Consider the following 56,497-nt stretch of genomic DNA (forward strand, 5'->3'; position numbering starts at 1 on the left):
CATGGCTTCGGGGAGGTCCTGGAAACCGGCCGGTTGCACACGGCCCGCCTGCTCCATGCCTACCGGGAAGAGTTACATGAAAAAGGCCGGCTCCGGGCCGAGTCATTTGTTCACGGCGCCCTGGAATTAAACCGGGACCACCTGGCGTACAAGGGTATCCGGGCCCGAAGGATCATCTTCTGCGAGGGATTCGGGATGCGCGGCAACCCGTTTTTTGATTACCTGCCCCTGCAGGGCAGCAAGGGCGAACTCCTCACGGTGCGGATACCCGGTTTGGGGGAAACCCGGATCGTCAAATCGGATATCTTCCTGATCCCCCTGGGGGCAGACCGGTACAAGGTAGGCGCCACCTACGCCCGGAACGATTTTGACCCGGAACCCACGGCCCGTGCCCGGGAGGAACTCACCGCCAAACTCCGCAAAATCGTCAACCGGGACTTTGAAGTGGAGGGGCAATCCGCGGGTATCCGGCCAACAGTCCCGGACCGCCGTCCCCTGGTGGGCCGCCACCCGGAACACGATGCGCTATTTGCACTCAACGGGATGGGGTCGCGGGGCGTCTTGCTGGCCCCTTACGCAGCTGCCTGCCTGGCCGATTTCATGGAGGAGGGACGCCCCCTCCCGCCGGAGATGGACCTGTCCCGGTACGCGAAATTTTACGGCCGGACGGCTCCCTGATTCCCTTATTTTTCGGACTTTTGCAGGCGGACAGGGCATAGCGCCCGAAGGCGGACAGGGCGTAGCGCCCGACTAACAAGGCCATGAACCCATGATCAATGTACACAAGCTTACCGTCAGTTTTGCCGGGGAAGACCTCTTCTCCGAGGTTTCCTTCCGCCTGGGGGCGGGGGACCGGGTGGGTCTGATCGGGAAGAACGGTGCCGGGAAATCCACCCTCCTGCGCCTGCTGAGCGGGGAAACCCAGCCCACCTCGGGTACGATCGCCAGGGAAAAGGGCCTGCGCGTCGGATACCTGAAACAGGATATCGATTTTGAAAAGGGACGGACGGTCCTGGAAGAGGCCTACCAGGCCTTTGGGGAAATCAAGGCGCTGGAGAAGGAGCTGGAGCGCGTTAACCAGGCCCTGGCGGAACGGGACGATTACGAAAGCGAGGCCTATCACGACCTGATGGTCTCCCTGAGCGACACCACCCAGCGCTACGACCTGATCGGCGGGTACCGGTACGAAGGGGAAACGGAAAAAGTCCTGCTGGGTCTCGGCTTTAAACGCTCCGATTTCAACGCTCCCACCGAAACGTTTTCGGGCGGCTGGCGGATGCGGATTGAACTGGCCAAGCTCCTGTTGCAGGAAAACGACCTGTTGCTCCTGGACGAGCCGACGAACCACCTGGACATCGATTCCATTATCTGGCTGGAGGAATTCCTCCAGCAATTCCAGGGGGCCGTACTGCTCGTGTCCCACGACAAGATGTTCCTGGACCGGGTTACCAACCGGACCATCGAGATTTCCCTGGGCCGCATCTACGATTACCCGAAACCCTATTCCGAATTTTTGGAGCTCCGGGAGGAAATCCGCGAGCAGCAGCTCAACGCCCAGAAAAACCAACAGCGGGAGATTGAACAGGCCGAGCGGCTTATTGAGCGGTTCCGGGCCAAGTCCTCCAAGGCCTCCATGGCCCAGTCGCTGATCAAGAAGCTGGACAAGATGGAACGGATCGAGGTAGACCGGGAGGAAACCGGGGTCATGTCGCTTCGTTTCCCGTTGTCGGTCCGTCCCGGCAAGGTCATTGCGGAGCTGGAGGGCCTCTCCAAGGCCTATGGGGACAACCAGGTACTCCGGGATATCGACCTGCTGATTGAGCGGGGGAAGAAGATTGCCTTCGTGGGACAGAACGGGCAGGGCAAGACCACCCTGGCGCGGATACTGGTTGGGGAACTGGACCACAAGGGGACCTGCAAGCTGGGCCATAATGTCCAACTGGGTTACTTTGCCCAGAACCAGGCAGAATTCCTGGACGGGGAAAAAACCGTTGAAGAAACCATGGTGGATGCGGCGGACGAAAAATCCCGTCCCCGGGTCCGGGACATCCTGGGATCCTTCCTCTTCCGGGGCGAGGAGGTGGAGAAGCCCGTAAAAGTCCTTTCCGGGGGGGAGCGGAACCGGCTTGCCCTGGCGCGCATGCTGTTGCAGCCCTTTAACGTCCTGGTCATGGATGAGCCCACCAACCACCTGGACATCGCTTCCAAGCGGGTGCTCAAAGAGGCCCTCCAGCATTTTGAAGGCACCCTGATCCTGGTTTCCCACGACCGGGACTTCCTGCAGGGGCTCACCGGGGAGGTCTATGAGTTTCGCGATGGCGGCATCAAACCCTACCTGGGGGATATCGATTTCTATCTGGAGCAACGGCAGGCCGAGGATTTCCGGGCCATTGAAAAGCGAAGCCCGGAATCCCCGGAGGGAAAGAAGCAGGCGGGCACTCCAAATGACGGCAACGGGGGTGCTGCCGGCGGGGCGGATGCACACGCCAACCGGAAACGGAAAAAATCCCTGGGCAATAAACTGGGCAACCTGGAATCCCGGATTCACTCCCTCGAAAAGGAAATCGGGGAAATCGACCACCAGCTGTTGATGGACTACGATGCTACGATTGCCCACCCCGGCTTTTTTGACGACTACCAGCAGAAAAAGCAGGATCTGGAAAAGCTGATGAAGCAGTGGGAAGCGGTGGCAGCGGAGATCGAGGCACTCGGGTAAGCAGCTAGGTATATTGCTAAACCACAGAAATCCGGGTTTTCACAACAAAATACGCCCGTTTGTCGAATATTTGGGGTTCTTACAGCTCTGAATGTGTAATATTGTAAGTAAATTCTTTAATCAGGTGATGAAAAGACTCCTTACAGTTGTATGCCTTTTAGTCGGCCTGGCAGCCCTCGCAGAGGTGCCCGGGTCCGAGAAGCAGATCCTGGTGGACCTCTATGAGTCTACCAATGGAAAGCACTGGGTTCGCAAATGGAACCTGAAGGAACCCGTGGACACGTGGTACGGCGTTACGGTCCGCGACAACCGGGTTGTCGGGATTGAATTATTCCACAACAACCTGATGGGCCCGCTGCCGGAAAGCCTCGGGCAGCTCCAACAGCTGGAAACCCTGAACGTGGCCTTCAACAACCTGACGGGCCAGCTCCCGGCAACTATCTTTAAGCTTCGGAAACTCCGCGTACTGAAACTGGAGATGAACCGCCTGAAGGGCGAATTGCCCGAAACCGTCGGGAATTTGACCGAGCTCCGGGAATTATCCGTTTTCAATAACTTTTTGTCCGGCCGGATTCCCAATGGGATCGGTTCGCTGAAGCGCCTGGAGGTACTCAACCTGTCGAGCAACCAGTTTTTTGGCCGTATCCCGGAATCCATCGGGGAACTCAACAACCTGCGGGCCCTGGGCTTGTTTGAAAACCAATTATACGGCGATATTCCCGAAAGTATGGGGAACCTGGCCCAACTCAAGGAACTCGTGCTGTCCAATAACCGTCTGGGAGGTGCCATCCCGGAATCGTTTGGCCGGCTGGCGAGCCTTGAGGTCCTTCAACTCCAGAACAACGAATTCAATTCCTATCGGAACCTGGCGAACATGCAGACGGATAAGCTTCTCGTGTTCGACTACGACGAGGAGGAATCCGAGATCGACTTCAAAAACTTCGACTTTTCGCGGACCCGCATGGCCGACACGAAATTTGAGGACGACGTAGACAAGTAGCAGTTTAAGGTTAATGTATTGGAATGCAGTTGTTTGGGTGCCATAGGCACCCTTTTTTTATTACTTCCATTTAAGATATATTTAACGGAGGACGATTAAACTAATGGATAGTTTTGCGGTCTAATCCCTTGTCTAATCAACCCTCATGGATAAAAGAAAAATTATTTTATCGGTCCTCGGCATCCTGCTGATCGCGCTCTCGATCTATGCGGCGCAGGCGATTATCAGCAGCCGGACCACACCGACACCCCGGCCCAGTAAGGTGGTCAAGACCGTTTTTGTCGATACCGTGCGCAATACGTCCGTACCGATCATCGTCCCGGCCAACGGCACCCTTGTGGCCAGGAACCGCGTGGAGCTTTATTCGGAGGTGCAGGGCGTTTTCCAGCGCAGCAGCAAGCTCTTCAAGCCCGGGCAGAAATACAGCCGGGGTGAGCGCATCATTACCATCGATGCGGCCGAATACCGCGCAGGCGTCCAATCTGCCAAAAGCAACCTGTATAACCTGATAACCTCCGTCATGCCGGACCTTCGGCTGGACTACCCGGAGGTGAGCCCGAAATGGCAGGCCTACCTGACGAGTTTCGACCTGAACGAAACCACGCCGCCTTTGCCCGACATGCCGGACGAGAAGGAACGCTATTTTATTTCCGGCCGAGGCATCCTCACCAGCTATTACAATGTGAAAAACATGGAGGAGCGCCTGGCCAAGTACACCATCCGCGCCCCGTTCAACGGGGTGCTCACGGAAGCCCTGGTTACCGAAGGTACGCTGATACGTTCCGGACAGAAGCTCGGGGAATTCATCGATACGGGCGTGTACGAGCTGGAAGTGGCCATCAGCAAAACGTTCAGCGATCTGCTGGAGATCGGCGAGGAAGTGGAGCTCTCCAACCTGGAAGGGACCCGTACCTATTCCGGCACGGTTTCCCGCATCAATGCACGGGTAGACCAGAATTCCCAGACCATTACCGCATTTATCGAAGTCCGGGACCCCTCGCTTAAGGAAGGGATGTACCTGGAAGCCAACCTGAACGCCAAGAAGGAGCAGGATGCCATTGAGATCGACCGGGGTCTGCTGCTCGACAACGACCAGATATTCATCGTCAGGGACTCTATCCTGGACCTGATCGACGTCAACCCGGTTTACTTTACCGACAAATCCGTTGTACTCAAGGATGTCCCCGAAGGGGCAACCATTGTCTCCCGCCCGGTGGTGGGAGCCTACGCGGGGATGCTGGTAAAGGTTTATGAGGGGAACACCCAGACCAATTAACCGTATACCACCACCCGATGCGCAACCTTATCTCTTATTTCATCAAGTACCACGTGGCCGTGGACGTGCTGATCATCGCCTGTGTGATCTTCGGGATCTACGGGGCAAAAAACCTGAACTCCTCTTTTTTTCCACTGGTGGAGTCCCGGAACATTTCCATCAACATTGCCTACCCGGGGGCTTCCCCCCAGGAGGTGGAAGAGGGGATTGTCCTGAAGATCGAGGACAACCTCAAGGGCCTGGAAGGGGTGGAGCGGGTGACCTCGACGTCCCGGGAAAACAGCGGGACCATCAACGTCGAGATCGAAAAGGGGCGGAACATCGACTTTATGCTCCTGGAGGTCAAAAACGCGGTGGACCAGGTGCCTACCTTCCCATCGGGCATGGAGCCTCTGATCGTCTCCAAACTCCGGCCTGTCCGCCAGACCATCAGTTTTGCCATCAGTGGGGAGCAGATTCCGCTCGGCACGCTTAAGCAAATCGGCCGGCAGATTGAGAATGATATCCGCGGGATGGAAGGCATTTCCCAAATCAGCATTTCAGGATTCCCTGAGGAGGAGATCGAGATTGCCGTGGACGAAAAGAGCCTGCTGGCTTACAACCTGACCTTTACCGAGGTTTCCCAGGCCATTGCCAATGCAAACATCCTGGTTACCGGCGGGAATATTAAAACAGATACGGAGGAATACCTTATCCGGGCCAACAACCGGGCGTATTACGGGGATGAACTCTCCCACCTGATCATCCGGGGGGATGCCTCGGGAACGACCGTCCGCCTGCGGGACGTTGCCACCATCCGCGACCGGTTTGCCGAAAGCCCGAATGCCGCCTATTTTGATGGCAACCTCGCGGTTGACGTTTCCATCACCAGTACGAATACAGAAGACCTCATCACCTCTGCGGAGAAGGTCAAGGAATATATTGCGGACTATAACCAAAAGCACAACAACGTAAAGCTCAGCGTCGTCAGCGACCAGTCTACCACGCTGAACCAGCGCACCCAATTGCTGACCGAGAATGCCATTATGGGGATGATCCTCGTGCTGATCTTCCTCTCCCTTTTCCTGAACACGCGCCTGGCATTCTGGGTAGCCTTCGGCCTCCCAATCTCCTTTCTGGGAATGTTTATTTTCGCCCCGTTTTTTGACGTAACCATCAACGTTCTGTCCCTCTTTGGGATGATCATCGTGATCGGGATTTTGGTGGATGACGGTATTGTGATTGCCGAGAATATTTACCAGCATTACGAAAAAGGGAAAAAACCGATACAGGCGGCCATAGACGGCACTATGGAGGTAATCCCTCCAATCGTCTCTGCGATCATTACCACGATACTGGCCTTTTCCATTTTCTTTTTCCTGGACGGGCGGCTCGGCGAATTTTTCGGAGAGGTATCTGTTATCGTAATCCTCACCCTGGCTGTTTCGCTGGTAGAGGCATTGATTATCCTGCCGGCCCACCTGGCGCATTCCAAGGCGTTGCAACCGCATAGCAAGAAGCCCAAAAGCCGCATGGGGCAAGCTTTTGCCAAGTTGCGTGAAATCAACCGCATGGGCGACCGCCTGATGATGTGGATGCGGGATACGGTCTATGTGCCCGTCCTGAGTTTTGCCCTGAGACAGAAGATCCTGACCTTTGCATTTTTTATCGTTGCGTTTGTCCTGACCCTCGGCTCCATCGGGGGCGGGATCGTTCGGACCGCCTTTTTCCCAAACATCGCCAGTGACCGGGTTTCCGTGGAACTCGTTATGCCCAACGGGACCAATGAACGGGTCACGGACTCCATCATCGACATGATCGAAGAGAAGGCGCTCATTGTCAACCGGGAACTCACCGAACAGTATTTGCCGAATTCGGATAAGGAGATGTTCGAGAACATCATCAAGAGCGTCGGCCCGGGATCCTCCCAGGCATCCCTGACCATCAACCTGCTGCCCGGGGAGGAACGTCCCGATGCGGTAGGGTCGGATATCGTATCCAACCGGCTCCGGGAACTCGTGGGCCCGGTTACCGGGGTGGAAAGCCTGATCTTCGGATCCGGCGGCCGTTTCGGGGGTTCGCCCGTATCGGTTTCCCTCCTGGGGAACAACATTGAAGAGCTCAAGGGCGCCAAGGCGGAGCTTAAAAGCGCCATGGAAAACAATTCCCTTCTCAAGGACGTCTCGGACAACGACCCGGCGGGGATCAAGGAAATCCGGCTCGACCTGAAAGAGAACGCCTATCTGCTGGGGCTGGATTTGCGGACGGTGATGAACCAGGTGCGCGCCGGATTTTTTGGCGCCCCGGTACAGCGGTTTCAGCGCGGGCAGGACGAGGTGCGGGTATGGGTCCGATACGACCGGACGAACCGATCCTCCATCAACGATATGGACGAGATGCGGATCGTAACCCCGACCGGCGAGCGGGTTCCCCTCAAGGAAATTGCCGACTACGAAATCGTCCGGGGGGATGTGGCCATCAACCACCTGGACGGGCGGCGCGAGATACAGATTTCGGCGGATATCGCCGACGACGAGACCACCACGGCAACGGACATGTTGGCCTGGGTGCGGGGGGACGTCATGCCGGACATCCTGTCGCGCTATCCCACCGTTTCCGTCTCTTATGAAGGACAGAACCGGGAAGCCGCCAAGACTACCGATTCCATGCAGACCGCCGGCCTGATTGTGCTCCTGCTTATATACATCACCATTGCCTTTACCTTCCGCAGCCTGAGCCAGCCGATCATGCTGATCCTGCTGGTGCCATTCAGCCTCACAGCAGTTGCCTGGGGCCATTGGATCCACGGCTTTCCGCTCAACATGCTTTCCTTCCTGGGCATTATAGCCCTGATCGGCATCATGGTAAACGACGGCCTGGTACTGATCAGTAAATTCAATGGCAACCTGCGAAACGGCATGAAATTCGACGATGCCATTTTCGAGGCGGGCAAATCCCGATTCCGGGCTATTTTCCTCACCTCGATCACCACCATCGCCGGTCTGGCACCCCTCTTGCTGGAAAAGAGCCGGCAGGCCCAATTCCTCAAGCCCATGGCGATTTCAATCGCCTACGGAATCGGGTTTGCAACAGTGCTGACCCTATTGCTGCTACCGCTTTTCCTCTCGTTCAACAACCGGGTAAAAGTAAGCGCCAAATGGCTCAAGACCGGCGAACCTGTCTCCAAGGAGGAGGTGGAACGCGCCATCAAGGAACAACAACAGGAGGAAGACCACCGGGACGGACAGGCTGCCATCCAGGGACAGGCATCCCGGAAAGGTACTTCCCGCACATCGACCGAAAAAGTCGCCGAATATTAATTTGCATAGATGACACTACGTTTTACGATTCTACTCGTTGGCCTCTGCTGGCTGCTTCCCGCTAAGGCCCAGGATTCGCTTTTGACCCGGGAAGACGCCGTGGCCCTCGCCCTGGAAAACAACTTCGGGATCCAGGTGGCCCGCAACCAGGTGGAGATTGCCGGGAACAACGCAAGCATCCTGAACTCCGGGTACCTGCCAACCCTGACCGGCCAGGCCGGTGCAAATTACAGCCGGAACGATTCGCGTACGGAATTCCCGGGGCAGGTGGATGAAGAAGGAAACCCGCTGGCAGACGTGGAACTGAACAATGCGGAAACCCAGCAATACTCCGGCTCGCTCAACCTCAATTACACGCTCTTTGACGGGATGGGCCGGTTCTACAACTACAAGAGCCTCAAGGAACAGTACCGGCTCAGCGAACTCCAGGCCCGGGAGACTATAGAGAATACCGTTTTGCAGCTTTTCAGCGTGTATTTTGAAGTAGCCCGGCTCACTGAAAATGTGAACATATTTTCCGAGGCATTGCGCATATCCCGAGACCGGATCACCCGGGCGGAATACGCCTTTGAATTCGGCCAGAACACGAAGCTGGATATCCTCAACGCGCAGGTGGACGTGACCAACGACAGTATCAACCTGTTGAACGCCCGCCAGCAGCTGGCCAACGCCAGGCGCGACCTGAATGTCGTGATGAGCCGGGATCTCAATGAGGTGTTCCGGGTGGATACGATGATCCGGTTTACGCCCATGCCGCAGGTAGAAGGGTTTATCGAATCGGCCATGGAAAACAACGTGGCCATCCTGCAAACCGAGCGGAACCTGGCCATCAACGAATACGACATCAAAATCAACCGGTCCGGTTACCTCCCGACCATCGGGCTCAGCGGGTCCTACGGCTGGAACCGGAGCCAGAACCCCCCGCGGATCTTCGGAAACTTCCAGGCGCCCGGGACAAACAGTATCAGCTACAACCTGGCCCTGGGGGCAAGCCTTACCTGGAACCTCTTTGACGGGGGCGGCACCACGGTTCGGGTGAAAAATGCCCGGATCGCCTATGAGAACCAGGAACTGTTGCAGCGACAGGTGGAACTCGAGGTAACCCGCGATATCCAGAACGCCCTGGCCATTTACGAGAACCGGCTGGAGATCTTCCATATCCAGGAACAGAACGTATTGACCAACCAGAACAATTTCGAGCGTTCCCGGGAGCAATTCCAACTCGGGCGGATCACCTCCATCGAATTCCGTCAGGCCCAGATCAACCTGCTCAACGCCCAGACCAATAAGAACCTGGCCAAGTACGACGCAAAACTGGCGGAATTGCAGCTGTTGCAACTTACCGGGCAGCTGCTGAACCTGGAGTTTTAAATACTGCGGGTATTTTGCGCAGGGATCGCGTATATTGAACACAGGGGAAAGGCCGGGGGTATTCCCCATACGGTAAGGCCCCCATTACAATCCGTATCTTTGCGGCATGGAAGAGCACTTCTTTCAATGCCCGTACTGCTGGGAAACGATTTCGTTTCTCATCGACACCTCCGTGTCCTCCCAAACCTATATTGAAGACTGTGAGGTTTGTTGCAATCCCATGGAGATTACAGTGGCGTGCGACGGCGCGGGCATCCGGTCCTTTGAGGCCCGTGTGCTGGGGCAATGAACCGGCCAGGGGCTACTGCTCCCAATACAGTTTATCACCCTTTTTTTCTATACAGCTGCTTTGCCGTACTTTAGACACTTGTTAATCCCCGAAAGCTACGTATGATGATGAGACTTTTCCGAAATATTCGCCTGCTTGTCCTGGCAGGAGGTTTAATACTTGCCGCCTGCCGCGATGCGGACGGTCCGTCTTCCCACCGCGGAGATGCCCAGCGGGCGGATCAGGCAGCCGGGGCACAGCTGCCGGAAAAAGCCAGGGCCGGATCCCCGGAGGCGCACCAAAACAGCGTACACCCGGATTCGGTTCCCGAAGGCATGGTGTATATCCCGTCGGGATCGTTCCTGATGGGTGGAAAATCCGACCAGGCCAGCCCGGATGAATTGCCGCGGCGTTCCGTACAGGTGGCCGGGTTTTTTATGGACCGCACGGAAGTGACCAACCGGGAATTTGCTGCATTTGTAGATGCCACCGGCTATGAAACTGTTGCGGAAAAGCCCATTGATTGGGAAGCGATGAAAACCCAGCTGCCCCCCGGCACCCCCAAACCGCCCGATTCCCTGCTCCAGGCGGGTTCCCTGGTATTCCATGCCACCGACCGTCCGGTAGACCTCCGCGACCTGAGCCAGTGGTGGCACTGGACCCCGGGCGCCAACTGGAAGCACCCGGAGGGCCCGGAAAGCGACCTTGAAGGGCGGATGGACCACCCGGTGGTACATATTGCCCTGGACGACGCCCTGGCCTATGCCCGATGGGCAGGAAAACGGCTGCCGACTGAAGCGGAGTGGGAATGGGCCTCGATGGGCGGCCTGGAGGACCCCAAATACCCCTGGGGAAATGCGCCTATTTCGGAATCTGCCGACAAGGCCAATTTCTGGCAGGGGATATTTCCCTATAGCAACGAGCAGGCCGATGGCTATCTGCGAACCGCCCCGGTGGGCACTTACCCGGCCAACGGATACGGCCTGGTGGATATGGCCGGGAATGTGTGGGAATGGTGCCAGGATAAATACCGTTCGGATACCTACCAGCTGGAGACCACCCCCACGGACCGCATGAACCCGCGGGGGCCGGATACTTCTTTCGACCCCAGCGAACCCCTCGCCGAGAAATACGTGATCCGCGGGGGCTCTTACCTTTGTAATGACAGTTATTGCAGCGGTTACCGGGTTTCCAGGCGGATGCGCGCCACCCGGGATTCCGCCTTTGGCCACACCGGCTTTCGCTGTGTAAAGGACGCGGAGTAGGTAGTTCCGCAGATCCATATCCGTTGCAGGGGGAAGCTAACCGGATGCATCAATGGGGCCACCGGTTCAGGTGCGGACCATGTAGTATTTTTTAATCTGTTTTTTCACATAGAGAAACCGGGCGATCCCGATGGCCAGGAGAATGGGGGAGAGGGATAGCAGGAAGTAACCGAGCTCGGCGATTTCCTCCAGAACTGTGAGTTTCAGAATGGCCACCCCGGAACTCAGGAATACAATAAATGTCCTGAAATAGGCCAGGAAGGTGCGTTCGTTGGCCAGGCGGGTCCGTTCTACGGCCAGGTCGTCCGAGCGGCTGAGGTCTAATCGTTTCTTTTTTGCCATGCTAACGGGATTTGGTTGTCAGCTCAAAGTTAACAGGTTAGGACAATTCCCTGGCAACCCTGCCGGTATTCAACCGGTAAATCAACCCAACCAGCAGTACCACACCGCCCCCCAGGGCCCATGGGAAGTACGCTTTAAAGCGTTCATTGCGCTCCGGGTCCCTCCAGGCAGTTATTTCGTAGTCGAAGGCCAGGAAATTCGAAAGGACCAGCAACAGGGAAACGGCCAGGAAGCAGAGGACGACGGTCAGCAACGGTCGGGACCAGTCCCTTCGCCTGAGCATCCCGATGGCGCCGAAAAGCCAGAGCAGGTTCAGGAGGGTGAAAAGGGCGGCAAACAGCCGCAGGTTCGAATAAAAAACAACCTCCAGCATGTTGTGGGCCGGAAAGGTGGCGCTGTCTACAACGCCCTCCGCATACAGCTTGAATAGAAGCACATTGGGCAGGATGCTGATAAACAGGAAGAGGGATGACGCCAGTACAAAAAGCCAACCCCAGAACCGGATAAACCGGGACCCGGAGGATCTTGCCGGAATGTCGCTTTGGGATGTACGCATCATAATCGCCCTGCATAATTACTATTTTCCTGTTGAGCGGCACGAGGAGCAGGCTGGAATTAACGTTCCTTTAAGGTCAAAATAGGATAGAAACCGGGTAAAATCGCTATTTCACGGGAAGGAAGGCCCGCTTAGTTTTGCAGAAAAACTAAATGGCTATGTCGAATATCAAATGGAATTACTGGATCCCCGTACTGGGCGTGGCGGCCATTTTGCAAAACCATGGATCCTACCTCAACAATCGGGAAGAACGCCTCCTGGTTCTTTTTCATGTCCTGACCGCCTTCTTTGGCCTGGCAGCCCTGTTCCTGTCGTTTATCTAGACGAAAAGCCGGACCAGCAGATACAATACAGAGGGGCAGAGCAGGCACCCGATCCCGGTATAGAACGTAGCGGTAAGCGCTCCGTAGGGTACCAGGCGGGCATCCGTAGCCGCCAGCCCGGCCACCACACCGCTGGTGGTTCCGATGAGCCCTCCGAAGACCATGGCCGAATGCGGGTTGTTCAGGCCGATATATCGGGCGATAAAAGGGGTGCCGATAGTGGCCGCCAGGGTTTTGACCACCCCCGCTGCCACGGAAATGGCGATGACATCCGACGTGGCCCCCAGTGCGGTCCCGGTTACCGGGCCCACAATATACGTGCAGGCGCCGGCGGCGATGGTGGTAATATCCACCGGATTGGAATACCCGAGGGCCAGGGCCACCATCGCCCCGGCGACAAATGCGATCAACACGCCGGAGAGCAGCGCAACCACCCCGGCCTTGCCTGCCTGCTTGATGGTTTCCAGGTCGGCCCCCATTGCAGTGGCTACCACGGCAAAATCCCGGAACATGGAACCCCCGAGGACGGCCATTCCGGCAAACAACGGGTGGTCTGCTATCCCGCGCTCCCCTCCCAGGAAGGCCAGTCCCAACCCAATAAGTATAGCCAGGGCGGCCCCGGGCAGCCTGCCCCGGGTCAGGTATCGGGAAATGGCGTAGGCAGCCCCCATAATCAGGCCCACCACCAGGAAGGCCAGGATCAGGCCGTTCCTCTCAATCAGCGTTTCTACCCCGTCCATTATTTCAGCGGATTTTGGCCGCGATCGGACGGCCGGCCGATGCGCGAAAGCAGAGGTACGAGCAGGAACCCGGCTATGGTGGCGCCGAGGCCGGCGAGTACCGCCACCCAACCGCCCCCAAAGGCGGCGTGGACGTTCAGGGTAGCTGCCATGGCAACAATGATGGGGATATACATGGCGCTCCAGAAGGCGATTCCGGATTCGGAGGTATCGGAAAACCAGCCCCTCCTGCGCAGGTACAGGCTAACGAGCATCAGGAGGAACATCGCAAAGCCCACCCCGCCGATATCCCCGGGGATACCGATCAACTCGCCCAGGAGCTGGCCGAGGAATTTCCCGGCCAGGAAGCAACCGCACAACAAAGCAACCCCATATATCTTCATCCGGTGGTATCTGACGGTTTAAAAGAATCCTTCAGGGCATTTTTGGTAACCTTCCCCAGCACATTCCGGGGCAATTCATCCACAAACAGGTACAGGCGGGGGGTTTTGTATCCCGGCAGACGCGTTTTTAACCATTCCGTTAGTTGTTCGGTGTCCGGTTGCCGGGTACCTGGGACGATGGCGGCCCCGATAACCTCCCCCCACTCCAGGTCGGGGACCCCAACCACGCCGCAATCTTTTACCTCAGGATGGGTCCGGAGTACTTCTTCGATTTCCAGGGCGGATATTTTATACCCCCCGGATTTGATGATGTCCACGGAATTCCGGCCGAGGATCCGGTAACTCCCGTCGTCCCACTGGGCGATGTCGCCCGTGCGGAACCAACCGTCCTGGGTGAATGCCTCTGCAGTTGCCTCCGGCCGGCCCCAGTACTCCCGAAAGACATTGGCGCCCTTTACCTGGATTTCCCCGGGACTCCCGTGGGGTACCTCCTGGTTTTCTTCATCCACCAGCCGGACCGATACCCCCGGCAAGGGCTGCCCGATATAACCCGGCCGTCGCAGCCCGTCATAGGGGTTGCTGATGGCCATGCCCATTTCGGTCATCCCATACCGCTCCAGCAAGGTATGCCCGCTGATCTCCCGCCACTGTTCCAGTACGCTGACCGGCAGGGCCGCAGAGCCCGAAACCATCAGCCTGAATTTTTGCAATTGCCCGCTGATGGCTTCCCGCTCTTTTTCCGGCAGGGTTTGGTAGTGCGCAATCAGCTTAAAATAAATGGTGGGCACGGCCATAAACAGGTTTACCTGCCCCCTCAGAAAGGCCTCAAATACCTTCCCGGGTTTGAATTTTGGCAGGAATTCGCAACATGCGCCGCTCCAAAGGGCGCAGCAGAGCATATTGACAATCCCGTGTACGTGGTGCAGCGGGAGTACATTGAGGATGTGGTCGTCGGCCTGCCATTTCCAGGCTTCTGTCAGGGCGGTAATCTGCGCTTCCAACCCGGCGTGAGTGGTAACCACCCCCTTGGGCGACCCGGTGGTCCCGCTCGTGTAGAGGATCATCGCGCGCCGTTCCTGCCCGAGTGTTGGCAGACGGCCCTGTTCCGCCCCGAGTGCGGTGTAGGGAACCAACTTGCTGATGGCTCCCAGGGGTTCGAGGAACTCCCGGTATTCCTCCGTGCAAATGACGGCATCTGCCCCGGTATCCCGGACAACGTATTCCATGGATGGCAACGGGTGTTTCTCGCACAGGGGCACCGCAATGCCGCCCGCCCGCCAGATCCCCCATTGGATACAGACGTAGGCAAACCCCGGCGGGGCCAAAAAGGCAATTCGCGCCTCTTCCAAATCGGCTGCCCCACCCAGCAGGCCCAGGGCCAGCTTGCGGGATTCCGACAGCAGTTGGCCGTATGAATAGCTGCTTCCCGCGCACTGAATGGCTGTTCGGTCCGGGTGCTTCCGGGCGCGCTCAATCAATGGGAGTGATAGATTATTTTCCATGGTCTGGCGGCATTGATGTGGGTCTAAAGTACTAAATTCCCTGTTGCCGAACCGGCGTTGAACCAACGGGGTTATGCAACCCAAAAATATTAGTACCTTTTAGGACCATAGACCATAGACCATAGACCAATGAAAACATCTAAAGGGCCCGCCAAAGGCCCGAACACCAACAAAAGGCGCGATTTCCTGAAGAAAAGCGCCCTGGCATCTTCTGTATTTATCGTACCCCGCCATGTGCTGGGCGGCCCGGGGTTTATCGCCCCGAGCGACCAACTGAACCTGGCAGCCATCGGTGCAGGGGGCAAGGGACGCAGCGATATTATGAACGCATCCGTTGGGGGGCGCGAGCGGGTAGTTGCCCTTTGCGACGTGGATTTCTCCGGCTCGGCGGCCGCCTCGGTGGAATCCTTCCCCAAGGCAAAGCTCTTCAGCGATTACCGGCGGATGCTGGATAAGAAAAAGAATATCGACGCGGTGACCATCTCCACCCCGGACCATATACATGGACCGGCCGCAAAAGCGGCCATGGAGCGGGGTATCCACGTGTATGTGCAGAAACCGATGACCCATAACATCCGGGAGGCCCGGATGCTCACCGAGATGGCGCGGGAGAATAAGATCGTCAGCCAGATGGGGAACCAGGGCGGCTCCAACCCGCTGCTCGGGATGGTCCAGGAGTGGGTGGATTCGGGCCGGCTTGGCAAGATCCACAAGGTGGAAGTCTGGACCAACCGGCCGGTCTGGCCCCAGGGCTTTGCCATGCCTGCCCCGGACCCTTCTCAAAAGCCCGAGGCTTTGGACTGGGACCTCTGGCTGGGGCCGGCCCCCGAGACCCCCTATATCCCGAATATCCACCCGTTTAACTGGCGGGGTTGGTGGGATTACGGCACGGGCGCTTTGGGCGACGTGGGTTGCCACCTGATCGACATCCCCTTCCGCACCCTGGGCCTGAAATACCCCAAGGATGCAGAATGTAGCGTGGGTACGGTATTTACCCAGATGTGGACCCCGGATTACCACCCGGAAGGCTGCCCGCCCTCGTCCTTTATTACGTTGCATTTCGACGCCACCGAAAAGACAGGTTCACCTATCGAGATGACCTGGAGCGACGGGGGGATCCGACCGTCCCACCCGGAAATCATCCCGGCCGACCAGGACATCGGCGGCCACGGCAGTGCCAACGGCGTACTGATCCACGGAGAGAATGGGATCATCTCCACGAATATCAACGACAGTTCGCCCCTGATGCCCAAGCTGTACCTGAATGACGGCACGACGGAATTCGGCCCGGAAGTGGAGGAGAACGAAGAGCCGGAATACGGACACCAGCGCAAGTGGGTGGATGCCTGCAAGGCGGGCTTCGGCAGCGAGGAGCACCTGGCCCTCACCTCGTCCTTTGACTATGCCGGCCCCATGACGGAAACGGTGCTCATGGGGAACCTGGCTATCCGCAGCTACATGCTCCGGCGGGAGGTGACCGGCGAGAACGGCCGGCCCCGGCAGGAGTTCTACGGACGCAGGAAACTGCTTTGGGACGGCGAGAATATGAAGATCACCAACCTGGAGGAGGCCAACCAGTTTGTCACCCGTACCTACCGGGAGGGGTGGGAGATGTAGGCGATTTGCCAATTTGCCAATTTGCCAATTTGGCAATGAATCAATTTGGAAATGAGTCAATTTGGAAATTTGGCTATGGGCAATGCTGCCCCGGGACGGAGGGGATTTTCGCAATTAACTTCGTAAAAAAGCATGTAGTTTTAACTTTACCTGTATGTCCAGTCAGGAGCCTTCCAATGGAATTTTATTAAGTAAAACATGAAGACATCACAAACAAGGGACCTCTCCGAAACCCGGGGTTTGGTGGGAGACCTGTTCCCGGAACTACCCGCGGGGGAGGCCTGGGAGCGCTACCGGCTTACGGATGCGCAGCTTGCCTTTTTTGAGGAAAACGGCTTTCTGAGCGGGGTAAAGATCCTGGACGACGACCAGGTGGATGCCCTCCGGCTGGAGCTTGAGCAACTTATGGACCCGGGCCACCCGGGGCATCATCTGTTTTATGAGTTCCATTCGAATGAATCGTCGGATCCGGATACCGTGCTCTTCCATTCCCTGGGGCATTGGCGCATAACCCCCGGGTTTCACGACGTATTGTGGAACCCCCGGTTTGTGGTCCCTGCCAGCCAGCTGCTGGGCGGCAAAGCTGTCCGATTCTGGCACGACCAGCTGTTTTGCAAACCCGCCCGGCACGGGGGCGTGGTGGCCTGGCACCAGGACTACAGTTACTGGACCCGCACCACCCCCCTGCAACACCTCACTTGTTGGGTAGGCCTGGACGATGCCACAGCGGATAACGGGTGCCTGCAATACATCCCCGGCAGCCATAAATGGGACTTGCTGGAAAAGATCGAACTGGCCGGTTCCATGGACAGCCTCCGGGACCTGCTGAACCCCGGGCAAATCGCACAATACGAAAACCGGGTGGCAGCGGAGATGCCGGCGGGATACGCCACGTTCCACCACCCCAAGATGGTCCACGGCTCCTATGAAAACCGATCGGACAAGCCCCGGCGGGCTTTTGTCCTGAACGTCTTTGCCGACGGTACCCGTTCCAATTCCGATGAGGTTTTACTCAATGGGGTGCCCCCGATTAAAAAAGGGGAACCCATGGGCGGCAGGTTCTTTCCGCTGTTGTTTAAACCACCGGCTGCGCATGGGGAGTAACCCGGCGTAACGGGATTCGCAAACCGGCCGACCGGCGTTGTTTTGAGAACCGGCCTATAAGGCCCGCTTCAAGCCGTCGATAAGCTGAGCGACCTCTTCGGGGCTCGTGTAGTGCACAAAGGAAAGGCGTATCACCCCCGGGTCGGTTGGAAGTTTCATGTCCTTAAGCGGCCGGACGGCATAGAAGTGTCCCATCCCGGTCATCAGCTGGTATTTTGTAAGGGCTTCATAAACCTGGCCCACGGTCTTTTCCAGGGGCAGAATGGAGACGATGGGCGCCCGGTCTTCCGGGGTGTTTGGCCCGACAATCCGGACGTCCTCCCTGCCGGTTAGGAATTCCAACAAGGGTTGCAACAGGCCCTTTTCATGGTCGCGGAACATGCGGTTCAACAGATCCCGGCGTTTTGGGGGCTCCGCCTCCCCCGGAAAATGATGGGCGTATATGGCATCGAAATAGTCTGCCATACCGGCTGCTGCAGCCACCTGGGCGTGGTCGGGCCCCGCGGGGGTAATTTTATGGCGGAGGCTGTCTTTCTTAAAAAAGTGCGCCTGGTTCTCCATTTTTTCCAGCAGGTTGCGTTCCACATACATGACCCCCAGGTGGGGCCCGAAGGTTTTGTAAGCGGAAAACATGTAAATGTCCGCTCCAAGGCCCTTCACATCCGGAATCTCGTGGGGGGCCCAACCAACCCCGTCCACCACGGTGCGCACCCCGCGGCTTCGGGCCATTTCGGAGATTTTCCGAACCGGGTTAACATGGCCGATAACATTGGAACAATGCGGGTAGGCTACCATCCGGGTCTTGTCCGTAAACAAGCGGCTGAGCACCTCCGGGTCGAGGACCCCGGTAACCGGGTCCACATGCCATTCCACAATGTTCAGGCCGCGTTCCCCGAGCCGTCGCCAGGCGCCGGCATTTGCCTCGTGGTCCTGGCAGGAGACGATGATTTCATCCCCGTCATCCCACAGCGGGCGCAGCGCATTGGCCAACACATAAATGTTCTGGGTGGTGGAGGGGCCGAAATGGACTTCCAGCGGGTCGGCACCCATATATTCGGCGATCCGCCTGTAGGCCTCGTCCATCAACTGGCCGGCCCGGGTGGAGGCAGGATAGGGATAGTAGGGCTGTACCTTATTCCCGGTATAGAACCGCGTTAACCGGTCTACCACCTGCCGGCAAGGGTAGGAGCCCCCGGCATTTTCAAAGAAGGCCCAGCCTTTCAGCCCGGGTTGGGAGAACGCCGGAAATTGGGAGCGGGTAAAATCCAGGTCTAGCGTCATGTCTTTCTCTTTGATGATTCTCCGGGAAGGTATAAAAAGTTTTGGGGAGTGGCCCGGCAGATATACGCTTTGATGCGCATCCGGTTAATCCGTATCTTAACAGGATGAACAAGCTAATAGAACAAATTATGAAAAGGATAGTAGCATCTGCCAAACGGAAATTCCCGCTTTCTGGTTTGGCTAAAGGGATTTCGCGCAACGGCGTGCTTGCGCTGGCATTCCTGATCCCGTTTCTGGCGAGTGGACAGGAGATTTCACAGGCTGCCCCGGTGGTCTCCCCGGAATTGGCTGCAAACAACTCGGTGACTTTCCGGATTTCGGCACCCCAGGCAGCTGAGGTCCTACTTACCGGGAACTGGATGCCCACAGCCCCTGCGCCCGAGGGCGGCTTTGCCCAGGAAATGACCCCCCTGGAAAAGGGGCAGGACGGTATTTGGACCGTAACCGTCCCGACCATGGAACCCGAATTGTACGCCTACGCCTTTATGGTGGACGGGGTGCGTACCCTGGACCCGGCCAACAAGAACATCGTACGGGACGGCCGCTTCAGCACGGCCAGCGTGCTTTACGTGCCCGGAGAAGCTTCAGACCTTTACTGGGCAAAAACCGGGCCCAAGGGCAGCGTGAACCAGGTCTGGTATGAGTCGCCCACCCTGGGCCTTACCCGGCGGATGTTTGTTTACACCCCGCCCGGGTATGCGGAAAGCAACGAAAATTTCCCGGTGCTCTACCTGCTCCACGGCGGCGGGGGCGACGAGGAGGCCTGGTCTACCCTGGGTGCGGCCCAGAACATCCTGGACAACCTGATCAATGCCGGCCAGGCCGAGCCGATGCTGGTGGTCATGACCAACGGGAACCCGGACCAGGCGGCCGCCTTTACTGTCAGCCCGAAGTTGGATACCGAACCCCAGGGCGCCGGCGGAATGGCCAATATGCTCTTTGAGAAAAGCCTTGTCAACGACGTGATCCCCTATATCGAAGCGAATTACCAGGTAAAGACCGGTAAAGAAAACCGGGCGCTGACCGGCCTTTCCATGGGTGGGTTGCAAACGATGAATACCACATTTGAAAACCCGGGGATGTTTGATTACATCGGGGTGATGAGTATGGGGTTTGCCGACCTGAGCCGATTCGGGATCGAGATTGACCATTCCAAAAGGGAGCAGCAAATCAAAGCGCTGGCAGCGGCCGAACCGCAATTGTACTGGATTGCCTGCGGCAAGGACGATTTCCTATATGAAAGCGTGGTGACCATGCGGGAGAAGCTGGACGAACTGGACTTTGATTATGTATACCGCGAAAGCCCCGGGGGCCATACCTGGACGAATTGGCGAATTTACCTCTCGGAGTTTGCGCCCATGTTGTTTAAGTAATCTATAGGTTTTGAAGATTTGGGTTCCGGCACGAAATATCCTGCTGCTGGTCCTCCTGGCAATAGGGACAGCCCGGGCTCAAACTGCGACTACCAGCAACCCGGGGCCCCTTCCTGCGGGGGAAGTGGTGGAGGCCATTCCCCTGGGGAATGAGGGGACGGAAAGCTACGCTGCCTACCTGGCCGGTACCGCACAGCCGGGGCGGCCCCTGCCCGTTTTGATCCTGTTTGACCCGGCGGCCCGGGGAGTGCTTGCCGTAAACGCATTCCGGGAGGTGGCCGAGGCCTACGGATTGCTGCTGGTGGGGTCCAATGCCTCCCGCAACGGGCCGTATGAGCGGAATTTTGAAATTGCCAACCGGCTGTTTTCCGAAATTTTCAGCAAGTACCCGATTGATGAAAACCGGGTATTCCTGGCGGGATTCAGCGGGGGTTCGCGCCTGGCAGCTTCCATTGCGGTACTCACCGGACAAATAGCCGGGGTTATTGGATGTGGTGCAGGGTTCGACAGTTCGGCGGGGTACCTGCCCGGGCCGGGGACCGGGTTGCTGTACGCCGGGGTGGTTGGGACCCGGGACATGAATTTTCCGGAAATGCACCACACGCGGGAGTGGTTGCAGAAGCTGGAAATAGAGAACAAACTGATTGTTTTTGAAGGCGGCCACCACTGGCCGGGTCCCGGGGAGCTCCTCCGGGCGATGGACTGGCTGATGCGGGCCGGGCAGTTGCAGGCGAATTTCTCGTTGGAGCCGGGAAGGGCCGATGCCGCCCTTGCACGTGCCCTGGATGCTGCCCGGGCTTATCGGGATTCCGGCAGGTTGGTCAATGCCCTAATGGAGTACCGGGATATCCGCAAATGGTATGGGGAACTTCTTGAGACGGATTCCCTGTCGGGAAGAATCGACGCCCTGCAATCTTCGCCGGCCTACCGGGCCGAAGCGGAGCAGCTGGAGCAAATCCTGGAAGAGGAGGAAGCCTGGACCACCCGGTTCCGGGAGCTTGCTGAGCGGCATTTGGGCGAAGGGGAAGGCCGGGGCTACAACCGTTGGGAATCCGCCTGGGGCAGGTTCCGAAAGAAATTTGAGGGGGAGGAAGGCGTGCAGGTTGCCGCGATGCGCGAGCGCGTGGAAGGCTTTGTTTTTGCCTTTTGTATCGAACGGGCCAACACCTACCGGGCCGCTGGCCAATACGAACAATCCCTGGAGCTGAGCCGCCTGCTGACCTCGGGTTTCCCGGACCGCCCGTATGCCTGGATCCGGGCGGCCGAAGACCACGCGCGGTTGGGGCAGGACGAGGCGGTCTTCGGCGCTTTGGCAAAGGCTGTTACCCTGGGGTTTTCCAACCCGGGGGCACTCCGGTCCAACCCCGCCTTTGGACCTTACGTAAACCGGGATGCCTGGCATTCGCTTTTTGCCGGGGTGGATGAGGTACCCTGATTGCGATTTCAGGGATATCCGGGTCGGAATATTCCCTGATCTTTACTAAATTACAATCGGGGAAACGGGCAGGATACAAAATGCACCGGGCATACCATTCGGGGAGATGGAAAAATACAAGCGATTATATGTATGGATGATCGGCCTGTTTGCGATTGTTCAAATCAGCATATTCTACTATTACTGGCCGCGATTTACCGAGCAGACCTGGGAAATCCATTTTCACTATTGGCTGGTGACCGCTTGGTACCTGATGCTCATTGCACAGCCCTATTTGATTTCTGTGAATAACATTGCAAGGCACCGGACGCTCGGCGTCATCGGGTTTGTCCTGGCGGGAGGCGTTATTTTTACCGGTTTGAGCCTGTTGGATGTCCCCCTGAAGCTGGCAGAAGCGTATGACCCTTCCCGACCCGGCCCCCCAATTTCCTTCTACTATGGAACGCTGATCATCGAAGGGATTTCCATGATCGCCTTCGGTTACGCCATCGTTAAAAGCATCCTGCACCGCAAGGAAATCCACGAGCATTCGTGGTGGTTGATCGCAGGGGCCTTTTACATGATGCCCCCGGCCCTGGGGCGTGGCATGATTATTTTTTGGCGGCGGATCCTGTCCCCTGAAAATTTTAAGCCGGTTATTGTATTGGCAAGTACGGAGGTTATTTACCTGGGCCTGTTCCTGTGGTTTACCGCGAGGTTTGGCAAATTTCGCCATGCGGCTACCGCCATTGGCCTGCTCCTGATTGTATTCCGTATGCTGCGGTTTCCCATGGGCGCCTCAGAAGCTATCCAGGAATTCCTCCACGGTTGGATCAAGTGGCGATGAGAATTTGCCACCATGTTAATTTATCGGATAAAGCAACCACTCTGCAATTGGATTTTTTTCTCCTTGAGGCCGTTTACCAGGTTGGTTATTTTGACTTTTGTTTCAGACCCCATGAGTACGTTCAAGCCCAATTTCGGCGGGCCCGAAGCGGCTATTTTCTGTAACACGCGTTCAAAAAATTCAATTCCCTTTTTTGTCTGGTCGGTTTTTTCCTGACTTTTCATCCCGAGTTCAAGCAGGATTTCAGACATATGAGAGGCGGGTTGCAGGAAGCTGATATCGGGATTATCGGCCCAGGGGACCGGGTAGGTAATGGGTTCCGGTCCAAGTTTAAAGATATCGTAATAGATAAATTTACCCCCCGGTTTTAATACGCGGCTGATTTCCCCATAAAAGGCATCCTTTCTTTCGATGTTCATTTGCACGTGCTGCGTCCACACGGCATCGAAGGATGCATCCGCAAAAGGCAGGGATGTGGCATCGCACTGCAGGAATTCCGTTTTCTCCGATAGCCCCACAAGGTCGGAGAGTTTCCGCGCTGTACGGATAAATTCGCCTGAAAGATCGACACCTACAACCTGGCAATCGAATTCATCTGCCAGCATCCGGCAGGGGCCGCCTAAGCCGCATCCTACATCCAGGAGTTTGGCACCATGCAAGCCTGCCCTTTCGGCAAGTTCTCGGGAAACCTCGGCACCCCGGACATGAAACTCATCCACTGCAGCTATATCGCTTCTGCGGACGTGCTTCAGGTCCACCCCCAATTCACCAAGTCGTTTCAGGATATCTTCGCTGAGCCGCTCCCGATAGTAATGTGCTTCAATTGCTGAATTTTTAAGATCGGACATAATATATCTGGTTTTGGTTATTGCGTATTGGGGGAGCCCGTTTGTGTCTCCCTTTCCATCCAATGGGGAATGGTCCGGGACCTGTTGGCCCGGCCTATGATGTTTTTGTACAAACTGGGTTTACGGGCCCGCTTGTATCGGGTCCCGCCGGCCAGCTCCAGTTTTTTCCTGTCCAGTTGGGCGGTAGCGATCTGGGCATCAAAAGACTCGGTTTCCGCTAGTATTTCCCCATATGGGTCCAGGATCATGGCATTGCCATTTTTCAAATGGTCCCCGTCGTAGCCAATGGGGTTTGAGAAAGCATAAAAGACCCCATTGTCGTAGGCTCGCGCCGGCAACCACCGCATAAGCCAGCCGCGGCCTTTGGGCCCCTGGAATTCTGCCCGGAGGATATCCGGGTGGGTGTCCCGGTTCTCCCAGAGTTCGTGGGCTACATACCCCCGACCCGGCATGGCAGATGGCGTACAGCCTGTCACATGGGGGGCAAATATCAACTCGGCTCCCAACAGGCTCGTTGCCCGAACATTTTCGATGATGTTATTGTCGTAGCATATCAAGATACCGCATTTCCATCCCATTAAATCAAATACGCAGTATTCCGCCCCGGGTTCGATATGCGGGTTGATGAAGGGGTGGATCTTGCGATACCTGGCAACCAGGCCTTCCCCTGTCACGCAAATGTAGGTGTTGTATACCTTCCCATGGTCTACTTCCAGCAGCCCGGCCAGGATGGTCAGGCCGGTTGTTCGGGCCAGCCCGATCAACTGACGCGTACTCGGACCGTCCGGCACGCTTTCCGCCAGGTTCAACAACGCCTCCCTGTCCAGGTTCCGGGTATGGGTGTAGGCCGTAATGCACATCTCGTGGAAACTGATAACCTTCGCCCCGGCGGTTGCAGCCTTGCGCGTCAAATCAGTAATAACGGACAGGTTGTAAGACTTATCTGCATCCCTGGGTTCGAATTGGGCGACGGCAATTTTCATTGGGATGGTTGGATTAATGGAACATACCGGAGCACCGCCCGGGAATATACGCTTAACCTGGTGACACCTTGTGGCATTAGGCAGGGCAGATTGGGATAAAACCGTCCTAAAATAATAAAATCCAGGCAATTGGGTATTTGGGGAGCCAAAAGCGTCAAAATCTGTTGCCTCTCGGTCAAACGGGGCCAGCTTAAAATTACATTTTGTTGAGATGAAATTCTGAGGACAGAAGGCATGTTTTGAAAACCACCTGCCGATTAAGAAACTTGTCAAACCAGTATCGATCATGAAGCTATCCAGATACACCAAACGCGCCATCGGGGGCGGCCTGTTTTCCCTATTCTTTATTTTTCTGAGTTCCTGGCTTTTGGGGACTTTAAGCGGATATGAGGCCAAAGTCCTCATCAAGAATTCCCTTTCCGGGCTGAACGTGCTGTGCAATACCATCGTCCTGGCGTCGGCGACGATACTCGCCCTGCTATTGACTTTGCTCGGCCTGAGTTCTACAAGTAATTCGAAACTCAAGGAAAGCCATTACAGGCACGTCATGCAAATTGCCCGGGTGGATACCGTGGTCTTCATCATGTCCCTGCTGTCCTTCCTGATATTCAACCTGCCCATCACTGAATCCGAAAATGTACCGGCCAATTGGTTTACGATTATCTATTATGTATCGCTTGGGATCAGCGCGGTGCTGAGCGCTTCATTGATAGTGGTAGTCCTGATGCTCTACAACACCGTGATCAATATCATCAAGATCGTCGGCCTGGGCCAGGAAGACCATCCGCTCACCATCGGGGAGGATGAGGATTAACCAGTTACCGCAACCATACTGAATGCGTCAAAATCTGTTGCCTCTCCGTCAAACAGGGTTCTATAGAGTGATTATCTTATATAGTCCGTAAGTTGACTTAAAACAATTCTAAACCTGAAAGTGACGCACCTATGACGCTACTTACCAAAGAAGAAGTAATCGAACTGAGCGGGATGCATGCCCCCACCTGTATATCTATTTATATCCCAACCCACCGGAGCGGGCAGGAGGTACTTGAAAAAAAAGACCCCCTGGCCCTGAAGAACCAGTTGAAAGAAGTTTCCCAAAAGCTCACAGAGCAGGGGTATTCGGATCGTGAAATTGAAGCCATGCTGGAACCGGCTACCGAATTACTGGAGGACACCGAATTCTGGAGGCACCAATCCGACGGGCTGGCGCTCTTCCTGTCTGAGGGGTATTTTAAAAAGTTTACCCTCCCCCTGGAATTCGAACCGGCTCATTATGTCTCCAACGGTTTCTACCTGGTGCCTATGATGCCCATCCTTACCGGGGATGGCCGGTACTTTATCCTGACGCTCGACCTGGAAGGGGTGAAATTATACGAGGGCACCCGGTATTCCATCACGGAGGTTGTGGTTGATGACCTGACGCCAAGCCGGCTCCAGGACCGGGTGGGGTATGACTACGAGGAAAAGTTCCTGCAATTCCGCAGCCAGCAGGAAGGCTCCGGCCATGCCTTGTTTCATGGCCACGGGGAAGGGGAGGCCGACCATAAGAATGAAATCCTGAGGTATTTCCGGGCCGTAAACGACGGGTTGATGCAGCTCCTGCACGATGAACAACAGCCGCTGGTGGTTGTATGCCTGGATTATTTGTTCCCGATTTACCGGGAGGCCAATGACTACCAGCACCTGATGGAATCGCACATCGCCATCAACCCGGAGGATCTGGATGTTTTATCCCTTCACGACAGGACCTGGAACCTAGTCGCCCCCCATTTTGAAACCGAGCGGAAGGCGAAGGCCGGGTCGTATCAGCAGGCCCTGGGCTCCAAAAAGGCCACGCCGGATATCCGCGACATCGTCCCGGCTGCCCTGGATGGACGCGTCGAGGCCCTGTTCCTCCGGGAAGGGGAGGATACCTGGGGGCTGTACAACCGCGAGGCGCGGGAAACCAAGATACATGAAGAGCCCCGGGAGGCAAGTGTTTCCCTGTTTAACCTCGCTGCCGGGGAAACCTACAGGCAAAGCGGTACGGTCTATGTGCTCCCGGATGAGGAAATGCCGGATGAGCACTCTGCGGTTTGTGCCTTGTTCCGATACTGAATTCCCGTTGCCGGGCAGGCAGGGGGTTGAGGAAACCGATTAATTTGTCCTCTCCCCGGGCTTTCTCCATGTTCCACTTATTAATTCACATCCCATGTAACCCAGGTTACTGTGGCTGCAGCCTGGAGTCGATACCTTTACATCTGAGACTGAGTTTTCGGGATTTGCAACGGACAAATGGCGATGTTCCCGCACCCGGCCGATGCCAGGCTGCAGGATGATTCGTTTGAAAGGATTGATTTTTAATTGATAGGTTGGTTGTTTGTTTTGGGAGGCGGTCCGCTCAAACCGGGCCGTTTCCTTCTTTTAAACCAACCCCTGAAGCCTGAATCGAATTACGGGAAATCCGGAGCGCTTTTCAGGTAATGGTATGTTGTTATAACCATTGAAATGAAGACACTGGGGCTTATTGGCGGCACCTCCTGGCATTCCACTATTGAATACTACCGCTGTATCAATGAACAGGTGGGAGAGGAGATTGGCAGGCATGCCAATCCGCCCCTGATCCTGCACAGTATCAACATTGAATTGATGCGGGAACAGGACCCCCGGAAAATCAACGCCAAGTACCTGGATGTAGCCCAAAAATTGGAGCAGGCTGGTGCGGAGGCTATTGTCATCTGTGCCAATACCCCCCACATGGCCTATGACAACGTGCAGCCAAAAATCGGCATCCCTTTTTTGCATATTGCCGATGCCACCGGAAAGGAGGCGGAGCGATTGGGACTGAAGAAATTGGGGCTGCTGGGGAATCGGCCGACAATGACAGGCAGTTTTATTTCAGGATTCCTCAAATCAAATTACCATATGGAAGTCCTGATTCCGGAAGCCGAAAATATCGGAAAGGCCCATAAATTCGTGTCCGAAGAACTTACCCAGGGGGCATTTACGCCCCCCGCCAGAGAGTTTTTCACCGGTCAAATGGAACTTCTCCGGGCCCGGGGTGCGGAAGGGATTATTTTAGGGTGTACCGAATTACCGATTTTGCTCAAAGAGGACGATATTGACATGCCCCTGTTGGCTACCACCCACCTGCATGTGCAAATGGCGGTGGAATTTATACTTTCCGATTAACACGATTAAAGACTTGAACCATGCATATTAAACAATTCGAATACAAACCCCTGGCCCATTATTCCTACGCCCTGATCAGCGATGGGGAAATGGCCGTGGTAGACCCGGAGCGCGACCCGCTGCAGTATTACAAAATTGCAGAGGAACACGGTGCCCGGATCACCGCGGTTATCGAGACGCATCCACACGCTGATTTTGTCAGTTCCCACCTGCAAATACACCGCGAAACCGGGGCAACTATATACAACAGTAAAAAACTGGGGGCGGATTATCCGAATAAGGGCTTTGATGAGGGGGATGTGCTTAAAATCGGGAAGGCGACCTTACGAGCCATCAATACCCCCGGCCACTCCCCGGACAGTATTACCGTGGTTGCTGAGGCGGACGGGAATACGGCACTTTTCACCGGTGACACGCTCTTTATTGGCGACGTGGGCCGTCCGGACCTGCGGGAGAAGGCCGGAAACATGCGGGCCAAAAGACAGGAACTCGCCGAGATGATGTACCATACGATACAGCATAAATTCAAGAACTTACCGGATGACGCACAGGTCTATCCTGCGCATGGCGCCGGATCGCTTTGCGGCAAAAATTTAAGCAGTGACAAAAGCAGTACACTCGGCAATGAACGCATGGGCAACTGGGCCTTTAAGGATCAAAGTAAGGAGGAATTCATCAGTACTTTGCTCGACAGCCAACCGTTTATTCCAGGCTATTTTGGTTTTAACGTCGATGTGAATAAAACCGGAGCCGGGAACCTGAGGGAGGCCCTGGCTGCCGTACCGTTCAGGATGCATGGGTCTGAGAAAGGCCTTATTGTGGATACGCGGGCTGAAGAGGATTTTAAAAGCGGTCACCTGGAGGGGAGTATCAACATACAGGCCACTTCCATGGATGACAAGTTCGAGACCTGGTTGGGGTCTATTGTGGAGCCCCGGGAGGAATTCCATCTGGTGATTGACCGGTCTGCAGATTTGGGAGCGATATTGAACCGGGTGTCGAAAATTGGGTACGAAAAACAGTTGCAATCGGTATTCACCCTGAACGGGAGGAATTTGGTTGAGAGCAGGTCGCTGGACCTGCAGGATTTTGAGGCCCATCCGGAGCGATATACCGTCATCGATGTCCGGAACGCCAGCGAGGTGGAGGAAGGCAAGATCTTTGACCATGCGCTTTCCCACCCCCTGAATGAATTGCGCGGTACGGCCGGTAAAATCCCAACGGAAAAACCGGTGGTGGTGCACTGTGCCGGGGGGTATCGCAGCGCTGCGGGGAGTAGTATTCTTTCCAGGGAACTCGAAAGCGTCCGGGTATTCGACCTGGGAGAAAATATCAAGAAGTTCACGCCATCCTAAAGCGGCCATGGGGGGCTTTAAAAGGAAAGCCAGTCTGGTGGATGACTGGATTGCTTTCTCGCCTTCGCCTCGAAAGCGGCCACCCATGCCCCACAGGACTGGATTGCTTTCTCACTGCGTTCGAAAGCGGCCAGAATGGGGGAGCTTAACAAAGAAAGCCATCCGCCCCGCTGGCGCGCGGCGTTGCCTTTTTCCTCTGTCCGCATGCTCAAGCGAGCTTGGCATGCTCCCAAAGAAAAAAGCCACCGACTCTGTCGATGGCTTTCTTTGTAGCGGGGACTGGACTCGAACCAGCGACCTTCGGGTTATGAGCCCGACGAGCTACCTACTGCTCTACCCCGCGATGTGGACGGCAAATATACGACGATTTATTGGTTTAATCAAAAGTTGGCTGGGGGAAATATTTATCCTGCCGCCGGGTGCTTTTGCGAAATTCCCTAACTTCGGCCATTGAGGAATTTCGGATGGAAGTTATCAATGAATTCATAGCGGGCCTGATCCCCTATACGGAATGGCCCATGTTCCTGCTGCTTATCGGCGGGGGGTTGTTTTTGGTGTTTTATTCCGGCTTCGCCCCGTACCGGTATTTCCGCCACGCCCTGGCGATAACCGCGGGAAAATACGACGATAAAAAGGCCCAGGGGGAGGTCAGTTCCTTCCAGGCATTGTCCGCTGCGGTGGCGGCCACCGTGGGATTGGGGAATATTTCCGGGGTGGCTATTGCCATCCACGACGGGGGGCCGGGCGTGGTCTTCTGGATCTGGATGACAGCGCTGATCGGCATGTGTATCAAATACTATTCGTGCAGCCTGGCCATCATGTACCGGGGTACGGATTCCGATGGAAAATTGCAGGGAGGCCCGATGTTTTACATTACCCAGGGAATGGGGCCAAAGGCGAAGCCCCTGGCGGTCTTCTTCTGCATCTGCGGCCTCTTTGGGTTCCTCGGGGTATTTACCGCCAACCAGTTCACCGAAACGTTTATGAGCGTTGTGGAACCCACGGAAACCCTGTGGGCCACGTCGGAATTCAACTGGAAGCTGCTGATCGGTATTGTACTGGCCATAATTACCTCCTTCGTGATTTTCGGGGGGCTCACCAAGATCGCAAAGGTGGCCTCGGCCATCGTCCCTTTCATGGTATTGCTTTACCTGGTGGCGGTTATCGTGGTGATGGTCCTGAATTCCGATCAGGTTTGGCCGGCCCTCCGCATGATCCTCCGGGAAGCCTGGAATTTTGAGACCGCCGTCACGGGCGGTTTCTGGGGATTGGTCATTATCGGGATCCGCCGGGCGATGTTCTCCAACGAGGCCGGTTTGGGGAGTGCACCCATGTACCACGGCCAAAGCCGGAACGACGAGCCCATCAAGGAAGGGTTGGTCGCCATGCTCGGGCCGTTTATCGACACCATCCTCGTCTGCACCTTTACCGCTGTGGTCATTATCCTGAGCGGGGCCTATCTGGAAGACGGGAGCGGGATTGTTATGACCCTCAGTGCCTTCCGCACCACGCTGTTCGGATACGGGGACGAATTGCTGATGCTGATCGTAACCGCCTTCGCGCTTTCAACCCTCTTCACGTATTCGTATTACGGGGTCAAGAGCCTTTCGTTCCTGACCACCGCGCGGATCGGGAAGTACTACAACTGGTATTTTGTCGTCATGATCGTCTTTGCCGCTGTGGCTTCCCTGGAGCTCGTCAAAAACCTCATCGACCTGTCGTACGCCCTGATGGTTATCCCAAATATGATCGCCGTACTGTGGCTCGCCCCCCGGGTGAACGCCGCGGCAAAAAAATATTTTAAGCAGTTGCGCCATGAAAGAGCATAAGGCCGGATTTGTCAATATTATCGGGAACCCGAATGTGGGGAAATCCACCCTGATGAACGCCCTGGTCGGGGAGCGGCTGTCGATTATCACCTCCAAGGCCCAGACTACCCGCCACCGGATCCTGGGGATCGTCAACGGGGACGACTTCCAGATCGTATTTTCGGATACCCCCGGAATTATCAAACCCGCATACGGGTTGCAGGAATCCATGATGGACTTCGTTCGCCTGGCCCTAGTGGATGCGGATGTTCTCCTCTACATGGTGGAAGTGGGGGAGAAGGGCCTGAAGGACGAGGCATTTGCCGAAAAGATCCGGAGCAGCCAGATCCCGGTTTTGCTCCTGATCAATAAAATAGACACCTCGGACCAGGGGCAGCTGGAGGAGCAGGTAGCTTTTTGGACGGAGCAATTCCCCAACGCGGAAATCATCCCGATTTCGGCCCTGGAGCGTTTTGGGGTGCCGGAGGTGCTGGACCGCATCCTGGCACTGCTCCCGGAGGCACCTCCCTATTTCCCCAAGGACCAGCTCACCGACCGGCCGGAACGCTTTTTCGTCAATGAGATCATCCGGGAAAAGATCCTGCTGCACTACAAAAAAGAAATCCCCTATGCCGTCGAAATCGAAACGGAACGGTTTGAGGAAACCGACGAGATCATCCGTATCGGGGCGGTGATCATGGTGGAGCGGGCCACGCAAAAAGGCATCCTGATCGGGCACAAGGGCAGCGCGCTGAAGCGTGTGGGAACGGAGGCCCGCAAGGACCTGGAAACGTTTTTCGACAAGAAAGTCTTCCTGGAGTTGTTTGTCAAGGTAAACAAGAATTGGCGTAACGACGCGCGGCAATTGCGCCGGTTTGGGTATGATTCCAAGTAGCCCGCAGCAATCCGAAAACTCCCCGGGTTCCGGGAGCCCGTATTTTATCGATATGAGCTATCCCGTTCCTCCTACAGGCATCTGAGTCAAAAATTCCTACGTTTTAAGAAAAAACACCCGGGAGCGCTCAGCTGCTTTTTATATCTTTGAATTATCGACGAAATGTTGCATTTCATCGATGAAATACCTAAAAGCCCCCGATCCCATGAAAAACATCATCATTTTTGGTGCGTCCGGTCATGGCAGCGTCGTTCTGGACATCCTGGAGTCCGAGGGGCTGTACCAGCCGGTTGGCTTCCTGGATTCCTACAAACCCAAGGGAACCAAAAAGAACGGATACGAGGTACTGGGTACCTCCTACGACCTTCCCTACCTCATCGAGACGTTTAATATTCACGGCGGCATTGTGGCTATTGGGGATAACTGGATCCGGCGGACCATCGTCAAGCGTATCCTGAGCATCGTTCCGTCTTTCCGCTTTGTAAGCGCTGTACACCCGTCTGCCAGTATCGGCAAGGATGTGCAGATTGGCCAGGGTTCCGTGATTATGCCGGGGGTCATCGTCAATGCAAATTCCCGCGTGGGACAGCATTGCATCCTCAATACCCTGTCATCCCTCGGACACGACGGGTTGATGGACGATTTTTCGAGCCTTGCCCCGCGGGTCGGTACCGGGGGCAATTTCAAACTGGGCTATTGTTCGGCTGTATCCCTGGGGGCCAACGTCGTTGAAAACATCCAGGTAGCTGAGCATGCGGTGATTGGTGCCGGTTCACTGGTAATGAATGACATCCCCTCCAACGCGGTGGCTTTTGGCAGCCCGGCCCGCGTGGTGCGGTCCCGGGAGATCGGAGAGAGCTACCTCACCGGCAACAGGTACCGGCAGCGGAGTACCGTGACCGGAGACCTGTAAGCCGCTTCGCCACCACCTGCACCCACCCGTTTCATATCTACCCCTTTAACACTACCTTTGTGGCCTGAAGCACGCCTATGTCTGCCATTGTAGCAATTGTGGGACGTCCCAATGTTGGGAAGTCAACTTTTTTTAACCGGATGATCCAGCGCCGGGAGGCCATTGTGGATGCCGTGAGCGGGGTTACCCGAGACCGGCACTACGGCAAGAGCGATTGGAACGGGAAGGAATTTTCCCTGATCGATACGGGGGGATATGTCGTCGGCAGCGACGATGTATTTGAAAAGGAAATCGACAAGCAGGTCCTCCTGGCCGTCGATGAGGCCGATGCCATCTTGTTCATGGTGGATGCGGTCACCGGCGTTACCGGGATGGACGAGGAGGTGGCACGCATGCTCCGGAAGGTGGACAAACCCATATTCCTGGTGGTCAACAAGGTGGATAATGCCGCCCGCCTGGAGGATGCCGTGGAATTTTACTCCCTCGGCCTTGGGGAATACTACCCCGTCTCCAGTATCAATGGGAGCGGTACCGGCGAATTGCTGGATGCCCTGGTCCCCGTGCTGCCGGAGCGCCCCCCCAGGGAGGAAGCCCTGCCGCGGTTTGCGGTGGTTGGCCGCCCGAATGCCGGGAAATCCTCCTTTATCAATGCGCTGATTGGGGAAGAGCGCTATATCGTTACGGATATCGCGGGCACCACCCGGGATAGTATCGATACCCGATACAACCGCTTCGGTTTTGAATTCAACCTGGTGGATACGGCGGGTATCCGGCGAAAATCCAAGGTGAAGGAAGACCTGGAATTTTATTCGGTCATGCGCTCGGTTAGGGCCATCGAGCATTCCGATGTCTGCCTGATCCTGGTAGATGCCACGCGGGGCTTTGATGGCCAGGTACAGAATATCTTCTGGCTGGCCCAGCGCAACCACAAAGGGATCGTCATCCTGGTGAACAAATGGGACCTGGTGGAAAAGGAAACGGGCTCCGTCAAGGAATACACCAGAATGATCAAGGAAGCCACGTCCCCCTTTACGGACATCCCCATCGTATTTATTTCCGCCCTGAACAAGCAGCGCATCTTCAAGGCCATCGAGACGGCCGTGACCGTCTACGAGAACCGGTCCCGGCGGATTCCCACACGGAAGCTCAACGACCTGATGCTGCCCATTATCGAGAAGTACCCGCCCCCGGCAATCAAGGGGAAGTACGTCAAGATCAAGTTTTGCACCCAGCTCCCCACGCCATTCCCGCAATTTGCATTCTTCTGCAACCTGCCGCAATACGTCAAGGACCCCTATAAGCGATTTTTGGAAAACAAATTGCGCGAACAGTTCGACTTCACAGGTGTGCCCATGGACATTTTTATGAGGAAGAAGTAGTTTGCCAACTGCCGGTGAAGTGCGCTCCTGTCTGGCTACCCCGGGCAGGCTTGTTGCGCCTCCGCCCGGCAATCGATGATTAACAGGCTTACCATCCCCCGGAGGCACCGCCGCCCCCGAAGCCACCGCCCCCGAAGCCGCCCCCGAAACCGCCGCCAAAGCCGCCGCCCCCGCCAAAGCCGCCTCCGGAGGAACCGGACCGGCCCATGTTGCTGAGGATGATCACGTCCCAGAGGTCCAGGCCGCGCCTGCGGCCGCCCGAACCACCCCCGCGGTTGCGACGGGACGCCAGGATAATTATTACTACGATAAAGATTAAAAACGGCAAAAATGCCCCAAAGGGAAAGCGCCCTCCGTCGGTACGGCCCGAGCCTTCAAACTGGCCGGTCAGCACCTGGAAGATGGCATCCGTCCCCTTGTCCAGGCCGGCGTAGTAGTCGCCCGCTTTGAATTCCGGGATAATCACCTGGTTGATGATCCGGCGGGACAGGGCGTCCGTGAGAAACTCCTCCACCCCGTATCCGGTATTGATTCCGATCCGCCGGTCGTCCCGGGCGAGCAGCACCAGGATGCCGTTGTCCTCCTTTTCCTGGCCGATGCCCCAGGCCTGGCCCCATTGCGCCCCGAGGTACTGGATGTTTTCCCCTTCCGTAGAGGCGATAATGGCCACCACGATCTGCGTGGAGGTGCTGTCCGAATAGCGGATGAGCTTTTGCTCCAACTGCTGTGCCTGGGTGTCGCTCAGTAACCCGTAATAGTCGTAGAGGCTGGTTTGCCCGGATTCCGGGGGTTTTTCCGGAATCTGGAACTGGGCATTCAGCCAGCTGCCCGCAAGCAGGCAGGCAAGTAGTAAGATGCGGCTAGCCTTTTGAAATCTCATTGCTCAGTTCGTTCGTGTCGTCGGGTTTCCAGGGAAAATGGGTTTTTAGTTCGCGGCCCGCACTCCGGATGCCGGCGATGAGCCCTTCGGCAAACCGGCCATTGCGAAAGTGGTTTTGCATGGCGTCACGGGTAGAATCCCAGAAACCAGCAGGAACGGCCTTGTCGATGCCCTTGTCTCCGATAATGGCAAAACGGTGGTCCCTGGCGGCGACGTAGATCAGTACCCCGTTTCGCTCCCGGGTATTCTCCATTTTCAGGGCGAGGAATACCTCCCGGGCCCGTTCCATGGGGTCGCCCTGGGCCGTGTATTCCAGGTGCACGCGGATTTCCCCCGAGGTTTGTCGTTCTGCCTCCCGGATAGCGCGAACTACCTCGGTTTCTTCCTCCGGGCTTAAAAGGGCATCGGCTTCTGACATGGCCTAGTCGAAGTCGAAATTCACGTCGGGAGCTACTTCCGAGCCGGCATCTGCCGTATACCGCGGCATCTCCTCAAAGCCGAACCAGCCTGCCAGGATGGTGTTCGGGAATTTTTTAATGTGGATGTCGTAGGTGTTCACGGCCTCATTGTAGCGGTCGCGGGCCACGTTGATGCGGTTCTCGGTGCCCTCCAACTGGCTCTGCAATTCCAGGAAATTCTGGTTGGCCCGCAATTCCGGGTAGCGTTCCACGGTCACGAGCAGGCGGGAAAGGGCGGAGGACAGGCCGCTCTGAGCCTGCTGGAATTCGGCCAGCTGGGCGGCGCTGAGGTTGTTGGCATCGATGGTGGTGGAGGTTGCCCGGGACCTGGCCTCAATCACCTCCTGCAGGGTTTCCCGCTCAAAATCCGCTGCTCCCTGCACCGTCTTTACCAGGTTGCCGATCAGGTCGTTCCGCCGCTGGTAGGAACTCTCCACATTGGACCAGGCGGTTTCTGCATTGGCCTCATAGGTGACAGCCGTGTTGTTGAAGCTCACGGCCCAGCGATATACGCCGAAAACAACGAGGACGACTATTATTAAAGGGATAAGCCATTTTTTCATGCTATTGCGGTTTTTGATGGTTGTATTGAATGAGTAGCGAAAATCGCTAAAAAGTTACATCAGAGCTGGTCCTTAATCTTGGTCAGCTCCGCCTTAACCCGTTCGAGTTTCCGAATAATCTCAAAATTGCTGAGGGTTTTCTGGCGGTGCTCCTTCAGGTGGATCTTAGCGCCCTCCAGGGTGAAACCGCGCTCCTTGACCAGGTGGTAGATCAACTCCAGGTTTTTGATATCCGTGGGGGTGAACTTGCGGTTTCCCTTGGCGTTTTTCTTGGGCTGCAATACGTCGAATTCCTTTTCCCAGAAACGGATCAGGGAGGTGTTCACGTCAAAGGCCCGGGCCACTTCGCCAATGCCGTAATACCGTTTCTCTGGAAGTTCTACGTGCATCAGTCGAGCGATTGGTTTTCCTGGTTGGCGCGGATGAGCATGTTATCGAATTCCTCGGCCGTGAGGCTGCCGTAGTAGAAATTGATCGGGTTGATCCGGTCGCCGTCCTTCCATACCTCGTAGTGCAGGTGGGGCGCCTCGCTCCGCCCGGTACTTCCCACAAAACCGATCAGGTCCCCGCGCTTGACCTGCTGGCCGCGGCGGACGTTGTACTTGCTCAGGTGGGCATACAGGGACATATATCCGTAGCCGTGGTCGATCCGGATGTGCTTTCCGTAGCCGGAGGCGTTGTTGTCTGCCCGCGATACGGTCCCGTTGCCGGAAGCGTAGACGGGTGTGCCCCGCGGAGCAGTAAAATCCATGCCCCAATGCATTTTGCGCGCTTTGGTAAAGGGATCCGAGCGCCAACCGTACCCGGAGGCCATTCGGGTAAGGTTATCGTTGTTGATGGGTTGTATAGCCGGAATGGCCGCAAGCAATTCCTCCTTTTCAGCCGCCAGTTTGGTGATCTCGTCCAGAGATTTGGACTGGATGACCATCTCCTTCTGGATGATCTCCATACGCCTCGTGGTGGCGATGATCATATCCGAATTGTTGAACCCTTCCAGGTCCTTGTAGCGGTTTACTCCGCCGAACCCGGCCCGGCGCTGTTCCTCCGGAATCGGGTTCGCCTCAAAATACAGGCGGTAGATATTGTTGTCCCGGTCTTCGATATTGGCCAGTACCTGTTCCATCTGGTCCATTTTGCGGTTCAGGAGCTCAAACCGCAATTCAAAATTGTTCACTTCCCGCTGCAGGGCGAGTTCCCTGGGCGTGTTGAGCAGGTTCGTATTGAGCAACAGCATAAGGCCCATAAAGCCGAATAAGGCGGAAGCAATCACAAAAAGCGCGATATTCCGGTACTTCCGGGACTTTTTCGGCTCAATCTTCCGGTAGGAAAGCGTGTCCGGATCGTAATAGTACTTAACCTTAGTCATGAAGGGATTTTATCCTATTTTTGTGCCGTCTCAGGATGCTGACCAACAAATATAAAAATAGTTTCGCATAATAACCGAAATTTAAAGTAAGAGGACGTTCTTATATGACTTCCAGAGAGATACGAAGCCGATTTTTAACATTTTTCAAAGACCGCGGACACCGGATCGTGCCTTCGGCCCCCCTGGTGGTCAAAGACGATCCCACCCTGCTGTTTGTCAACGCCGGGATGAACCCCTTCAAGGAGTATTTCCTGGGGGTGAGCAACCCGAAATACCCCCGAGTGGCCGACACCCAGAAGTGCCTCCGGGTAAGCGGCAAACACAACGACCTGGAAGAGGTGGGCAGGGACACCTACCACCACACATTGTTTGAGATGCTCGGCAACTGGAGTTTCGGCGATTATTTCAAGGAGGAAACCATCGGGTGGGCCTGGGAATTCCTGACGGAAGTCTGCGGGATCGACAGGGACCGGCTCTATGTGACCATTTTTGAGGGAAGTTCCGATGCGGACGCCCTGGAGCGCGACCAGGAGGCCTATGACTTTTGGAAGGCCATCCTGCCGGAAGACCGGATCCTGATGGGGTCCAAAAAAGACAATTTCTGGGAAATGGGCGACCAGGGGCCCTGCGGCCCCTGTTCGGAGATCCACGTCGATATCCGCCCGGAAGAAGAACGCCGGAAAACCCCCGGGTCCGAACTGGTCAACCAGGACCACCCCGAGGTGGTGGAGATCTGGAACCTGGTTTTTATTCAGTATAACCGAAAGGCGGACGGCAGCCTGGAGCCCCTTCCGGAGAAGCACATCGACACGGGCATGGGCTTTGAACGGCTGTGCATGGTCCTGCAGGGGGTTCGGTCCAATTACGATACGGACCTGTTTACCCCGCTGATCAGGGAGATCGGAAAGATCACCGGCAAGGATTACGGCCAATCGGAGGAGGACGATATTGCCATCCGCGTCATTGCCGACCATATCCGGGCCGTATCTTTTACCATCGCAGACGGCCAGCTTCCAGGCAACTCGGGTGCCGGCTATGTGATCCGTCGGATCCTCCGCCGCGCCATCCGCTACGGGTTTACCTTCCTGGGTGCCCGGGAGCCTTTTATGTTCCGCCTGGTGGGTACCCTGGTGGCGGAGATGGGGGAGGCCTTCCCGGAGTTGGCCGAACAACGCCGGCTGGTCGAAAACGTGGTACGGGAAGAAGAAGTTTCCTTCCTGAAGACCCTGGAACAGGGGTTGGCGCGCCTGGATGCCGTAATCGCCGAAACCCGGGGGAAAACCGTGGATGGCGGCAGGGCCTTTGAACTGTACGACACCTTTGGGTTCCCCATCGACCTGACCTCGCTCATCCTCCGGGAGCGCGGCTACGAACTGGACCGCCAGGGGTTCGACGCGGCCATGAAGGAGCAGAAGGACCGCTCCCGGGCGGCCTCCGAGAGCGCTGCCGAAGATTGGGTGAAAGTACATCCGGGGCCGGCTTCCGAGTTCGTAGGCTACGATGCGCTGGAAGCCCGCTCCCGAATCCGGAAATACCGGAAAGTCGAGAGCAAGAAGACCGGCACGCTATACCAACTGGTTTTGGATACCACCCCGTTTTACCCGGAGGGCGGCGGCCAGGTGGGGGATAGCGGCCACCTCGAGGGTTCTGGCGGCGCGGTTACGGAAATTCTAGACACCCGGAAGGAGAACAACGAAATCCTGCACATTACCGAAGCATTGCCCGAAGACCCCGGTGCCGAATTCCTCGCCGTGGTGGATGCCGAGAGGCGTAAGCAGACCCGGCGCAACCACACGGCCACCCACCTGCTGCACCAGGCGCTGCGGGAGGTCCTGGGTAGTCACGTGGAACAAAAGGGCTCTGCCGTTCAGCCCGGGTATCTCAGGTTCGATTTCTCGCATTTTTCAAAGTTGAAGGACGAGGAACTCAGGCGCGTTGAGGACTTTGTCAATGAGCGGATAGCAGACGGCCTTGACGTGGAAATAAAAAAAGGGGTCCCCATGCAGGAAGCCCTGGAAGCGGGGGCCATGGCCCTGTTCGGCGAAAAGTACGGCGATACGGTCCGCACAGTCCGTTTCGGGGATTCCATCGAGCTCTGCGGGGGCACCCACGCGGATAATACCGCCGAGATCTGGCATTTTAAAATCCTCTCGGAAAGTGCTGTCGCAGCCGGCGTAAGGCGTATCGAGGCGATAACATCCGATGCGGTACGGGAGTACTTTGCCGACAAAGAACGCGTACTGGAGGCCATCCGGACCCGGTTGAAAAACGCCCAGGACCCGTTGCAGGCTGTAGAGAGCCTGCAGGAGGAGAACGCCGGGTTGAAAAAAGAACTCGAAAGACTTAAGCGGGAACAGGCTGGCAACCTCAAGGGCGACCTCAAGTCGGCCCTTGATAAGCGGGATGGGGTCCATTTCCTCGCCCGGCAGGTAGACCTGGATGCCTCCTCCATGAAAGACCTGGCTTTCCAGCTGGGCGGGGAGGTGGAAGACCTTTTTCTGCTGCTTGGGTCAGAGCAGGACGGGAAGGCCCTCCTGACGCTGTATATTTCCAAGGGGCTGGCAGCGGAGAAAGACCTGAATGCCGGGGCCATTATCCGGGAACTCGGCAAACACATCCAGGGAGGGGGCGGCGGACAGCCGTTCTTTGCCACGGCCGGGGGAAAAAACCCCTCGGGCATTGGGAAAGCCCTGGAGGCGGCTGCAAGTTATTTGCAATAACCGAACCGCGCGAACAGCGCATTCAACATGAAAAGATTTATCGCAGGCGTTTTACTGGCACTGGCGGCCGTCCTGATCTACCGGTCCTGCCGGCAGGAGTCCGAACGCGAATCGGTGTTGCAGGAGCAGTCCCTGCTGATTCAGAAACAGCTGGAGCAGGTCTCCAAACTGATTGTGACCGAAGGACACTTTGCAGAGGTATACACCTACGAGGATTCCCGGGAATTATTCGGATCCCTGTTGTCTGCCCGCAAACGGGCCCTGGTGGTAGTCAATGCCCGCGCCACGGTAGCGTATGACCTGGAAGGGCTTTCCTACCGGCTCGACCGGGAAACCCGAACGCTGCACCTGCTGCACATCCCCGAACCGGAGATTGCGATTGTACCGGATATCGAGTACTACGATGTGACGGCAGACTTCCTGAACCCCTTCGGGGCAGAGGATTACAACGCGATCAAGCACCGGGTAACAGAGCGCATCCGCAGTCAGGTGGAAGCTTCCACCCTGCGCAGCAATGCGCAAAACCGCCTTTTGAGCGAACTGGCGGAATTCTGGGTGCTCACCCGGTCCATGGGCTGGCAACTCACCTATCAGGAGCGCCCCCTGGACACGGTGCCGGGGCCGGATGTCTTCCGCGATTAAAATCGGCCTCCGGGAAATGAAACACTTTTGCCGACTTTTCGTCTATTAGGGTAAACACACCATTGATGCGCCGAATCGTTTTCCTGTGCCGGGTAATCGCCCCGGCCCTTTTCGTCATGTTTTCCGGGTGCCAGCCGGAACCCGTCCTGCCGGGTCTCGATTATAAGATATCCCGGAGTTCCTGGGATTCCCTGCCCGCCCTTCAGGTAAGGATTGCCTTCCAGCCCGCAGAAAATGGGAAAACCCGACTGCTGTTTGCCGACAATGCCTGGGGGCAGGACAGCCTCTGGAATACCGTGAAAGACCTCCGTATGCATGCCGGCCAGGGCACGTCGGTCATCAACCGGGACAGCGGCTGGGTGGAGATCAGCCACGCGACTGGCACCGGCCCCCTGGAGGTTGGCTATAAAATCATCCAGGACCAACCGCTTTCCGGGGATCCCTCCCTGACCTACCGACCAATCGTCCAACCAGAGTATTTCCATGTATTTGCGCATAACCTGCTGATGGTGCCCGAGCATTACCAGGCGGGCGGGAAGGCCGGGGAGGGACAAGGGCAGGCTTCCGGAGAAGGTTTCGGAAACCGGGCTGCCGTGAGGCTTTCCTGGGAAGGATGGGAAGCCCCTGGGGTGGTCCACAATAGTTTTGGCAGCCAACAACCGGAGCAGGACCTGGGCGCCATCGACCTGGATCGGTTTATGAGTGCGGTGTTTGTCGGGGGGGATTTCCGGGTGCTGACCGCCGACGTAAAGGGCAATACCGTCCACCTGGCCATCCGGGGCGACTGGATACCCTTTTCGCCCGAAGAGGTCATGGATCTTCTCCGGCAAACCCTTGCCGCCCAGCGGGACTTCTGGCAGGACCACAGCCAGCCTTATTTTACCGTGACGATGCGCCCCTTCTCCCTGGAGCGGGGCAGTAGTTACCAGGGCACGGGCCTTACCAATTCTTTTGCCACTTCCGTCTCCAACAATGCTTCCACGTCCCTGGATCAGTTGGTATACCTGTTCAACCACGAACTTATGCACAACTGGATTGGCCACGCCATTGAGAATGAATCGGAGGAAGCCCAGTATTGGTTCAGCGAGGGTTTCACCGAATACTACACGGCCAAAAACATCGCTGCCTACGGAATTGCCGGGAAGGACTGGGGGTATTACATCGAAGCGGTGAACGAGAAAATTCGGCAACTGGCAGCCTCCCCCGTCCGTACGGCCCCCAATAGCGATATTACATATGAAAATTTCTGGAGCAGCCGGGATTATGAAAAGCTCCCCTATTATCGCGGATTCCTGTTTGCGTTTTACCTGGACCAGCAGATCCGGGCTGTTTCCGAACGTCGCAAAAGCCTGGACAACCTGATGCGGGACTTGTTGAAGGACAGCCGGGAGAAGGGGATTAAGCTTTCCGGAGGCCATTTTGTAAAGCGTGCCAATGCCTACCTGGTGGAGGATTTGCAGCCGTTTTTTCACAAATACATCGAAAACGGGGAGCTCCTGCCCCTGGAAGATTACTTCCGCGACCTGGAATTGGATTTTAAAACGGGTGCCGACCTGTTCCACCTGGGCTTTACTTTCAGCCCGGAGCGCGACTCCGTTATTTCAGTCGACCCGGAATCCGCGGCATTTGCCTCCGGTGTCCGCAAGGGGGATCGGGTTCTATCCCGGAGCATCTACATGGGGGCTACCGACAAAGAAGTAGAACTGGTCGTGCGGCGCAATGGGAGGGAATATCCGGTAAGTTATCTTCCCAGGCGCAAGGAACCCATCCCGCAGCTTCTGGACACCCCGGAGAACCGGGAGGCGCTCAGTAAGTAACCGTTTCTCCCCGGGCCAGGGATACCCCGTCATCAACCAGGTGGCCGATTTCGGGCCGCCGCTGCTTGACAGCTTCCAGGTGGTCCAGGATTTCACCGGCAAAATCGGCGTCTTTCCCGCCTTTGGCCAGTTCGTAGAGTTCCACCGGGAGCAGCCAGTCCTCTGGGAAATGGTTTTTGAGTTCGCGCAGCACCTTGTTGCGCGAGATGGTTGTGTTGGTTCCCTCGCGGAATTCGCGGACCTGGCCGTACAGGCGTTCCAGCCGCAAGCGTTCCGGGCTTTTCCTGGGCTTGATTGTAGTGGTTTCCGGGGTGTGTGTCACCCGGTCGAAACTCGCGTTGTCGGCGGGCCCGTTGAAAGCCGAAACTATTTGTTCCCCTACTGCCATATGGTAGAGCCCCAGGTCCGGGGTGTAGAGCTCCCGGCCTGCATGGGTCACCCGGCAGTCCGAAAAGGTAATCAGGATGATCTCGCCTTGCAGGTTCCGGGTCCCCGTGACGATATCGCCTTCCACGACCACCCCGCCTTCAAATTCCAGGCGTACGCGTTCCCCCTCATATATTTTGTAGGCCTTCAGGTCGCGCGGGCTCATGTCTTCAATGGCCAGGTTGATGCCTTTAAGCTTGCCCACGGGCGCGCCGAAACCGTCCGGGTGGTGGGCCGTCGAATGCCCGATCAGTTGTTTTTCCCGATAGGCAAGGGCCGTGGGCCCCTGGGTTTGGATATAAACGGGCTTTCCGTCGTGGGAAACCACATCGGTGAATACCCCGGAAACCTGGAGGCCCGTACTGAACTCAGCCGTACCGAGGGCCGCTGAGCGGATCAGTTTTTCGATGCCGTCCAGGCCGCCTTTGCGCAGGGCCATGGTTCCGGCAAACTCCTCGAGAACCTGGCTGAGGAAGGCAAAGTCGGGGGTTACAAATAATTGCGGCTGGGGCTTGGTAATGTCAAAGGAAGTCCGCACCGCTTCGATGGAATAGGGGATTTTTTTCACCTTGTCGGTCATACACCAACTGCTTTCCCCGATGGAAGAAAGCAGGCCGGCCCCGTAGATCTTCGGGTTTTCCGGCGTGCCGATCAGGCCGTATTCCACCGTCCACCAGTGCAGGTTCCGGATAAGGGACATTTCACTGGGCGCTACATCCCCGGCTTGCAACTCGTCAATTCGGGCCTCGGCCTTTTCGATTTCTTCCGGGTCCGTACCCGTGGCCTCTTTGATGATGGACAGGTGACGGACAGCCTCGTAAACCTCGTAGTCGTGAGCACTGGATATCGCCTTGCATCCGATTTCGCCAAACCGCCGCAGGTATTCCGCGTATTCGGGGTTCGCAATAATCGGGGCATGGCCGGCCCCTTCGTGGATGATATCCGGGGCCGGGGTGTATTCGATGTGGTCCAGCTGGCGGATATCCGAAGCGATGACCAGCACGTTGTAGGCCTGGAATTCCATAAAGGCCGCGGGCGGTATAAACCCGTCTACCGCCACGGCAGCCCAGCCGATTTCCTTCAGGATGCGGTTCATGCCGTACATGTTCGGGATGTGGTCTTGAGAAATCCCTGTTTTCTTTAATCCGGGCAGGTAGGAGGGGTGGGCCACCCGGCTGAGGTAATCTACATTTTTACGCATTACATAGCGCCAGACGGCCTGGTCGATAGGGGTGTAATCGTCGTAGTTCTGAGGTTTGATGTATTGCCTCAGGTGTCTGGGCAGGCGGTCCAGTATCGGGTTGCTTTCGTAGCTCATAGATTAGTTTTCACGCTATTTAAAGATACGAATTTGACAGGTAACCCGAAAAACGGAAAAACCCTGCCGGGGCAGGGTTCTGGGTTTTGCGGAAGGCCAGAACAAGGGTTAGTTGGCAGCGACGCCACCCGGCGGATAGCGCTCCAGGATTCGGGATACGAAGGCCCGGATGCGCGCTTCTTTCTTTTCGATGTTCGAGGTGTTCCCGAGGATGCCGGTCCCTTTGCCCTGCCAGACGAGCTCTTTGGCCTCCGCATCGATCAGGTCGATATACAGCGTACCTTCCGTACGGGTGGTTACCGTGGGGCCGTAATTCCAGCCGCCCGGCCCCCAGACCCAGGGGTTGTACCAACCCCAGCCCCAACCCCAGCCAAAGTTGTTGTTGTAAACATCCACCCGGTCCTTTTCCGTGGTAAAGATGCTGATAAGCAGGTCCGGGTTCTGCGATTTCACAAATCCCCGGGAGCTCATTTCATTATCAATAGCGCGCAGGATTCGCTTTTTATCCAGGTCGGAGATCTGCGCCTTGTCGATCCCGGTTTTGTAAAAAGCATAGGTAGCATAGCGGGAAAAATCCGCGTCCCGGTCGTAGTCGGAAGCGACGCGGACCGAACTGCAACTGGCCAGCAGGGCAAAACCCGCCAGCAGGAATGTAGTTTTCAATATGGGTCTCATAGTTTCTTCAATTTAATCAGCAATTTTTTAAATAATGGCACAAATATCGTGCCGAATCCCCCGGAAATGCACGTGTCGGCAGTGGCTGCCGGCTGGCGATGGTCCGGGAAGCAATCAGCGGCCCTTGCCGCCGCGTTGCGTATTGGTGCGGGGGTCGTAGCCGTAGGGGCAGTGGCGGCAACCGCTTTCACAACAATAGCCCCGTTTCAGGTGGTACCGGGCGGTAAAGACCTTGTACCCTTCGGGGGTCCAGTAAAAATCTGCGTCTTCCGGCAGTTCGGGTTCCTTCATGGCATCCGGATGGGGTTCCTTCGTAAATTTACTAAAATTCGCCCGTGCCCTGCGTTGTCGGGGCTTTGGAGTTCATGGATCCCTCAAAGGATTTCATGGATCCCACAAAGGACTTCATGGATTCGACAATCGTTTTCCCGGATAGCGAACGGGGCAATGTCGTTCGTCCGATTTTAACAATTATCTTTACAAGCGTACGTTATGCAAACGGTATGATCCTGGTTTTCAAACATTTTTTCTACCGGAGCTATGTGGGCCTTTCCCTCTGGCCGTTTATAATTTTACGGAACCCGGCCCTGAAGGCTGACCGGGTGCTGATCAACCACGAACGCATCCACCTGCGCCAACAGGCAGAACTCCTGGTGGTCTTTTTCTATTTGTGGTACGCGGTTGAATGGACCATCCGCTGCATCTGCTACCTGGATACCTACCAGGCCTACAGGAATATCAGTTTTGAACGCGAGGCTTATTGGCACGAAAGGGATGCTGAGTACCTGGAGAACCGCAGCGCCTTCCGTTTTGTCCGTTACCTCTTTGAGCCATCCTAAGATGTCGGAGGCAGCCACCTGCGAGATTGACCTTCCCATACTTCGGGAGCGGGACGTCCGGCTTTGGATCCGTCGGGAAGATGAATTATTTCCGGGTCTGTCCGGGAACAAATACCGAAAACTCAAGTACAACATTCGGGAGATGCAACGGGGCGGGCACCAAACCCTGCTCACCTTCGGGGGTGCCTTTTCCAACCATATCCACGCCGTGGCTGCCGCGGGACGGCAGTTCGGGTTTCGGGCCATCGGAGTCATCCGCGGGGACGAGCTGGCGGTTTCCCCCCTGAACCCTACGTTGGCGGATGCCCGGGATGCAGGCATGCATTTGCATTTTGTCTCCCGTCGGGACTATGCCCGGCGACAATCCCCGGAATACCTTCAGGAACTACTGGGGCAATTTGGCCCGGCTTACCTGCTCCCGGAAGGGGGGACAAACCCGGCGGCCGTCCGGGGCTGTGCCGAAATCCTCGGCGAGGCCGATGCCGGATTCGACCGGGTTTGCTGCCCCGTAGGCACCGGGGGTACCCTGGCCGGACTGGCGGCTGCAGCAGTGCCGGGGCAGCAGGTCCGCGGATATGCATCGCTAAAGGCATCCGGCCTGGAAGCCAGCTTGCGGGACTGGATTCCGGGGAAACACTGGACACTGTCCGGGGAGTTTCATTTTGGGGGGTATGCCCGAATCGATGCCCGCCTGGTCCGTTTTATCAATGATTTCCGAACCGAAACCGGGGTGCCCCTGGACCCGGTATATACGGGCAAAATGCTCTACGGCATCCTGGAGGAGACCCGACGGGGGCAGTTTCAACCGGGGACGCGGATCCTCGCCATCCACACCGGGGGGTTGCAGGGAATCCGGGGCATGAACCTGAAATTGGGGAAAAAGGGCTTACCTTTGTTGCAACTATGAGAAGGATATTGTTGTTTGCATGCCTGGCCGGTTGGCTCCTTACAGGTTGCGGGAGCAAGAAACGGGCCTCGCGGGCCAACCCTGCGCCGACGGGGCAGAAGAGCGTGTCGGCCCCATCCGGAGACTTGCCGGAAGACACCGGGGATTTCGTATTTTTTGAGATCGGATCGCCGGAGGAGTACATCCGGACCTTTGCCGAAATTGCCCAGCGCGAAATGCGGACTTACCGGATCCCGGCGAGCATCACCCTGGCCCAGGGCCTGCTGGAGAGCGGTTTCGGCATGGGGGAGCTCACCCGGAAGACCAACAACCATTTCGGTATCAAATGCCATACGGGCTGGGAGGGCGACTACGCCACCCACGACGATGACGCACGGGGGGAATGCTTCCGGAAATACAACCACCCGATGTACTCCTTCCGCGACCACAGTATTTTCCTTTCGAGCCGGTCCCGTTACGGGTCACTCTTTACCCTGGACCCCGACGATTACCGGGGTTGGGCCAGGGGCCTGAAGGCGGCGGGCTATGCCACGGACCGCCGTTACCCCCAGAAACTCATCGGGTTGATTGAACGGTACAACCTGCAGCGTTACGACGCCGAAGTGCTGGGTACCATGGTCCGCCGGAAGGCGCCGGTTACGGTGTCCGAAGGGATCTACAATACGCACCGGGTGCAGGCGGGGGATACCCTGTACGCCATATCCCGCCGCTACGGCATGTCCGTGGACGAACTCATGAAAATCAACAGGCTCAGCAGCAGCGCCCTGGCAATCGGGCAGTTGTTGAAAGTCCGGGCCGATTCCAACAATAAGTAATATGCGATACAAGCGCAGCAGCGAACTGTTCCGGCAGGCCAGCCGGGTATTGCCCGGAGGGGTGAATTCCCCCGTTCGGGCGTTCAAATCCGTAGGGGGCACCCCCGTATTTGTCCGGGAAGCAGCGGGATCCCGTTTTACGGACGAAGATGGCAATGAGTACATCGACTTTATAGCCTCCTGGGGCCCCCTGCTCTTTGGGCACGCTTTTCCACCCGTGGTGGAGGCCGTCACCCGAAGGGCACAAAAGGGCACTTCCTTTGGTATGCCCACGGCCCTGGAAACCGAAGTGGCGGAACTCGCCGTTTCCATGGTACCCGGCATCGAGAAAATCCGGTTTGTCAATAGCGGCACGGAAGCCTGTATGAGTGTGATCCGCCTGGCCAGGGGCTATACCGGACGCGAAAAAATCATCAAGTTTGCCGGGTGCTACCACGGCCATGCCGACGCCTTCCTGATAGAAGCCGGAAGCGGGGCGGTGACTTTTGGCAGCCCGAACAGCCCGGGGGTAACCCAGGGGACAGCGCGGGACACCCTGTTGGCCCGATACAATGACCTGGAAAGCGTAAAGGGGTTGTTTGAGGCGAATCCCGGGGAGGTGGCAGCCGTGATCCTGGAACCCGTGGCCGGGAACATGGGGTGTATCCCGCCCGAGCCGGGATTTCTGGAAGGCATCCGCCAGCTGTGCACCGATTCAGGGGCGCTGCTCATATTTGATGAAGTGATGACGGGGTTCCGGTTGGCAGCCGGCGGAGCCCAGGAAGCCCTGGGTATCTCCGCAGACCTTGTAGCCTTTGGGAAAGTCATCGGTGGCGGGTTGCCGGTAGGCGCCTTCGGAGGCCCTGCCGAAATTATGTCGCACCTGGCCCCGGAAGGCCCGGTGTACCAGGCGGGTACCCTGAGCGGCAACCCGCTCGCCATGGGTGCTGGCCTGGCGATGTTGCGCGCCATTGAGGCAGATCCCGAAGTGTTTAGCCGCCTTGAATCGAAAACCGCCTACCTGCACGAAGGCCTGGAGCACGTCCTGCAGGAAGCCGGACACCCCTACCGGATCAACCGTTTCGGTTCGATGATTTCCGTACACTTTTCGGATCGGGAAGTTCGGGATTTTGAATCGGCGGCTACGGGCAATAACGACCGGTTCCGCAACTATTTCCACGGCATGCTCAACCGGGGCGTTTACCTGCCCCCGAGTGCGTTTGAGAGTTATTTCCTCAATGATGCCCTGACTGCTGAAGACCTGGACCTGGCCATCGATGCAGCCGCCGGTGCCCTGAAAGACTAGGGCGTCAGGATTGCGGGAGTACCTTGCGCAGAGCCCGGTAATAGTCCTTGCGGATATTCTCCTGCCGCTTTTGGTAACTGCTGGAGTTTTTTGTGGAGTTTCGAAGTTCTAACTGGACGAGGCCCCTGTAGTATTTGCGGCATGCCTGTTTGATCTTGTTTTTTTCCTCGGGGGCGGTAATGCCGAATTCATCGGCGATCTCCGCAGTGCGCGTATCGGCCTGGGCGTTGGCTTCGGCAAGAAGGTCCGCAACAGTGATTTTGGCTTTGTCCTTTTTGTCCTTTTTGTTCTTTTGGGCATTCAGGGCGGTTGCCTGGAAGGCCAGGGTGGCGATTAGGAGAATTTTCAGGAAACGGCACATAATACGGGTATGTCTTTATTTTCTAACGCGCACATTTCGGGAATCGTATAAAAAAAACAGGGCCGTGCCCTGTTCTCATTGTTAGCTTTTTCCGTGCATCCGCCTGGCATGCCGCTGCGGCTTTTTACGGTGGTGGCGCATTTCCTTCCACTGCTGGTATTGTTCCTCACTGAGTATTTCCTGCAATTCGCGCTGGAATGCGATCTGATCATCCAGGCGCTCGTCCATGGAGTCAAAATTCGGCCGTTGCCCGCGCATTCCCGTGGAATCCGCGCCATCACGCCGTTGGTTGAAAAGTTCGCGTTTAGCAGCAATCCGTTCTTCGAGGAGTTCCCGGACCCGGCTCTCCTGGCTCTTGCTCAGGTCGAGCGCCAGGGTAAGCTTTTTGCTCTGCAGGGTGGCGATTTGTTCGCTGGTCAGTTTTGGCGCATCCGAATGTGCGTGGTGGGGTCGGGGACCGCGCTGGGCACTGAGGGAGAGGCCCAGGAAGAGCAGTCCTGTAAAAATCCAATTTTTCATACTTCTTTCTTTTAGGGTTCTGGTAATTAGAATCCGAAAGGAGCCGGGGGTTTAATCCCGACTGTGTATTTGGCAGATGTTTAACGTTCCGGGAATAACTCAGAAAGTTGCTGAAGACTCATCTTCGACGGGAGTTTTGGCGGCAATTTCATTTTGCCCGGGTTGGTTGTCGCCTGCAGGATGGTCAGAAGTATAATAGATCAGTGCGCTTGCGGCGAAGGCCAGGAAATACAGTAGACTTTTTGTTTTGTAATTCATGGTTTCAGGGGGTTAGGTTACTATCAAAATTAGGGGAACGCCCCATACCACCTGTAGCGATGTTGTCTTTTGGCCGATTTCTGATGTGAAGGGCACCTGGTTTGTGGGCAAAGGGTCGCAGAGGTCCCGAATCGGGTTGCCCGCCTGACAGTTAATCGATGAAATCGAACATTTTGTCGGATTTACCCTACAGTTGCTTTTCCAAAAGATTCTTAACAATTGGCCAAAGATTCGTTAAACCCCTGTCTGTATGTAACAATTCACGGAAACTCCCGTCTATATTTGTAGAAGGCTCCTCTACGCAAGGTGCTTTTGTAGATGATGGAATAATCTCATTTTCTGTCAGTTATTTGAATTAGTCAGCTGTTAAGCCCCTGCCATGGCAGGGGCTTAACTATTTCAGGGGCGACCTGGAACTACCCGACCGGCGGGACAAATACCGGGTGCGTTCAGAAAAAGTAGGGGATCCCGAACTGGAAGAGCAGTACGAGCAACACGACGGAAATACAATTGAGGATGATCCCGGCCCGCGCCATCTGGTGCACGCGGATATACCCGCTGGCAAATACGATCGCATTTGGCGGGGTGGCCATGGGCAGCATAAATGCGCAGCTGCTCGCAATGGTCACCGGGATGAGCAGGTGCAGGATGGGGATGTCCAGTCCGATCGCAATCCCCGCTACCACGGGTGCCAGTACGGCTACCAGTGCCACGTTGCTCATCAGCTCGGTCATAAAGAGCATCAGGGCAATCAACAGGAAGGCGGTAAACAGGACGCTCATTTCACTGCCGGCAATTGCCGCGGATACCAGGTCTACCAGGCCGCTGGCAGACATGGCCCGGGCGAGTGCCAATCCCCCTCCGAACAGGATCAATATGCCCCAGGCCAGGCGGGAGGTATCCTTCCACTTCAGGATAAAAGAGCCCTTCTTAAAATTATAGGGGACGCAGAAAAGCGCCAGGGCCCCGAACATGCTGATAGCCGTATCGGTCAGGTCCAGCCCGGGGAAGATCCCGTTGATTACCGTGCGGAAAATCCACAGGAAAACGGTGATCCCGAAGATGACCAGGACCATTTTCTCCCGCCCGCTTGCCGGGCCGAGCTTCTCGAGTTCAATCCGGATGACGTCTTTTGAGGTGCCGAAAGCGAGTCCTTTGCACGGAAACATCCATTTGACCAGGACCCAGTAGGAGATGGAAATCAGGATGATGGAGACCGGAAGGCCCAGGGTCATCCACTTCAGAAAGGAGATTTCCGTATTGTATTCGTTTTCCAGGAGCCCGATCAGTACGGAATTCGGGGGGGTGCCGATCACCGTGGCGATCCCGCCTGCATTTGCCGAAAAGGCAATGCCGAGCATGACACTCAGGGCAAAGTTCCGGTCTTTCGGCGTAAACCCGTCCTGGTCCCGGATCAGCAGGCCAATCACCGACATGGCGATCGGGAGCATGACCACGGTGCTCGCCGTATTGCTGATCCACATACTCAGGGCGGCAGTGGCGATCATAAACCCGAGGATAACCCGGTCCGGGCTGGTTCCCGTTCGGTGGATGATGCTCAGCGCAATCCGTTTGTGCAAATTGACTTTCTCCAGGGCAAGCGCCAGGACGAAGCCCCCGAAAAACAGGAAGATGATCGGGCTCCCGTAATTGGCCCCCACGTCCGCCAGGTCCATTACCCCGAGCAAGGGGAAAACGAGCAGTGGGAGCAGGGCGGTCACCGAGATGGAAACGGCTTCGGTGATCCACCAGATAATCATCCAGGCAGCGACGGCCAGCACCTTGTCGCCCATGTCGGAAATCAGGTGGCCCGAAAAACTTGTTAGCAGCAGGAAAACGATGGGTCCGGCCAGGAGGCCGATCTGAGAAGCTCGGTTCATAATCGCCAGTTCGCGCCCCCTAAACTAGGATTTTTTTGGCAATGGCGAAATTCTTTTGACGCCCGGGCACAACACGCCAGCAGAGTCGCGTGCCGGCAGGCGGGGCCTGAAGATCAAGCTTTAAACCGGGCCAGGAGGCCGTCTTCCGTTTTGGACACCTCAAACAACCCCTTTTTAGCCAGGGACTTGGTAGCCTTATCCCATTTTTTGTTGCTCAGGCCGGCCTTTTCCTTCAGGATGCCGAGATCCATTTCGGCGGCAGGCCGGAGGATATTCACAATGGCTTTTTCCTCGTCGTTGAGCTCCAGCGGCTTCTTTTCCGGTTTCATCTGGGGGAAGAACAATACTTCCTGTATGGAGGAGTTGTCCGTGAGCAGCATCACCAGGCGGTCGATCCCGATCCCGATCCCGGAAGTCGGGGGCATCCCGAACTCGAGGGCCCGCAGGAAATCCCGGTCGATGAACATCGCTTCGTCGTCGCCTTTCTCGGAGAGCTTTAATTGCTCCTCAAACCGCTCCCTTTGGTCGATCGGGTCGTTCAGCTCGGAGTAGGCGTTCGCGATCTCCTTCCCGTTGACCAGGAGTTCGAACCGCTCGGTAAGCCCGGGTTTGGACCGGTGGGCCTTGGTAAGCGGGCTCATCTCTTTGGGGTAGTCGATGATAAAAGTGGGTTGAACATAGTGGTGTTCGCAGCATTCGCCGAAGATCTCGTCGATCAGCTTGCCCACGCCCATGCTCTCGTCTACCTCAATCCCCAGGCCGGCCGCCGCGTCCCGCAGGGCGGCTTCGTCCATGCCGTCCACGTCGATCCCCGTGTGCTCCCTGATGGCATCCAGGATTGGGACCCTTGGGTAGGGCGCCTTGAAGTCGATGGTTTCCCCCCCGGCGCTGACCCGGGTGCTGCCATTGGCTTCCCGGGCTACCCGTTCCAGGAGTTGCTCGGTGGTCTCCATCATCCAGTTGTAATCCTTGTAGGCCACGTAGAGTTCCATGACGGTAAATTCCGGGTTGTGGGTCCGGTCCATCCCTTCGTTCCGGAAGTCCTTGGCAAATTCGTATACCCCGTCAAACCCCCCGACAATGAGCCTTTTCAGATAGAGTTCATTGGCGATACGCAGGTAGAGCGGAATGCCCAGCGCATTGTGGTGGGTCTGGAAGGGCCTTGCCGCCGCACCCCCCGGGATGGGTTGCAGGATGGGCGTTTCCACCTCCAGGTAGCCCTTCTCGTTAAAGAAGCGGCGGATGCTGTTGGTGATTTTGGTTCGCTTGACAAAGGTCTCCCGGACGTTCGGGTTTACCACCAGGTCCACGTACCGCATGCGGTAACGCTGTTCCGGGTCGTTGAACTCGTCGAAAACCTTCCCCTCCGCATCCTTTTTGGGCAGGGGCAGGGGGCGCAGGGCCTTGCTCAGGAGCGTAAACCGCTTTACCCGGACCGTTTTCTCCCCTACCTGGGTCTTAAAGAGCTCCCCCTCGATCCCGATGATATCGCCGATGTCGAGCAGTTTTTTATAGATGTCGTTATAGGCCGACTTATCCTCCCCTTCACAGATTTCGTCCCGGTTGAAGTACAACTGGATCCGTCCGGCGCTGTCCTGCAATTCTGCAAAAGAGGCCTTTCCCTGGATGCGGCGGGACATCAGCCGGCCGGCCATGACCACGTGTTTCCCTTCCTCGTAGTTCTCCCGTACGGAGGAGGAGAGGGTGTCCACAGGGTATTTTTCGGCCGGGTAAGGGTCGATTCCGAGTTCGCGAAGTTGCCGGAGTTTTTCCCGGCGGATGATTTCTTGTTCCGAAAGCTGCATTCTCAAGGATTTAAGCCCTGCAAATATAGGTTGAATGGGGCAACCTGCCAATGAGTCGACTCGCTTGCAGGCAGGCCCATTGCGGAAACCGGCAGGGCAGGCGTGAAATGATTGTAACAATTGCGACAAAAGTGCGTCCCATAAGTGCATCGATCAAATCCCGAGTCATGAGTTTTTTACGCGTATTACTGGCCATTATTTTCCCGCCCTTGTCGGTTATCGGAAAGGGTTGCGGTTCTTTCCTGATTGTGTTACTTTTAACACTATGCGGTTGGGTCCCCGGGGTAATTGCAGCCCTGATCATCCTGAATAACCCGAATTAGCCGCATTTTCGCATCTTGCCGGGCAACCAAACCGGCAGCAGTTGCCTTTCTGCGTATGAAATCAATCCGATATGGCACCCTGTTGGCCCTGCTGGCCGTTGCAGGGGCCTGCAATTTGACCGAGGAAATTTACCTGGAGCCGGACGGTTCCGGATCCATCGCCCTGAGTTTCGACGGCTCGGGGATGCTGGAGATGGCCGGGGAGGAACTGCTGGACTCCACGAGTGTGGCCATGGATTCCGTGGTATATTTTTCAGAAATCCTCGAAGAAAAAAAGGACAGTATCGCTACCCTGCCGCTGGCCGAGCAGGAGCGACTGAAAAGCCTGGAACCCTACCGGCTGCGTATGCAGAGCAACCCGGCAGCGGGGGAAATGCTCTTTACCCTGGAAAGGGATTTTGCCAGCCTGGCTGAGGTGGAAGAGTCCTTTAACGCCTTCCAGCGGGCGGGCTCCCTGGATCCGGAACCCAATGCGGGGGCCATGCCGGGGACCCCGGAAATCTATGAGAGTACGCGGGTATCCTATCGCTTCGGCGACCGGGTGTTCAGCCGCCGCTCCGAAATCACCGATTCCGTGTTGCACAGGCAGCGCCTGGACAGCCTGGAAGGTACCGCAATGTTTCTCTCCGGCTCTACCTATACGCTCAAAATCCATTTCCCCTCCCGGATCCGTTCTGCGAGTTCCGAGACGGCCACCCTGAGTATGGATGGAAAAACCCTCATTCAGGAGGTGGAATTCATGGAGTACCTGAGGGATCCTGGCGTCCTGGATATCCGGGTGGAACTCGAGGAGTGACCCCGGACGATATCTTTAGGTTGCGTACCTTTGCAGCATGAACAAAAAGGTACAGGTACAGGACCTCGGCTTCCGGGACTACAAGGAAACCTGGGAGTATCAGGAGTCCCTGTTCCGGGACATCCTGGACCGGAAAATCCGGAACCGGCGGGAGGGGAATTCCGATGCCACTCCCAACCACTTCCTCTTTGTGGAACACCCCCATGTCTATACCCTGGGGAAAAGCGGGGACAAGTCCAACCTGCTTGTGAGTGAGGCGGTTTTACGGGAAAAAGGCGCCTCCTTCTACCATATCAACCGGGGCGGGGACATCACCTACCACGGGCCCGGACAGATTGTGGGCTACCCGATCCTGGACCTGGAGAATTTCTTCACGGATATCCACAAGTATCTGCGCCTGCTGGAGGAAATGGTGATCCGGACATTGGCCGGGTACGGGCTCAAAGGGGTCCGGTCCGAAGGGGAAACAGGAGTCTGGCTGGATGCCGGTACGTCCCGGGCCCGGAAAATTTGTGCCCTGGGGGTGCGGGCCAGCCGTTGGGTTACCATGCACGGCTTTGCCTTTAATATCAATACGGACCTCGCCTATTTTGACCTGATGATTCCCTGCGGCATCCGCGACAAATCGGTGACTTCCCTCAGCGCCGAACTCGGGCGCCACATACCCACCCGGGAGGTGAAACAGCAATTGCTCACCCATTTTTCGGAACTTTTCGGGGCGGAAAGCCTCCCCGTGCAGCCGGATTGATATCCCCCGGGATTTCGCGCCGGACTAACGGGAAATCGAAGACAGGACCATCCGGCTCGTAAGCTTGCCATTTTTGTTATAGCTCTCGGACTTGACCATGCCCACGCCCTCCGCCAGCCAGGTGCGTTGCGGGAAGGTTTGGTTGGCCATCATCATCTTGGATTGGGTTTCACTGTAGATCACGTAGCAATCGAATTCGCCCGCCGGCGTGCTGACGGTTTCCTTTTTCTCCACCTTCCGGTTGGTCATGTCCACCTGCATATTCATGTTGATGCCGCTCATTTTTACCTTCATGGAGACATTTGCGTCCGGGAGCTGCTGCCCCTCGGACAGGTTGTTGGGCAACTCCAGGTCCGTGCCGGTGATTTCCGCTTCGGCATCTCCGAATTGCTCCATCATCTGGCCGGAAAGCAGGGATTCGTAGTCGATGCGAATTGCGGTCCCCGTACAGGTGATGCCGTAGGAGGTTTCATAGGAATTCTTGCCCTTGTTGTCGCTGAAACCCATATTCATCTGGGCCACCAGGCCCTCGGAGGTTTCGGCTACCTCGGTCACCTCCTGCCATTGGGTGCCTTCTACCTTGTCCTTCCGGTTGTACATGGTGTATTCCATCCGCACGCCCTCCTGTAGCGGGTAGTATGCGCTGCATTCCTGGGCCGTGGAAACGGCGGGCAAAAGGCAGAGGGCCAAGACGAATGTGGAGATCCATTGAACGGGTTTCTGAATAAGGTTCATTTGCTCAAGTTTTATTTGGTTGCGTATCTGTTTGTTATCTGTGAATTGACACCCTCTGTAGAGGAGGGTGTTTCGGTTATTGCCGGATGAATTCCACGCGACGGTTCTGTGCTTTCCCGGCCGGGCTGTTGTTGTCGGAGACCGGCTCGGACTCCCCCTTGCCCAGGGTGCTCAGACGGCCTGCGTCTACGCCGTACACGTCTACCAGCGCCTTTTTTACCGCTTCGGCCCGCGCCTGGGACAAAGCCACATTCGCGTCGGCATCTCCGTCCGAATCCGTATGCCCCACGATTTGCAGCGACATGCCCCCGTCCTGTTGCAGGACCTGG

At 56.5% G+C, this 56,497-nt stretch carries 55 protein-coding genes and 1 tRNA gene (2 of these 56 only partly in view); 32 read left to right on the plus strand and 24 right to left on the minus strand.

All coding sequences use genetic code 11. From position 1 onward, the window contains the following. The 8 genes from RB2501_RS05595 to RB2501_RS05630 form a co-directional block, all read left to right on the plus strand. On the plus strand, positions 1–678 hold the 3' portion of the coding sequence (locus RB2501_RS05595; protein ID WP_015753789.1) for an NAD(P)/FAD-dependent oxidoreductase. 384 nt of this gene lie to the left of the window's left edge; 678 of the gene's 1,062 nt are visible here — the last part of the coding sequence; its start codon lies beyond the left edge, outside the window; its stop codon occupies positions 676–678. Positions 679–769: 91 nt separating this feature from the next. Further along, positions 770–2,716: an ABC-F family ATP-binding cassette domain-containing protein gene (locus RB2501_RS05600; RefSeq protein WP_015753790.1), complete on the plus strand. Its 1,947-nt coding sequence runs from the start codon at positions 770–772 to the stop codon at positions 2,714–2,716. Between the two features lie 127 nt (positions 2,717–2,843). Further along, a complete protein-coding gene (locus RB2501_RS05605; RefSeq protein WP_041327012.1) occupies positions 2,844–3,716 on the plus strand; it encodes a leucine-rich repeat domain-containing protein in 873 nt (290 codons plus the stop codon). A gap of 145 nt (positions 3,717–3,861) precedes the next feature. After that, positions 3,862–4,992 (plus strand): efflux RND transporter periplasmic adaptor subunit, encoded by a 1,131-nt coding sequence (locus RB2501_RS05610; protein ID WP_015753792.1) that lies wholly within the window; start codon positions 3,862–3,864, stop codon positions 4,990–4,992. Positions 4,993–5,009: 17 nt separating this feature from the next. Continuing rightward, entirely contained in the window at positions 5,010–8,291 is a 3,282-nt protein-coding gene (locus RB2501_RS05615; protein WP_015753793.1) for an efflux RND transporter permease subunit, read from the plus strand. A 9-nt stretch (positions 8,292–8,300) separates the two neighbouring features. Continuing rightward, complete coding sequence (locus tag RB2501_RS05620; protein ID WP_015753794.1) at positions 8,301–9,662, plus strand: TolC family protein; 1,362 nt, start codon at positions 8,301–8,303, stop codon at positions 9,660–9,662. A 106-nt stretch (positions 9,663–9,768) separates the two neighbouring features. Then, entirely contained in the window at positions 9,769–9,951 is a 183-nt protein-coding gene (locus RB2501_RS05625) for a CPXCG motif-containing cysteine-rich protein (protein ID WP_041327013.1), read from the plus strand. Between the two features lie 101 nt (positions 9,952–10,052). Then, positions 10,053–11,195 (plus strand): formylglycine-generating enzyme family protein, encoded by a 1,143-nt coding sequence (locus RB2501_RS05630; protein ID WP_015753796.1) that lies wholly within the window; start codon positions 10,053–10,055, stop codon positions 11,193–11,195. Between the two features lie 66 nt (positions 11,196–11,261). Here the strand turns inward: RB2501_RS05630 and RB2501_RS05635 are convergent, their stop codons facing one another. Beyond that, positions 11,262–11,537: a DUF202 domain-containing protein gene (locus RB2501_RS05635; RefSeq protein WP_015753797.1), complete on the minus strand. Its 276-nt coding sequence runs from the start codon at positions 11,535–11,537 to the stop codon at positions 11,262–11,264. A gap of 37 nt (positions 11,538–11,574) precedes the next feature. After that, positions 11,575–12,096, minus strand: a complete 522-nt coding sequence (locus tag RB2501_RS05640) for a hypothetical protein (RefSeq protein WP_041327014.1) — start codon at positions 12,094–12,096, stop codon at positions 11,575–11,577. A 155-nt stretch (positions 12,097–12,251) separates the two neighbouring features. Between RB2501_RS05640 and RB2501_RS16215 the strand changes: the two genes are divergently transcribed. After that, complete coding sequence (locus RB2501_RS16215; RefSeq protein WP_015753799.1) at positions 12,252–12,416, plus strand: hypothetical protein; 165 nt, start codon at positions 12,252–12,254, stop codon at positions 12,414–12,416. Here RB2501_RS16215 and madM read toward each other — a convergent pair. From madM to RB2501_RS05655, 3 genes are read right to left on the minus strand one after another with little or no spacing between them, the layout of a single operon-like run. Beyond that, positions 12,413–13,156 carry a malonate transporter subunit MadM gene (madM, locus tag RB2501_RS05645; protein WP_015753800.1) on the minus strand — a complete coding sequence of 248 codons (744 nt, stop codon included), beginning with the start codon at positions 13,154–13,156 and terminating at the stop codon, positions 12,413–12,415. The genes RB2501_RS16215 and madM overlap by 4 nt on opposite strands. Next, entirely contained in the window at positions 13,156–13,539 is a 384-nt protein-coding gene (gene madL, locus RB2501_RS05650; protein WP_015753801.1) for a malonate transporter subunit MadL, read from the minus strand. The genes madM and madL overlap by 1 nt, the downstream gene beginning before the upstream one ends. After that, the gene (locus RB2501_RS05655; RefSeq protein ID WP_015753802.1) at positions 13,536–15,041 is read right to left on the minus strand and encodes an acyl-CoA synthetase; all 1,506 of its coding nucleotides are present in this window, start codon (positions 15,039–15,041) and stop codon (positions 13,536–13,538) included. Before RB2501_RS05655 ends, madL begins: the two co-directional genes overlap by 4 nt. 129 nt (positions 15,042–15,170) lie before the next feature. On the opposite strand from RB2501_RS05655, the gene RB2501_RS05660 reads away from it, so the two are divergent. Both RB2501_RS05660 and RB2501_RS05665 read left to right on the plus strand, forming a co-directional pair. Further along, positions 15,171–16,658, plus strand: a complete 1,488-nt coding sequence (locus RB2501_RS05660; RefSeq protein ID WP_015753803.1) for a Gfo/Idh/MocA family protein — start codon at positions 15,171–15,173, stop codon at positions 16,656–16,658. A 198-nt stretch (positions 16,659–16,856) separates the two neighbouring features. Beyond that, a complete protein-coding gene (locus RB2501_RS05665; RefSeq protein ID WP_015753804.1) occupies positions 16,857–17,762 on the plus strand; it encodes a phytanoyl-CoA dioxygenase family protein in 906 nt (301 codons plus the stop codon). 54 nt (positions 17,763–17,816) lie between these two features. Here the strand turns inward: RB2501_RS05665 and RB2501_RS05670 are convergent, their stop codons facing one another. Further along, positions 17,817–19,043, minus strand: coding sequence for an aminotransferase class V-fold PLP-dependent enzyme (locus tag RB2501_RS05670; RefSeq protein ID WP_015753805.1), 1,227 nt, complete (start codon positions 19,041–19,043; stop codon positions 17,817–17,819). Between the two features lie 128 nt (positions 19,044–19,171). On the opposite strand from RB2501_RS05670, the gene RB2501_RS05675 reads away from it, so the two are divergent. From RB2501_RS05675 to RB2501_RS05685, 3 genes are all read left to right on the plus strand, one after another. Next, on the plus strand, positions 19,172–20,416 hold the full coding sequence (locus tag RB2501_RS05675) for an esterase (protein WP_015753806.1): 1,245 nt from the start codon (positions 19,172–19,174) through the stop codon (positions 20,414–20,416). A 10-nt stretch (positions 20,417–20,426) separates the two neighbouring features. Further along, positions 20,427–21,851 (plus strand): alpha/beta hydrolase, encoded by a 1,425-nt coding sequence (locus RB2501_RS15750; RefSeq protein WP_015753807.1) that lies wholly within the window; start codon positions 20,427–20,429, stop codon positions 21,849–21,851. Positions 21,852–21,957: 106 nt separating this feature from the next. Further along, positions 21,958–22,677 carry a hypothetical protein gene (locus tag RB2501_RS05685; RefSeq protein WP_015753808.1) on the plus strand — a complete coding sequence of 240 codons (720 nt, stop codon included), beginning with the start codon at positions 21,958–21,960 and terminating at the stop codon, positions 22,675–22,677. 20 nt (positions 22,678–22,697) lie between these two features. Here the strand turns inward: RB2501_RS05685 and RB2501_RS05690 are convergent, their stop codons facing one another. After that, positions 22,698–23,525 carry a class I SAM-dependent methyltransferase gene (locus RB2501_RS05690; protein ID WP_015753809.1) on the minus strand — a complete coding sequence of 276 codons (828 nt, stop codon included), beginning with the start codon at positions 23,523–23,525 and terminating at the stop codon, positions 22,698–22,700. A 17-nt stretch (positions 23,526–23,542) separates the two neighbouring features. Next, the gene (locus RB2501_RS05695) at positions 23,543–24,508 is read right to left on the minus strand and encodes a nitrilase family protein (protein ID WP_015753810.1); all 966 of its coding nucleotides are present in this window, start codon (positions 24,506–24,508) and stop codon (positions 23,543–23,545) included. A gap of 286 nt (positions 24,509–24,794) precedes the next feature. On the opposite strand from RB2501_RS05695, the gene RB2501_RS05700 reads away from it, so the two are divergent. The 4 genes from RB2501_RS05700 (at position 24,795) to RB2501_RS05715 (ending at position 29,037) form a co-directional block, all read left to right on the plus strand. Next, positions 24,795–25,322 (plus strand): hypothetical protein, encoded by a 528-nt coding sequence (locus RB2501_RS05700; protein ID WP_015753811.1) that lies wholly within the window; start codon positions 24,795–24,797, stop codon positions 25,320–25,322. A gap of 131 nt (positions 25,323–25,453) precedes the next feature. Further along, positions 25,454–26,608, plus strand: coding sequence for a baeRF7 domain-containing protein (locus RB2501_RS05705; RefSeq protein ID WP_015753812.1), 1,155 nt, complete (start codon positions 25,454–25,456; stop codon positions 26,606–26,608). 390 nt (positions 26,609–26,998) lie between these two features. Further along, the gene (locus RB2501_RS05710; RefSeq protein WP_015753814.1) at positions 26,999–27,682 is read left to right on the plus strand and encodes an aspartate/glutamate racemase family protein; all 684 of its coding nucleotides are present in this window, start codon (positions 26,999–27,001) and stop codon (positions 27,680–27,682) included. 20 nt (positions 27,683–27,702) lie between these two features. Then, positions 27,703–29,037, plus strand: a complete 1,335-nt coding sequence (locus RB2501_RS05715; protein ID WP_015753815.1) for an MBL fold metallo-hydrolase — start codon at positions 27,703–27,705, stop codon at positions 29,035–29,037. Between the two features lie 270 nt (positions 29,038–29,307). On the opposite strand, the gene RB2501_RS05725 is transcribed toward RB2501_RS05715, so the two are convergent. Next, a tRNA-Met gene (locus RB2501_RS05725) sits at positions 29,308–29,380 on the minus strand. Between the two features lie 121 nt (positions 29,381–29,501). On the opposite strand from RB2501_RS05725, the gene RB2501_RS05730 reads away from it, so the two are divergent. The 4 genes from RB2501_RS05730 (at position 29,502) to der (ending at position 34,032) form a co-directional block, all read left to right on the plus strand. Beyond that, a complete protein-coding gene (locus RB2501_RS05730) occupies positions 29,502–30,866 on the plus strand; it encodes an alanine/glycine:cation symporter family protein (RefSeq protein ID WP_041327530.1) in 1,365 nt (454 codons plus the stop codon). Next, the gene (gene era, locus RB2501_RS05735; RefSeq protein ID WP_015753818.1) at positions 30,853–31,740 is read left to right on the plus strand and encodes a GTPase Era; all 888 of its coding nucleotides are present in this window, start codon (positions 30,853–30,855) and stop codon (positions 31,738–31,740) included. Before RB2501_RS05730 ends, era begins: the two co-directional genes overlap by 14 nt. Positions 31,741–31,945: 205 nt before the next feature. Beyond that, a complete protein-coding gene (locus tag RB2501_RS05740) occupies positions 31,946–32,653 on the plus strand; it encodes an acetyltransferase (protein ID WP_041327532.1) in 708 nt (235 codons plus the stop codon). A 77-nt stretch (positions 32,654–32,730) separates the two neighbouring features. Beyond that, positions 32,731–34,032, plus strand: coding sequence for a ribosome biogenesis GTPase Der (gene der, locus RB2501_RS05745; protein WP_041327015.1), 1,302 nt, complete (start codon positions 32,731–32,733; stop codon positions 34,030–34,032). A gap of 88 nt (positions 34,033–34,120) precedes the next feature. Here der and RB2501_RS05750 read toward each other — a convergent pair whose 3' ends face one another. From RB2501_RS05750 to RB2501_RS05770, 5 genes are read right to left on the minus strand one after another with little or no spacing between them, the layout of a single operon-like run. Then, complete coding sequence (locus RB2501_RS05750) at positions 34,121–34,912, minus strand: TPM domain-containing protein (protein WP_015753821.1); 792 nt, start codon at positions 34,910–34,912, stop codon at positions 34,121–34,123. Then, the gene (locus RB2501_RS05755) at positions 34,893–35,330 is read right to left on the minus strand and encodes a TPM domain-containing protein (protein WP_015753822.1); all 438 of its coding nucleotides are present in this window, start codon (positions 35,328–35,330) and stop codon (positions 34,893–34,895) included. Before RB2501_RS05755 ends, RB2501_RS05750 begins: the two co-directional genes overlap by 20 nt. A gap of 3 nt (positions 35,331–35,333) precedes the next feature. After that, positions 35,334–35,933 carry a LemA family protein gene (locus tag RB2501_RS05760; protein ID WP_015753823.1) on the minus strand — a complete coding sequence of 200 codons (600 nt, stop codon included), beginning with the start codon at positions 35,931–35,933 and terminating at the stop codon, positions 35,334–35,336. Between the two features lie 59 nt (positions 35,934–35,992). Beyond that, a complete protein-coding gene (locus RB2501_RS05765) occupies positions 35,993–36,322 on the minus strand; it encodes a MerR family transcriptional regulator (RefSeq protein ID WP_015753824.1) in 330 nt (109 codons plus the stop codon). After that, positions 36,322–37,299 (minus strand): M23 family metallopeptidase, encoded by a 978-nt coding sequence (locus RB2501_RS05770; RefSeq protein WP_015753825.1) that lies wholly within the window; start codon positions 37,297–37,299, stop codon positions 36,322–36,324. The genes RB2501_RS05765 and RB2501_RS05770 overlap by 1 nt, the downstream gene beginning before the upstream one ends. A 104-nt stretch (positions 37,300–37,403) precedes the next feature. Here RB2501_RS05770 and alaS point away from each other — a divergent pair, with 104 nt between their 5' ends. The 3 genes from alaS to RB2501_RS15755 all read left to right on the plus strand — a co-directional run bounded on the left by alaS (position 37,404) and on the right by RB2501_RS15755 (position 42,478). Next, positions 37,404–40,019, plus strand: coding sequence for an alanine--tRNA ligase (gene alaS / locus RB2501_RS05775; protein WP_015753826.1), 2,616 nt, complete (start codon positions 37,404–37,406; stop codon positions 40,017–40,019). A 27-nt stretch (positions 40,020–40,046) separates the two neighbouring features. Then, positions 40,047–40,661 (plus strand): DUF4230 domain-containing protein, encoded by a 615-nt coding sequence (locus RB2501_RS05780; RefSeq protein WP_015753827.1) that lies wholly within the window; start codon positions 40,047–40,049, stop codon positions 40,659–40,661. A gap of 65 nt (positions 40,662–40,726) precedes the next feature. Then, the gene (locus tag RB2501_RS15755; protein ID WP_015753828.1) at positions 40,727–42,478 is read left to right on the plus strand and encodes a M61 metallopeptidase family protein; all 1,752 of its coding nucleotides are present in this window, start codon (positions 40,727–40,729) and stop codon (positions 42,476–42,478) included. Here the strand turns inward: RB2501_RS15755 and RB2501_RS05790 are convergent. The 3 genes from RB2501_RS05790 to RB2501_RS16220 form a co-directional block, all read right to left on the minus strand. Continuing rightward, complete coding sequence (locus tag RB2501_RS05790; RefSeq protein ID WP_015753829.1) at positions 42,468–44,222, minus strand: aromatic amino acid hydroxylase; 1,755 nt, start codon at positions 44,220–44,222, stop codon at positions 42,468–42,470. The two genes, RB2501_RS15755 and RB2501_RS05790, sit on opposite strands and share 11 nt — an antisense overlap. 108 nt (positions 44,223–44,330) lie before the next feature. Next, entirely contained in the window at positions 44,331–44,897 is a 567-nt protein-coding gene (locus RB2501_RS05795) for a DUF4136 domain-containing protein (protein ID WP_041327016.1), read from the minus strand. A 114-nt stretch (positions 44,898–45,011) separates the two neighbouring features. Beyond that, complete coding sequence (locus tag RB2501_RS16220) at positions 45,012–45,188, minus strand: DUF5522 domain-containing protein (RefSeq protein WP_015753831.1); 177 nt, start codon at positions 45,186–45,188, stop codon at positions 45,012–45,014. A 212-nt stretch (positions 45,189–45,400) separates the two neighbouring features. Between RB2501_RS16220 and RB2501_RS05800 the strand changes: the two genes are divergently transcribed. The 4 genes from RB2501_RS05800 to hemL are packed head-to-tail and all read left to right on the plus strand — an operon-like array spanning position 45,401 to position 48,743. Continuing rightward, entirely contained in the window at positions 45,401–45,736 is a 336-nt protein-coding gene (locus tag RB2501_RS05800) for a hypothetical protein (RefSeq protein WP_041327018.1), read from the plus strand. Position 45,737: 1 nt separating this feature from the next. Then, positions 45,738–46,643, plus strand: coding sequence for a 1-aminocyclopropane-1-carboxylate deaminase/D-cysteine desulfhydrase (locus tag RB2501_RS05805; protein ID WP_015753833.1), 906 nt, complete (start codon positions 45,738–45,740; stop codon positions 46,641–46,643). Then, positions 46,640–47,458, plus strand: coding sequence for a glucosaminidase domain-containing protein (locus RB2501_RS05810; RefSeq protein ID WP_041327020.1), 819 nt, complete (start codon positions 46,640–46,642; stop codon positions 47,456–47,458). Before RB2501_RS05805 ends, RB2501_RS05810 begins: the two co-directional genes overlap by 4 nt. A 1-nt stretch (position 47,459) precedes the next feature. Continuing rightward, positions 47,460–48,743, plus strand: a complete 1,284-nt coding sequence (gene hemL / locus RB2501_RS05815) for a glutamate-1-semialdehyde 2,1-aminomutase (protein WP_015753835.1) — start codon at positions 47,460–47,462, stop codon at positions 48,741–48,743. A gap of 4 nt (positions 48,744–48,747) precedes the next feature. Here the strand turns inward: hemL and RB2501_RS05820 are convergent, their stop codons facing one another. The 5 genes from RB2501_RS05820 to lysS all read right to left on the minus strand — a co-directional run bounded on the left by RB2501_RS05820 (position 48,748) and on the right by lysS (position 53,566). Next, on the minus strand, positions 48,748–49,104 hold the full coding sequence (locus tag RB2501_RS05820; protein ID WP_015753836.1) for a hypothetical protein: 357 nt from the start codon (positions 49,102–49,104) through the stop codon (positions 48,748–48,750). A gap of 81 nt (positions 49,105–49,185) precedes the next feature. After that, a complete protein-coding gene (locus tag RB2501_RS05825) occupies positions 49,186–49,623 on the minus strand; it encodes a hypothetical protein (protein WP_015753837.1) in 438 nt (145 codons plus the stop codon). A gap of 99 nt (positions 49,624–49,722) precedes the next feature. Continuing rightward, positions 49,723–49,881 carry a hypothetical protein gene (locus RB2501_RS16225; RefSeq protein WP_015753838.1) on the minus strand — a complete coding sequence of 53 codons (159 nt, stop codon included), beginning with the start codon at positions 49,879–49,881 and terminating at the stop codon, positions 49,723–49,725. A 449-nt stretch (positions 49,882–50,330) separates the two neighbouring features. Beyond that, positions 50,331–51,761: an SLC13 family permease gene (locus RB2501_RS05830; protein ID WP_015753839.1), complete on the minus strand. Its 1,431-nt coding sequence runs from the start codon at positions 51,759–51,761 to the stop codon at positions 50,331–50,333. A 113-nt stretch (positions 51,762–51,874) separates the two neighbouring features. Continuing rightward, positions 51,875–53,566: a lysine--tRNA ligase gene (lysS, locus tag RB2501_RS05835; protein WP_015753840.1), complete on the minus strand. Its 1,692-nt coding sequence runs from the start codon at positions 53,564–53,566 to the stop codon at positions 51,875–51,877. Positions 53,567–53,733: 167 nt separating this feature from the next. Here lysS and RB2501_RS15960 point away from each other — a divergent pair, with 167 nt between their 5' ends. Genes RB2501_RS15960 through lipB form a run of 3 tightly spaced genes read left to right on the plus strand, consistent with a single transcriptional unit; the run spans position 53,734 to position 55,433 of the window. Beyond that, on the plus strand, positions 53,734–53,889 hold the full coding sequence (locus RB2501_RS15960; protein ID WP_083760689.1) for a YqaE/Pmp3 family membrane protein: 156 nt from the start codon (positions 53,734–53,736) through the stop codon (positions 53,887–53,889). Between the two features lie 55 nt (positions 53,890–53,944). After that, positions 53,945–54,685: a hypothetical protein gene (locus RB2501_RS05840; RefSeq protein WP_015753841.1), complete on the plus strand. Its 741-nt coding sequence runs from the start codon at positions 53,945–53,947 to the stop codon at positions 54,683–54,685. Between the two features lie 37 nt (positions 54,686–54,722). Next, a complete protein-coding gene (gene lipB / locus RB2501_RS05845; protein WP_015753842.1) occupies positions 54,723–55,433 on the plus strand; it encodes a lipoyl(octanoyl) transferase LipB in 711 nt (236 codons plus the stop codon). 24 nt (positions 55,434–55,457) lie between these two features. Here the strand turns inward: lipB and RB2501_RS05850 are convergent, their stop codons facing one another. Together RB2501_RS05850 and RB2501_RS05855 are read right to left on the minus strand one after the other, a co-directional pair. Then, entirely contained in the window at positions 55,458–56,168 is a 711-nt protein-coding gene (locus tag RB2501_RS05850) for a TapB family protein (protein WP_015753843.1), read from the minus strand. A 76-nt stretch (positions 56,169–56,244) separates the two neighbouring features. Continuing rightward, a protein-coding gene (locus RB2501_RS05855; protein ID WP_015753844.1) for an OmpA family protein crosses the window boundary here: on the minus strand, positions 56,245–56,497 show its 3' end. It continues 1,109 nt past the right edge of the window; the window shows 253 of its 1,362 coding nt (coding positions 1,110–1,362); its start codon lies beyond the right edge, outside the window; the stop codon is at positions 56,245–56,247.

The sequence above is a fragment of the Robiginitalea biformata HTCC2501 genome, assembly GCF_000024125.1.
Taxonomy (GTDB): Bacteria; Bacteroidota; Bacteroidia; order Flavobacteriales; family Flavobacteriaceae; genus Robiginitalea; species Robiginitalea biformata.

Bases quoted from the DNA above. Each gene is read 5' to 3' on its own strand.
- RB2501_RS16215 (WP_015753799.1), top strand. From the start codon at position 12,252: ATGTCGAATATCAAATGGAATTACTGGATCCCCGTACTGGGCGTGGCG.
- RB2501_RS05800 (WP_041327018.1), top strand. From the start codon at position 45,401: ATGATCCTGGTTTTCAAACATTTTTTCTACCGGAGCTATGTGGGCCTT.
- RB2501_RS05810 (WP_041327020.1), top strand. From the start codon at position 46,640: ATGAGAAGGATATTGTTGTTTGCATGCCTGGCCGGTTGGCTCCTTACA.
- RB2501_RS05825 (WP_015753837.1), bottom strand. From the start codon at position 49,623: ATGAAAAATTGGATTTTTACAGGACTGCTCTTCCTGGGCCTCTCCCTC.
- RB2501_RS05740 (WP_041327532.1), top strand. From the start codon at position 31,946: ATGAAAAACATCATCATTTTTGGTGCGTCCGGTCATGGCAGCGTCGTT.
- RB2501_RS05830 (WP_015753839.1), bottom strand. From the start codon at position 51,761: ATGAACCGAGCTTCTCAGATCGGCCTCCTGGCCGGACCCATCGTTTTC.
- RB2501_RS05730 (WP_041327530.1), top strand. From the start codon at position 29,502: ATGGAAGTTATCAATGAATTCATAGCGGGCCTGATCCCCTATACGGAA.
- RB2501_RS05630 (WP_015753796.1), top strand. From the start codon at position 10,053: ATGATGATGAGACTTTTCCGAAATATTCGCCTGCTTGTCCTGGCAGGA.
- RB2501_RS05840 (WP_015753841.1), top strand. From the start codon at position 53,945: ATGAAATCAATCCGATATGGCACCCTGTTGGCCCTGCTGGCCGTTGCA.
- RB2501_RS05655 (WP_015753802.1), bottom strand. From the start codon at position 15,041: ATGGAAAATAATCTATCACTCCCATTGATTGAGCGCGCCCGGAAGCAC.
- RB2501_RS05610 (WP_015753792.1), top strand. From the start codon at position 3,862: ATGGATAAAAGAAAAATTATTTTATCGGTCCTCGGCATCCTGCTGATC.
- RB2501_RS05670 (WP_015753805.1), bottom strand. From the start codon at position 19,043: ATGACGCTAGACCTGGATTTTACCCGCTCCCAATTTCCGGCGTTCTCC.
- RB2501_RS05635 (WP_015753797.1), bottom strand. From the start codon at position 11,537: ATGGCAAAAAAGAAACGATTAGACCTCAGCCGCTCGGACGACCTGGCC.
- RB2501_RS05690 (WP_015753809.1), bottom strand. From the start codon at position 23,525: ATGTCCGATCTTAAAAATTCAGCAATTGAAGCACATTACTATCGGGAG.
- RB2501_RS05705 (WP_015753812.1), top strand. From the start codon at position 25,454: ATGACGCTACTTACCAAAGAAGAAGTAATCGAACTGAGCGGGATGCAT.
- RB2501_RS05600 (WP_015753790.1), top strand. From the start codon at position 770: ATGATCAATGTACACAAGCTTACCGTCAGTTTTGCCGGGGAAGACCTC.
- RB2501_RS05750 (WP_015753821.1), bottom strand. From the start codon at position 34,912: ATGAGATTTCAAAAGGCTAGCCGCATCTTACTACTTGCCTGCCTGCTT.
- RB2501_RS05760 (WP_015753823.1), bottom strand. From the start codon at position 35,933: ATGAAAAAATGGCTTATCCCTTTAATAATAGTCGTCCTCGTTGTTTTC.
- madL (WP_015753801.1), bottom strand. From the start codon at position 13,539: ATGAAGATATATGGGGTTGCTTTGTTGTGCGGTTGCTTCCTGGCCGGG.
- RB2501_RS05685 (WP_015753808.1), top strand. From the start codon at position 21,958: ATGGAAAAATACAAGCGATTATATGTATGGATGATCGGCCTGTTTGCG.
- RB2501_RS05605 (WP_041327012.1), top strand. From the start codon at position 2,844: ATGAAAAGACTCCTTACAGTTGTATGCCTTTTAGTCGGCCTGGCAGCC.
- RB2501_RS05620 (WP_015753794.1), top strand. From the start codon at position 8,301: ATGACACTACGTTTTACGATTCTACTCGTTGGCCTCTGCTGGCTGCTT.
- alaS (WP_015753826.1), top strand. From the start codon at position 37,404: ATGACTTCCAGAGAGATACGAAGCCGATTTTTAACATTTTTCAAAGAC.
- RB2501_RS05695 (WP_015753810.1), bottom strand. From the start codon at position 24,508: ATGAAAATTGCCGTCGCCCAATTCGAACCCAGGGATGCAGATAAGTCT.
- RB2501_RS05765 (WP_015753824.1), bottom strand. From the start codon at position 36,322: ATGCACGTAGAACTTCCAGAGAAACGGTATTACGGCATTGGCGAAGTG.
- RB2501_RS15755 (WP_015753828.1), top strand. From the start codon at position 40,727: ATGCGCCGAATCGTTTTCCTGTGCCGGGTAATCGCCCCGGCCCTTTTC.
- RB2501_RS05700 (WP_015753811.1), top strand. From the start codon at position 24,795: ATGAAGCTATCCAGATACACCAAACGCGCCATCGGGGGCGGCCTGTTT.
- RB2501_RS05770 (WP_015753825.1), bottom strand. From the start codon at position 37,299: ATGACTAAGGTTAAGTACTATTACGATCCGGACACGCTTTCCTACCGG.
- RB2501_RS05675 (WP_015753806.1), top strand. From the start codon at position 19,172: ATGAAAAGGATAGTAGCATCTGCCAAACGGAAATTCCCGCTTTCTGGT.
- RB2501_RS05640 (WP_041327014.1), bottom strand. From the start codon at position 12,096: ATGATGCGTACATCCCAAAGCGACATTCCGGCAAGATCCTCCGGGTCC.
- hemL (WP_015753835.1), top strand. From the start codon at position 47,460: ATGCGATACAAGCGCAGCAGCGAACTGTTCCGGCAGGCCAGCCGGGTA.
- RB2501_RS05660 (WP_015753803.1), top strand. From the start codon at position 15,171: ATGAAAACATCTAAAGGGCCCGCCAAAGGCCCGAACACCAACAAAAGG.
- RB2501_RS15960 (WP_083760689.1), top strand. From the start codon at position 53,734: ATGAGTTTTTTACGCGTATTACTGGCCATTATTTTCCCGCCCTTGTCG.
- der (WP_041327015.1), top strand. From the start codon at position 32,731: ATGTCTGCCATTGTAGCAATTGTGGGACGTCCCAATGTTGGGAAGTCA.
- lysS (WP_015753840.1), bottom strand. From the start codon at position 53,566: ATGCAGCTTTCGGAACAAGAAATCATCCGCCGGGAAAAACTCCGGCAA.
- RB2501_RS05780 (WP_015753827.1), top strand. From the start codon at position 40,047: ATGAAAAGATTTATCGCAGGCGTTTTACTGGCACTGGCGGCCGTCCTG.
- RB2501_RS05850 (WP_015753843.1), bottom strand. From the start codon at position 56,168: ATGAACCTTATTCAGAAACCCGTTCAATGGATCTCCACATTCGTCTTG.
- RB2501_RS05715 (WP_015753815.1), top strand. From the start codon at position 27,703: ATGCATATTAAACAATTCGAATACAAACCCCTGGCCCATTATTCCTAC.
- lipB (WP_015753842.1), top strand. From the start codon at position 54,723: ATGAACAAAAAGGTACAGGTACAGGACCTCGGCTTCCGGGACTACAAG.
- era (WP_015753818.1), top strand. From the start codon at position 30,853: ATGAAAGAGCATAAGGCCGGATTTGTCAATATTATCGGGAACCCGAAT.
- madM (WP_015753800.1), bottom strand. From the start codon at position 13,156: ATGGACGGGGTAGAAACGCTGATTGAGAGGAACGGCCTGATCCTGGCC.
- RB2501_RS05805 (WP_015753833.1), top strand. From the start codon at position 45,738: ATGTCGGAGGCAGCCACCTGCGAGATTGACCTTCCCATACTTCGGGAG.
- RB2501_RS05790 (WP_015753829.1), bottom strand. From the start codon at position 44,222: ATGAGCTACGAAAGCAACCCGATACTGGACCGCCTGCCCAGACACCTG.
- RB2501_RS05820 (WP_015753836.1), bottom strand. From the start codon at position 49,104: ATGTGCCGTTTCCTGAAAATTCTCCTAATCGCCACCCTGGCCTTCCAG.
- RB2501_RS16225 (WP_015753838.1), bottom strand. From the start codon at position 49,881: ATGAATTACAAAACAAAAAGTCTACTGTATTTCCTGGCCTTCGCCGCA.
- RB2501_RS05615 (WP_015753793.1), top strand. From the start codon at position 5,010: ATGCGCAACCTTATCTCTTATTTCATCAAGTACCACGTGGCCGTGGAC.
- RB2501_RS16220 (WP_015753831.1), bottom strand. From the start codon at position 45,188: ATGAAGGAACCCGAACTGCCGGAAGACGCAGATTTTTACTGGACCCCC.
- RB2501_RS05755 (WP_015753822.1), bottom strand. From the start codon at position 35,330: ATGTCAGAAGCCGATGCCCTTTTAAGCCCGGAGGAAGAAACCGAGGTA.
- RB2501_RS05625 (WP_041327013.1), top strand. From the start codon at position 9,769: ATGGAAGAGCACTTCTTTCAATGCCCGTACTGCTGGGAAACGATTTCG.
- RB2501_RS05795 (WP_041327016.1), bottom strand. From the start codon at position 44,897: ATGAGACCCATATTGAAAACTACATTCCTGCTGGCGGGTTTTGCCCTG.
- RB2501_RS05665 (WP_015753804.1), top strand. From the start codon at position 16,857: ATGAAGACATCACAAACAAGGGACCTCTCCGAAACCCGGGGTTTGGTG.
- RB2501_RS05710 (WP_015753814.1), top strand. From the start codon at position 26,999: ATGAAGACACTGGGGCTTATTGGCGGCACCTCCTGGCATTCCACTATT.